We start from the raw sequence: 57,671 nt of genomic DNA, 5'->3' as shown, positions 1-57,671 counted from the left end.
TCGTAGCTGAGAGCGACGTGTGGGACGCCGTGTCGCCGGGCAAATGCCTCAGCCCGCTCGTGCCGGGCCGCGCAGACGGCCCAGAGGGCCGCGCGGCCTTCCAGGGTCTTGAGCGCGTGCGCGTGGATGTCCGCGACGAAGCCTGCTCCTGCCAGCCCGATCCTGACCATATCTACGCTGCACCTCCAGGGCGCTGCCTGAGAGCGCGGAACCTGCCCGCCGCCCACGCGGGTAGCGGTGTGCGACTGAGCACTGTCAGAACTGAGAAGGACACGAGTATTGCCGAGATGGGTCGTGTGAAGAAGGGAGTTGGGTCGCCCGCTGTGAGCGTGAGTGCGCGCCGGAGGTTGTCGTCGGCCATCGGGCCCAGGATGAATCCCAGCACCAGCGGCGCAACCGGGAAGCCGGCCGCCTGCAGCAGGAAGCCTAGCACCCCGAACCCGAGCATGACGTACACGTCGAACTGGCGTGCGGCGATGGCAAAGCTGCCGACCACGGCGAGCACGTACACGATGGGCATGAGGGCCTGGCGCGGGATGAGCAGAACCCGGACCATCGGCCGCACGAAGATCAGACTGAGAACGAAGACCGCCAGCGTGGCCACCACGAAGACGGCGACGATCTCGGCGATCACGTGGGGATGCTTGAGCGCCAGCAGCGGTCCTGGTTGGAGGCCGTGGATCGTGAGTGCTGCAAGCAGCACCGCTGCCGGAGCGCTGCCCGGCACGCCCAGCGTGAGCACCGGGATCGTGGCGCCGCCTATGCAGGCGTTGTCGCCGGTCTCGGCGGCGATCAATCCCTCGATCGAGCCCTGCCCGAACCGCTCCGACGTGCGGCTGGTGCGCTTCGCCGTATCGTATGAAACCCACGATGCGATGTCCTCGCCCACACCGGGGATGACGCCGATCGTAGTCCCGATCAGACCGGAGCGCAGGATGTGCCTCCAGTGCCGCAACACCTCGCGCACCCGGGGAAGCACTCGATCCAGGTTCGTCTCGACCACCAGCCGCTCATCGCGGCGCATCACGCTGAGGATCTCGCCCATACCATAGGCACCCACGAGCACCGGGATGAGCGCGAACCCGGCCTGCAACTCGACACGGCCAAAGGTGAATCGCGGGAAGGCGTGGATGCCGTCCAGGCCTACGGTGGCCAGGAGCAAGCCCAGGAATCCGGCCATCCACCCCTTGATGGGATCGGCGGGCGCCGTGAGACTTCCGGCAATCACTATGCCGAAGATGGCCAGCCAGAAGAACTCCCAGCTCCCAAACCTGAGGGCTACCTGTCCCAGCAGGGGCGCGAAGACGGCCAGCATTGTCACACCGAACAGCGTGCCCAGGGTGGAGGCCGTCACGGACAGGCCGATCGCCTCGGCAGCCCGGCCCTGCATTGCCAGCGGATAGCCATCCAGGCACACCGCGGCCTGCGCCGGCGTGCCCGGGATGTTGATCAGTACTGCTGACCGGCTACCACCGGTGATCGCGCCCACGTAGGTGGCGATGAGCACCGCGATGGCATAGTCAACCGGCAGGCCGAACGTCAGGCCGGTGAGCAGCGAGAGCGCCATGGTCGCGGTCAGGCCCGGGAGCATGCCAAAGACGATTCCGATCTGGGCGCCCAACAGAATCAGGCCTACCATCATTGGGTTCGTGACCAGGCGGGTGAACTCTATCAGTAGAGCCCAGGGTGTCATGGCTTCATGGAAGCGGCACGAGGAAGACCCGGGTAAACACCCAGGTTACGGTGGCCGCCGTAACGAGCGCCGATGCGGCTGCCTTCCACGCGGTTGTTCCCCTAAATGCTAGGGTCATGGCAAAGACGAAGAAGGCGGTCAGGACCGCGAACGGCACGCGGCCCATGAAGAAGGCGAATGCGAGGGCAAGTGCGAGCGTCAGGACTACCCGGCCGGCACCCCAGCGGAGCGCGCGGTCAACCGATCCGGCATCACCCGACCGAGGCCTAAGGTGGCGCAGCCCCCGCAGCGTGAGGGCAAGCGCCTGGGCCAGCAGCACAGCAGCCAGTACCGCCGGCACCAGCCCGGGCGCGTTGAGCCAGGTCCAGTGCATGGTGTGCATCGGCATCCGCAGGGCCCCGACCAGAAAGGCCGCGGATAATGCAACAAGCGCCAGCCCCGCGGCCACGTCGGCCCGGGCCGATCGGGATGCCGGCACGTTCAAGGCTTCGGGATGCCCAGGTCCGCCGGTGAACGCTTGGCCAGGCCCGCGTCAAATAGCGTCCACGCCACCCTCCTTGCCTTGGCCTCGGTCACATCAGAAGCCCGCTTGCCGGACAGAGACGCATGGGCGGTGCCCATGTGCTTGGCAAAACTGCGCAGCGTGAACGTGTCCGCTGCGTACAGGAAGGCCTCGTCAACCGCCGCGACCACCGCTGCCGGGAGATCCTTGGGGACCATGACCCCGAAGTATGAACCGGTCTCAGGGAAGGTGGGAATGAAGGCGGTAATGGCCGGGATGATACCGTACCCGTCCAGTTCCAGCGGGGTGCTGGACATGACCGCCAGTGCGCGCAGCCGCTTGGCCCGCAGCATCTCCGCGGCTTCCATGGAAAGCTGCATTACCACTTCCACCTCGCCGGCCACGGCGGCCACCACCGCGGGCGCCCCCCCCGCGTAGGCGATGTGCCGGTAAGTAGTGCCGGCTGCCAGCCGGAAGGTCTCGGCCGCCAGGTGTCCGGAACTGCCGGCTCCTGCCGAGGAGACCGTCACGGCACCTGGCCGCGCCTTCATGGCATCAACCAAGCCCTTCACGTCCTTGATCGGCGAGTCGGCCCGCACCGCGATCACGTTTGGGGCGTAGAGGGAATAGAAGTACAGCCAGTCCCTGTGCGTCAGGTCGAGCTGGCCCAGTACCGCGTAGCTGATGGCCGCCGTGCTCGAGTTGGCGGTCCACGTGTAACCATCGCGGGGACGATCCCAGACCTCCTTCATGCCGATCGCACCGCCGGCGCCCGGGCTGTTAATGATCACGATCTTCTGGCCCAAGGGCTTCTCCATCTGGCTGGCCATGATCCGTGCGGTCATGTCCGTGGAGCCGCCGGCCGCCCAGGGAACGATGATCGTAATCGAGCGGGCAGGCTTCCACGGGGCCGGGCCTGCCTGCCCTGGATCCACGCCTATCAATCCAGCTACCAGAAGCACCAGAACTGCGGTTGTTGCCGATCTTGTCACCTCAGACGCCTCCTCTCGGTTCCCGCGTCTCACCTAAGCCGCGTCATCTCCGAGCATCACTGGTTCGCTCAAAGGTTCATTTCCCCGGAGCACGATGCAGACCTTCTCGGGCACGGAGAGACGGCCTGCTCCTTGATTGTACCCTACCAGGGGGTCTGCTATCCTCAAACAATGAACGCGTGGCATCGGGGTGGCGCTTGGAGGTAGTGCTTGCCAAGCACCAGGGGTTCTGCGGCGGAGTGCGCCGTGCGGTAGAGATGTCCGAGACCGCGGCGCGTACGCACGCCGGTGGCGTCCAGACGTGGGGTCCGCTGATCCACAATCCCCAGGTGGTCGGGCGGCTCGAGGAAGCCGGCATCGGCGTGGCCTGTGACATCCGCGACCTGGGCGGTGAGGCCTTCGTCGTCTCTGCCTACGGGGTCGAGCGCGGGGTGCTGGAGGCCGCCAGGTCACGCGGCATGACCGTGGTGGACGCCACCTGTCCGGTTGTCACGCGGGCCCACTCGCTGGCGTACGACCTTGCCCAGGAAGGCTACCAGGTAATCGCGGTCGGCGATCACGGGCATCCCGAGATGGTGACCCTCAAGGAAGCTCTGGGTGATCGTGTGACCGTGGTGCACAACCGCGCGGAAGCAGCAGCGGTGCGCCTGCGCGGCAAGACCGCGGTGATCTCGCAGACCACGCAGTCCGTTTTGAACTTCAGGGAGATCGTGGGCGACCTGGCGCTGCGTACCAGAGAGCTGAAGGTTCACAACACCCTCTGCCCGGCCATCACCGTCAGGCAAGAGGAGGCCGAGGTCATGGTCGGAGAGGTGGGTGCTCTGGTCGTGGTGGGCGGGCACCACAGCAGCAACACCACCCGTCTGGCCGAGATCGGCCGGTCGCACTCGCTGCCCACCTATCACATCGAGGTCCCGAGCGAGCTCGATCCCGCTTGGTTCGCAGGCGTCGATCGGGTGGGCGTGATGTCCGGCGCGTCCACGCCTGACTGGATCATTGCCGAGGTCGTCGAGCGGCTCAGGCAGATCGGGCTTCAGATGAAGCAGGCCGCCGACCTGCCGCCACCGTGACCGCCCAGGCCTCGTTGCCGGTCGTCGCAATCATCGGCCGTCCCAACGTCGGCAAGTCCGCCCTGTTCAACCGGCTGGTCAGCCGGAGGCACGCCATCGTGGAGGATCACCCGGGCGTAACCCGGGACCGGCTCTACGCGGTCACGGAGTGGAGCGGCCGCCGCTTCACGGTCGTGGACACGGGCGGGTTGCGGTCGGTGACGGCCGAGGGCCTCGAGACCAGGGTGCGGGCGCAGTCCGATGCGGCGATCGAGGAGGCCGACCTGGTCCTCTTCGTCGTGGATGTGCAGGACGGAATCCTGCCCGAGGATCGCGACATTGCCGGGATCGTTCGCCGCGCACGCTCTCCGGTTCTGGTCATCGCCAACAAGGTGGATGGCCCGGCCCAGGAGATCGCAGCGCAGGAGTTCTTTGAGCTGGGGCTTGGGGCTCCGTTCCCGGTCTCTGCCATTCACGGCCGCGGGATAGGTGATCTGCTGGACGCGGTGCTCGCCCTGCTGCCGGCCGAGGCACCGCCGGCCGAGACCGGAGACGCGGTCGGGGAACCCATAGCGGTGGCAATCGTCGGCCGGCCCAACGTGGGGAAGTCGTCGCTGGTCAACGCGATGCTGGGCGAGGAGCGCGTCGTGGTGGACGCGACGCCGGGCACCACCCGCGACTCCGTGGATACGCCGTGTGAGCGGGGCGGCCGTAACTACGTGCTCGTGGACACCGCTGGGCTGCGTCGCCGCGCGCGCGTCGCCGCGGCGGTCGAGGCCTACAGCGCCAGCCGCGCACGCGACTCGATCGCGCGGGCGGACGTGGCGGTGCTGGTGCTGGATGGCTCCGAGCCGGTTTCGGATCAGGACCAACGAATAGGCCGCGCGATTGCCGATGCCGGCCGCGGGGTGCTGGTGGTCATGAACAAGTGGGACCGCATCGCGCCGTCGCCCGCGCCTGACAGGCCGCGCGAGCAGGCGGTCCGACGCGCCCTGCGCTTTCTGGACTATGCCCCGATCCTGGCCGTCTCGGCCACCGAGGGATGGGGGATAGCGGAGGTGTTCGACGCGATCGCACGCGTGGCCGAGTCCCACCGAGGGCGGATCGCCACCGGCCCGCTCAATCGGGTCATCGGGAATGCGATGGCCCAGAGGGAGCCACCCGCGGGCACGTCGGGCCGGCGCCTGAAGGTCTTCTACGCGACCCAACCCGCAACGCGGCCGCCCACGGTGGTGCTGTTCGTGAACGACCCGGCCAGGATGACGCAGGCCTATCTCCGGTATCTGGAGCGGGCAGTCCGGGCGGCGTTTGACCTTACCGGCACGCCACTGCGGCTTGTGATGCGGCGGCGCAGCGGAGAGGAAAGGCCCGCGTGATCGCCGTGGCCGCCCTCGCCGTGGTGGGCGCCTACCTGCTGGGCGCCGTTCCGTTCGGCCTGCTGGTGGTACGGGCCGTGACAGGACGCGACATCCGCAAGGAAGGGAGCGGCAATATCGGCGCCTCCAACGTGTACCGCGTTGCTGGCCCGGCGGTCGGCGCCCTGGTGCTCTCGCTGGACGTGCTCAAGGGGTTCCTACCGGTAGTCGTGTCGCAGCGCTGGGGCCTGGACCCTGCTGCGACGGTCGCCGTGGGTCTGGCGGCGATCGCAGGGCACAACTGGTCGGTCTTCCTGCGCGGGGAGGGCGGGAAGGGAGTCGCCACATCCTACGGCGTGCTTCTCGCGCTCTCGCCGGCGGCCGGTCTTATCGCCGCCGGGATTTGGGTTGCCGTGATTCTCATCACCCGGTACGCCTCGCTGGCCTCCCTGCTGGGGGTTCTGTCGGTGCCGGTGGTCATGCGCCTGCGATCGGAGCCGGCCGTGCACCTGGCCTTCGGCATGGCCGTTGTGATCTTCGCGTTCTACCGCCACCGCGCCAACATCGGCCGTCTGCTGCGCGGGCAGGAGCTGCGGATTACGGGGAGGCGGGGACGTAGAAAGGAACAAGAAGGGCAGGCATTCTGATCGGGCAGGGGTTGGTTGTTCAGGCATCCGGCCGGGTGCTATACTGGGCGTCGGATGTCGGGCCGTAGCGCAGCTTGGTAGCGCGCCTGAATGGGGTTCAGGAGGTCCCCGGTTCAAATCCGGGCGGCCCGACCAGCTAGAACAAAGACGGGGCGAGGGCTTCAGCCTTTGCCCCGTTTCGCACGACCTGGCGGGCAGCGGCGCCGCCCCACCGGTCGCAAGGGGGGCTCCCGGATACCAATGTCGGTGCCCACTGAACCAAGGCCCCACGCCCCTGATGGGCATTCCCTGTGCGCGATGGGGGCCTGGGAGCGCGTCTGGGTCCTTCTGATCGCGGCGACCTGCCTGCTCGTCCTCGCCGGCGCGCCGCTGCCCCACCTGGATGGAGACGACTTCTTCTACGGGGACATCGCCCGGCAAATCCTGGCATCCGGAGACTGGATAACCCTCGGGCACCCGGATCAACCACAGTGGATAGTGGACAAGCCACCCGTGTCGTTCTGGTTGATGGCCCTTTCCATCCGCCTCGGCGGGGACAACGCGGTGGCCCTGCGCCTGTGGCAGCTGCTAATGGCGTTGGTCGCCATGTTTGTAACATCTCGTATTGCGCGAATGGGCGGCGGGAGGGAGGAGGGACTGCTTGCGGCGCTGCTGCTGGGCACCTCCCTGGAGTTCTTCTACCTTAGCCTGAACCCCAAGCAGGACATCCCGCTGAGTCTCTTCCTTGCCCTGGCATTCCACGCGTACCTGATGTACCGCTCGGAAGGCAGGACCCGGGCCGCGGTACTGGCCGGGGTGTGGACTGCGCTTGCGCTTCTGAGCAAAGGGATCGTGGCAGTGGCCGTCTTCGCTCTGGTGGTCGGGGGCGACCTGCTGTTCTCGCGGCGGACGCAGGCAGGCGCAGGCCACTGGCGCTGGAGGCAGATTGCCGTTGGGACCGCGGCCTTCCTGCTGATGGGGGCCCCGTGGTTCATCGCCGGAGCAATCCGACAGGGACAGCCGTTCATTGACACGTTCCTTCTGGGCGGGACGCTCGGGGTCGGCCGGTTCTTCCACGGTGTCACATCCCCGCTGCCCTACTGGGCGGCCGTCCTGATTGTGATCCCGGGGATCATGATCGGCGTGATGCCTTGGGCAGGATTCCTGCCCGGGGCGGTACAGGAAGGATGGCGTGGCTTGCGCGCAGGGCCCCGCTCGATCCGCGTCTGCGCGCTGTGGGCAGGGCTGTACTTTCTGCTGCTGGCGCTGTCCCCCGCGGACAAGATGATCCACCACCTGTTGCCGCTTTGCACGCCGGTTGCGGTTCTAGCAGCCCGCGCCGCGACAAGGGCGGACGGCGACCCCCGCCGCCTGCGCGGTCCGGCGATCGTAGCGCTGCTGGCAGCGGTACCCGGCACCGCGCTGGTGGTGGTGGCCCAGACCCGTTATCCCGACGAGGCGCAGTTCTTCCTTCCGCTCTTGGCGCCTGCGGTTGCGATGCTGCTGGTGTCTCTTGTCTCCTTTGCCGTCTTTGCTCTGCGCGGACGCGGACGGATCGCCATCGCCGCGGCGGCCGTTGCCGCCCTCCTCGGGTACGGCTCAGGCATGTGGGCACTGGTGAGGTACCCGAGCGTTCCGCTTGGGCCGCCGCACGGCTCTCAGCGCACCGTCCACGGTATCGGGTCTACCTTGGTCCCGTTCACGCGGAGCCCCCAGTGGAGGTGTGGACCGGTGGACAGCCCTGTGCTTCCTACGCGGCCCAGGACCTCGCCCCTGGCGACTCTCTGCCCGACGCGCGCACCGATCTCCGACATGTGGAGGTACGACGTCACAACCCCCAGGCCATGGTCCACCAACACCGCGTGACCGCTCAGCGGAAGGGGCTCGGCCAGCCGAACGATGCCGCGGCCGGCTGACCGGACAGGCGTGCCCTGAGGCGCTTTGATGTCCACGCCGCCGTGGAACCCCCTGACCTGCCCCTGGTAGATGCTGAGCACGCCGTACTCGGAGGTGAGCACACCTCGTATCGGCAGGGCGAGCGGGTCTGTCCAGAGCTGAGACGGGTGAAGGACCTGTAGCGCCTGAGCAACCCGTCTGCGCTCACGCTCCGCGGCCTGAGGCGTCAACAGAGGAGCCAGCGCTGGATCGAAAGTGATCTCACGCCTGGGGAACGGCACGCGGCCGACTGTGACCGTGCGCCTGTATGTGCGGCCCGTGAGCCCGGGGCCGAACGCCTCCACGGTCAGAGCGTGGCGGCCCGGCGGCGTGTCAGGGTCGGTGCCCAGGATCGTGCGCCATCCGGAATCCCCGGCCCGGTAGGCAGGCCACCGTCGCCCGGCAAAGCGGATCTCCAAGCGTTCCGCCGGCACGGTCGTTCTCACGAACAGCCGCAGCGCGCCGCCCTGGCGAATCCAGTGGCGTGACAGTTCGATCGTGATCGGCTCCGCTGCTGCACTGGCCGCCGGCAAGGCCCCCAGGGGCGCGGCCGCGCTCAGTGTCAGGAAGGTGCCCAGGAAAAGGAGGACGCCCAGGACGAGAATGCCAGGTGCCCGGAAGGAGAAGTGGCCCTGGCAGAGAACCTCACTCTGTGCTCGCCAGTCTGCTTGTCTGAATGTCGGACCATATGACCGCCGGAGGGATGCCGCTATGTCCATCAAGAGCACGGCACGGCTCTTCGCGAGTATCATGCTCATCCTGGGCCTGCTCGTGGCAGGTCCTCTCAGTTCCACGCCCAGCACAGCCGGCCCCAGGCTGGACAGGCTCACCATCCTGGGAGGACCTCCGGGTGGGGTCTTTGGCATCTTCGCGACCGGGCTCGGGACTTTCCTCTCCAGGGCGGTCCCGAACCTCGACGTATCCGTGGCCGCCACAGGCGGGTCGGTTGAGAACGTCCGAAGGGTCAACGCGGGCGACGCGGAGATGGGGATCGCGTTCACGTCGGACGTGCACGAGTCCTACTACGGCCTGGAAGGTTTCAAGGGCAACCCGCACACGAACCTCAGGACCATCGGCATGATGTTTCTGGGCATCGCCCATGTGATAACCTTCCGGGACAGCGGCATCCGCACGGTGGAGGACCTGGTGGGGAAGCGCGTCGCGGTCGGGACCCCTGGCTCCGGGACCTTTGCCACCGCAGAGCGGGTGTTTCGCAGCCTGGGCATCTGGGACCGGATCACACGGGTGCCCCTGCTCGGGGCCGCGGCAGGCGGCGCCATGGGCGACGGGCGGGTTGACGCCTTCTTCTGGACCGGTCCGTACCCGGATCGGGTGACGATTGAGGCGGCGGTGACGCGTCCCGTACACTTCATTGACGCTTACACACCGCTGGGACGCACCGACTTCCACAGGGTCTTCCCGTACTACGCGCGCTACATCATTCCGGCCGGATCCTATGCCGGCGTCACTGAGAACACCGCCTCCCTGGGCGTGCCAGCGCTGTGGTTTGTCAACAAGGACGTGCCCGCGCCCCTGGTGCAGAGGATGGTTGAGGCCGCCTACGGCCGCGAAGGACACGGGCACATGCTGCGAGTGCACAGCGCCTCAGCCGACATGACCTCGCTCAAGGCCCTGCAGGGGGTCACGATCCCGCTGCACCGGGGAGCCGAGGCCGTATGGGTTAGCAAGGGCATCGAGATCCCAGAGAGGATCCGGGCGCGCTAGTCCCTGGAGAGCCGGATCCACACGTGAATCGAAACCTGTCGCGCAACTGGGACATCGCCGCCCAGGTCATCCTGGGCGCGGTCGCCATCTTTTACCTGCGGGCGGCCGCCTTCGGCGTGGACTCGATGCAGTACCACCGCGGGATCGCCGTGATGTTCAGCTTGGTGGCCGCCCTGCTCCTGTACAAAGGGTGGCGCCGCGCTCCCGCGGACAGGCCATCTTGGTCGGACCTGGTACTCATCGCGGGCGCCGTCGTTGGCGTGGGCTATTGGATCCTGGAGCACGAGGCATTGGCCTACCGGGCGGGTATGCATACCCGCCTGGACTACATGATGGGCCTGGTCGTTACGCTCCTGGCCGTAGAGATTGCGCGACGGGTGCTGGGCCGCCCTCTTGCCATCATATCCGTCCTGGCCATCGCCTACGCCCTCTACGGAAACCTCTTGCCCCCGGTCATCGGTCATCGGGGTTTCCTGCTACGCCGCGTCGTCGAGTACATCTACCTGACCTCGGACGGTATCTTCGGGATAATGGCCGAGGTGATGGCCAGCTACATCGTGCCGTTCGTCGTATTTGGCGCTTTCATGATGCGGGCCGGTGTGGCCAAGTTCTTCATTGATCTCTCAATGGCCGGGATGGGGCGGATCGCCGGCGGGCCTGCGCAGGTCGCCGTGATCTCGAGCGCTATGCTGGGCTCCATCAACGGGAGCCCGATCGCCAACACCGCCACCACCGGTGCCTTCACCATCCCACTGATGAAGCGCACGGGTTTCCCGCCGCACATTGCCGCCGCGGTTGAGGCATCCGCCTCCACCGGGGGGATGATCCTGCCCCCGGTGATGGGAGCGGGCGCGTTCATCATGGCGGAGATGACCGGAATTCGCTACGCCGAGATCGTCAAGATGTCCATCGTTCCCGGCATCCTGTACTTCCTGGCGGTCGGGATCATGGTCTACCTGGAGTCGCGCAAACTGCGCATCCGCGGCCTCAGCCGGGAGGAGCTCCCACGCGCGCCGGATGTCCTCAGGCAAGGCTGGTATCTCTTACTGCCCATCGCGGTCCTGGTGGGCGCGCTTTTCCAGGGCGCCTCGCCGGCCCGCGCCGTGATATACGCTATCGTGGCCACCGTCGTTGTGAGCTGGCTTCGTCCGGAAACCAGGATGGGCCCGCTCCAGGTGTGGCAGGCGCTGGTGGACGGCGGCAAGGCCTGCACCTTTGTCGGCGCAGCCACCGGTTCAGTTGGCATCATCATCGGCGTCCTGGCGCTCACAGGTATCGGGATCAAGTTCTCGACGATCATGCTCACCCTGGCCGGGACGAACCTCCTGCTGATGCTCCTCCTGGTCGCTGTGGCCTCCTTCGTCCTGGGCATGGGGATGCCGATCACCGCGGCCTACCTCGTGGTGGCCGTCGCCTCCGCACCGGCGCTGGTGGAGCTGGGGGTGCCGCTCATCGCGGCGCACCTGATCATCTTCTGGTTGAGCCTGGACTCCAATATCACCCCGCCAGTGGCACTGGGCGCATACACCGCGGCCGCCATCGCGGACGCCGACCCCTGGCGCACCGGTTGGAACAGCTTTCGGTTTGCCAAGATGATCTACGTGATGCCGCTGCTGTTCGCGTACACGCACATCCTGTACACGGGGACCCTTGCCGAGAACATCTGGGCGGTCGTCTCCGCGATCGTAGGCACCGTGGCGTTCTCCATCTGCAGCACGGGCTTCTTCCTGGTGCGGACAACGCTGGTGGAATGGCTGCTCCTCGCGGCTGCCACGTTCCTGGCGTTCGTGCCCGGGCTGGTCACCGATCTGACCGCGATCGCGGTATTCGTGGCGGTCTTCTTCTGGCAGAGGCATAAGCTGCAGCGGTCCGCAGAGATTGGTGCAGGTGCGGCTGCCGGCGTAACGACGGCCCCGGCCGATCGGTAGAGGGGCATGATCTACCAGCCTATTGAACGGCAGAAGGTCTGTGAACTGGTTGCCAACCACCTCATCCGGCAGATCTCGGATCGGCGGTTGAAACCAGGCGACACGCTGGCCGCGGAGCGGGAACTGACTCAGGCCTTTGGCGTGGGCCGGTCCTCGGTCAGGGAGGCCCTGCGGATTCTCGAATCCAAGGGGCTCATCCGGCCGGTGGGGAAGGGGACGTTCGCTGTCGCCGAGTACGCCAATCCCCTTCAACATTCGGTGCGGTTGCTGCTGGCGCTGCAGGAGATCGCCCTGCCCGAGCTTTTCGAGGTGCGCAAGATCCTGGAGGTGGAGGCCGCCGGCCTGGCTGCGATGCGGCGAACGGACGATGACCTGGCCGAGATGGCCCGCCGGATCGAGGAGATGGTCGAGGGCCTCTCATCCCAGGAGCGCTACATCGCGGCCGACCTGCAGTTCCACCTGGCGATAGCGGCCGCGACGCGCAACCGCATCGCGCTGCACGTGATGCAGGCCATCCGTGACGCGCTCCACCAGGCCCTGGCTTCGATATTCCTGATCCCGGGCAGTCCTCAGCAGTCCCTGGCGCAACACAAGGAGATCCTTCGGGCCATCTCCGCCGGGAATCAGGACGAGGCCAGGCAGAGGATGCGGGAGCACCTGCTGCGAGTAGAGGGAGACATCCGCGACGCCCTGGTCGCGGGCACCTGATCTGAACACGGAGGGAGCAATGCAGAAGATAGGATTCGTGGGTTTGGGGGTCATGGGAAGCCGCATCGTCAAGCGGCTGCTCGACGCCGGCCGCCCGGTGACCGGCTACAACCGCACCCGGGACAAGGCGCAGTGGTTGCTCGACGCGGGTATGCGTTGGGCTTCGTCGCCGCGGGAGGTGGCCGAGGCCTCGGACGTGATCTTCACGATGGTCACGAACACCGCCGCGCTGCAGGCCGTTACCGAGGGGCCGGATGGGATACTGGCCGCGTTGGGGCCGGGCAAGATCTACGTGGACATGAGCACCGCGAGCCCGGACGCCAGCCGCGATCTGGCAGCACGCGTCGCCGCTGCTGGCGCTCGGATGCTGGACGCGCCGGTCTCCGGAAGCGTGATAACGCTGGAGCAAGGCAAGCTCTCCATCATGGTCGGGGGCGAGAAGGAAGTCTTCGAGCGGGTGCTTCCGATCCTGAAGGACATAGGTCCCACGGTCAACCACGTCGGCAGCAACGGCCAGGCGGTCCTCATCAAGATTGCCAGCAACCTGAGCCTGGCGGTTCAGATGCTGGCTTTCAGCGAGGGCATCCTGCTGGCCGAGAAGAACGGCATCCCCAGATCCGTCGCGGTCGAGGTGCTTCTCAACAGCGTGATGGCGTCACCCATGCTGCGCTACCGCGGGCCCTTCGTGCTCCAGATGCCCGAGGAGGCCTGGTTTGACGTGACGATGATGCAGAAGGACATGCTGCTGGCCCTGGAGATGGGCCGCCAGCTCCGGGTGCCGATGCCCACAACAGCGGCCACCAACGAGATGCTCACCGCGGCACGGGCCCAGGGCCTGGAGAAACAGGACTTCGCGATCGTCTTTGAGGTGCTGGCCCGCATGGCCGGGATGCCTCCTTCCGGGGGCGGTGCGGGACAGGCCTCGGGGCGCTAGGGAGGCGGAGGATCCGATGCGGCGCACAGCCCCGCGCACTGAGACCCAGCAGGCCGACGCCTCGCAGGGCGTCCCCGTCGAGCAGTGGCTTGCGATGTACGAACAGATGGTGAAGATCCGGGCGTTCGAGGAGCAGGTCAACGAACTGTACCGCGGCGCCAAGATGCCCGGCCTCGCCCACCTATGCACAGGTCAGGAGGCCTCCGCGGTCGGGGTCTGCCAGGCGCTACGGCCCGACGACTACATTACCAGCACCCACCGCGGCCACGGCCACTGCCTTGCCAAGGGGGCGAGGGTGGACCTTATGTTCGCCGAGCTCCTGGGCAAGGCCCCCGGCTACTGTCGCGGCAAAGGCGGCTCGATGCACATCGCCGACCCACAGTCGGGCAATCTGGGCGCGAATGCGATCGTCGGCGGCGGAGCAGGGATAGCGACAGGGGCCGCGCTGTCGGCGAAGCGTCGCGGCTCCGGTCAGGTTTCGGTGTGCTTCTTCGGCGAAGGCGCGCTGGGCCAGGGGGTGCTGTACGAGGTAATGAACATGGCCGCGCTCTGGAAGCTCCCGGTGATCTACGTATGCGAGAACAATCTCTACAACGAGTACACTCACTACGCTGAGACCACCGCCGGTGAACTTCGCGCAAGGCCTGCCGCGTTCGGAATCCATTGCGTCGAGGTGGACGGTCAGGACGTGCGGGCAGTCTACGCGATGACCCGCCGGGTGGTCGAGCGTCTCATGGCGGGAGAAGGCCCCGCCTTCCTTGTCTGCAACACATACCGGTACTTCGGCCACCACGTGGGCGATGTGAACCGGTCCTACTACCGCAGCAAGGAAGAGGAGCAGGATTGGAAGGCGCGGCGCGATCCCCTGGCCATCCTGGCCGTGTGGCTGACCGTCGAGGGGCTGGCGGACGCGGGAATGCTCGAGGAGATAGAGCGGCGTGCCCGCGACGAGGTGGCGGCCGGCGTGGAGTTCGCCCTGGCCGCTCCCTACCCGGACCCGGGGGAGGTGGACCAGCATGTCTACGCATAGCGTCCCTGCCGACCGCGAGATCACTTTTGCCCAGGCCGTCCGCGAGGCGCTTGCTGAGGAGATGCGTCGCGATCCCGCGGTCTTCATACTTGGCGAGGATGTCGCCGAGGCCGGGACGCCGTTCAAGGTGCTCTCGGGACTGGTGGAGGAGTTCGGCACCGAGCGGGTGACAGACACGCCGATCTCCGAGGCCGGGTTCACCGGGATCGCGGTGGGAGCCGCGATGACAGGGCTCCGTCCGGTCGTGGACATCATGTTCGGGGACTTCCTTCCCCTGGCTATGGACCAGATCGTGAACCAGGCCGCCAAGGTGCACTACATGTCCGGCGGGAAGCTTCGGGTGCCGCTCGTGGTGCGCACTAACCTGGGAGCCACGCGCCGCTCCGCGGCCCAACACAGCCAGAGCCTGCACGCCCTTCTCAGCCACATCCCAGGGTTGAAGGTCGTTCTGCCGTCAACACCCTTTGATGCCAAGGGTCTGCTCAAGACCGCCATCCGCGACGAGAATCCGGTGGTGTTCTTCGAGGACAAGCTCATGTTCCAGATGAAGGGCCCTGTTCCGGAGGGGGAGTACACCATCCCCTTTGGCGTCGCCGACGTTAAGCGGCAGGGAGCGGACATAACCCTCGTCGCGACCAGCAGCATGGTGCAGGTTGCCCTGGCCGTGGCGCACATCCTAGAGAAGGAAGGGATCAGCGCCGAGGTGCTGGACCCGCGCACTACCGTTCCCCTGGATGCGCACACGATCGTGGAATCAGCCAAGAAGACCGGGCGGGCCGTGGTGATAGACGAGGGGCACGAGCGCTACGGGGTCACCGCCGAGATCGCCGCGGTCATTGCCGAAGGAGCCTTCTATCACCTGGACGCGCCGGTCAGGCGCATGGGCGCCATGGACGTGCCCGTGCCGTTCTCCCCGGTGCTGGAGGATCTCACGGTGCCCACGGCCGAGCGCGTGGCAGAAGCGGCAAGAGCGCTCTGCGGGCGCACCTGAAGAGCGGGGAGGGAAGGGGAATGGGACTGAAGACCTATGGCCTCACGGCGGTTGACTGGGAGGAGCGGGTCAACTACGACCGCCTCCGTGCCCAACGGCTGGCTCGTGCGGAGCGGCTGCTCGGCGAGTCTGAGCTGGGTGCCCTCCTGTGTTTCGACATGAACAACATACGGTACATCACCGCGACGCACATCGGCACCTGGGCGATGGACAAGCTGGTGCGATTCTGCCTGCTGCCCCAGGGCGGGGATCCCATCCTGTGGGATTTCGGCTCCGCGGCCCGGCACCATCAGTTGTACTGCCCGTGGCTGGGAGAGCGATCGCGCGCAGGGATCTCCACGCTGCGCGGGGCCTCTTCTGAGCAGGCACAGGAAGTGGCGCGCAAGATCCGCGTTGAGCTGGAGGAACGCAACCTGCTGGGCGAGCCGGTGGGCGTGGACGTGATCGAGCCGGCCGTGCTCTTTGCCCTGCAGGCCGAAGGGGTCAAGATCGCGGACGGCCAGCCGCTAATGCAGCAGGCCCGCAAGATCAAGACCGGGGACGAGATCACCCTCATCAACACGGCCTGCATGATGGTGGACGCTGCCTACGAGGAGCTCTACCGGGTAATGAGACCCGGGATGCGCGAGAACGAGTGCGTGGGGCTGGTCAGCAAGGTGCTCTACGACTTGGGATCCGAGCACGTGGAGGGCGTCAACGCCATCTCCGGGGAGCGGTGCAACCCCCACCCGCATGTCTACACCGACCGCGTGCTCAGGCCCGGAGATCCTGCCTACTTCGACATCCTGCACTCCTACAACGGCTACCGCACCTGCTACTACAGGACGTTCGCCATCGGCAGCGCTTCGGCAGCCCAGGTGGACGCGTACAAGCGCTGCCGCGGCTACCTCGACGAGGCGATAGCCCTGATCAAGCCGGGCGTGACCACTGCGGATGTCGTCAAGATCTGGCCACGGGCAGAGGAGTTCGGGTTCGCCAGCGAGGAGGCGGCGTTTGCCCTTCAGTACGGGCACGGCGTAGGCCTCTCGATCTGGGAGAAGCCCATATTCAGCCGGTTCGTATCGTTTGACCATCCGGAGGTCATCGAGGAGAACATGGTGTTCGCCCTTGAGACGTTCTGGCCGGCGGCGGACGGCTGGTCGGCGGCCCGCATCGAGGAGATGGTGGTCGTCAGCAAGACCGGCTGCGAGGTGATCACCCGGTTTCCCGCCGAGGAGCTGCTGGTCGCAGGGGGGCGCTACCACACGGCGGCCGGCCCCCTGCCGGCCACGCGGGAGACACAGTCCAACCTGAACCGGTCCCATCGTTGAATGCGGCGGTCGCCGGATCATGGGGGGGCTACAACTGATGGGTGATCAGCACGAACGGTTGCGGGTGGCTGTGGTCCAGGCCGCGCCTGTTTTCCTGGACAGGGAGGCAACGACCGCGAAGGCTTGCGGGCTGATCCGGGAGGCCGCGGGCATGGGCGCGCGGGTCATCGGGTTCCCAGAGGGGTTCATCCCGGGCCACCCGCTCTGGTATCACTTCCACCCGGCGACGGCGCCCACCAGCAGCGCCATGGCCGCGCGCCTGTTTACGAACGCCGTTGAGATACCGGGACCTACGACCGAGGTCCTGGCGGCGGCGGCCAGGGAGGCCGGCGCGTACGTAGTGATGGGGATCTGCGAGCGCCGAGCAGGGACGTCGGGCACGCTGTTCAACACTCAGCTTTTCATTGGCCCGGACGGTGAGATCATCGGCAAGCACCAGAAGCTCACCCCGACCGTGGGCGAGCGCCTGGTGCACATGGGAGGCGACGGCGGCACACTGCGCGCGTTCCCAACCGGATTCGGGAGGATCGCGGGGCTGATCTGTGGGGAGAGCTTCAATCCCCTGGCGATCTTCACCCTGGTCGCTGAGTATCCCCAGATCATCGTCGTCAGTTGGCCCAACCGTTTTCCCAGGCGGGGGATGTCCTGTCCGGAGAGGTCGCACCTGGCAGGCAGGGCCCTGGCCTTGACGTCTAAGGCCTTCGTCCTCAGTTGCTGCGGAACGATGACCGACGAGATGAGAGAACTCCTGGTCTACCGGGACGACGACCGGGAGACGCTCTGGGACGAGAGGGCGAGCGGCGGTTCGAGCATCGCCGGACCGTCCGGGACAATCGTCGCCGGCCCCATGGGAGCAAACGAGGGTATCCTGTGCGCGGACATTGACCTGTCGGAGTGTGTGGCAGAGAAGATCCGTCACGACTATGCTGGGCACTACAACCGGCCAGACGTTTTTCACCTGACCGTTCGCGGATCCAATCCTTCGATGGTGACGCGGGAGGATTCGTAGGAATGGGCACAGATGTCATCATGCCCGCGCTGGGCATGGCTCAGGAGACCGGCCGCGTGGTCAGGTGGCTCAAGGCCGAGGGCGATGCCGTCACGGCAGGTGAGCCCCTGCTGGAGGTCGAGACCGACAAGGTCACAGTAGAGATCGAGGCTCCGGCATCCGGCACACTGCGACGGGTGACCGCGGCAGAGGGTCAGGACGTGCCGGTGGGCCAGACCATCGCGGTAATCCTGGCACCGGAGGGCGCTGCCGACGCGCGGCTTGCGCCGGCGGCCCCACCCGCGCCGCCTGGCCCCCCTGCGGTCCGCGAGCCCGCAGCCAGCCCGCTCGCCGCGCGGCTGGCCGCCGCGCACGGGGTGGACCTGCGGGCAGTGACGCCCCGCGGAACCAGGATTGAGAAGGCGGATGTGCAGGCGTATCTCCAGGCCCGCGATGGCGTTGCGGCCGAAGATCTGGCCGCCGAGGTGCGCGCGGCCGGACGCATACTGGCTTCTCCCAAGGCCAGGCGGCTGGCGGATGCGGTCGGGGTGGACCTGGCGGCCATCAAGGGGACAGGGCCAGGAGGCGCTGTGCTGGCATCCGATGTGCCGGCCAGGTCAGGCGCACGTGGCGCGGCCGGGCCTGCGGCGGCGGCCGCCATGACAGAAGGTGTTGTGACAGCGCCCGTGAGTGCTGCCTGGCGGCGCATGGCCGAGCGCACAGCGCAGAGCTGGACCGGCGCGCCGCACTTCTTCCTGTTGCGCGAGGTGAACGCGGGCCGGCTCGTGGCCTGGCGCGACCGGTGGCAGAAGCGGTTCAAGACCGACATCACCTTCACAGACCTGCTGGTCAAGCTGCTTGCCTCGGCGCTTGTGGAGCACCCCCGTCTCAACAGCCGGTGGCTGAACGGCACGATCGTGTCAAGCCCTGAGATCAACATCGGGCTGGCAGTTGCCATAGAAGAAGGATTGATCGTTCCGGTCATACACCGCGCGGACCAACAGAGCGTGCGTCAGATTTCTGACCGCCGCAAGGACCTCGTCAGCCGGGCCCAGGCAGGGAAGCTGCGGGCAGAAGACCTGACCCGGGGCACATTCACAATCAGCAACCTGGGAATGTACGGCGTGGACGTCTTCAACGCCATCATCAACCCACCCCAGGCAGCCATCCTGGCAGTGGGCCGGATCGCTGACCGCGTGGCCGCCGTGAAGGGCCGGCCTGCGGTGCGGCCGATGATGACGCTCAGTCTGTCGTGCGACCACCGCGTGGTGGACGGAGCGCGCGGGGCGCGGTTCCTGGAAACCCTGGCCGACTTGATCGAAGAACCGGCGACCCCGTTGGATTGAGGGAGCGGATGCGCGCACTCGTCAAGACGGACCGCGGCACCGGTCACCTGGAGCTGCGCGAGGTTCCGCTCCCGCGGCCCAGGCCGGACGAGGTGCTGATTCGGGTGCGCGCCTGCGGCGTCTGTGGCAGCGACCTGAAGATCCAGGACGACCAGCATCCGTACAACCCGCCGGTGGTGATCGGCCACGAGTTCGCCGGCGAGATCGCCGAGGTGGGCAAGGACGCGGGCGGGTGGGCGGTCGGCGACCGTGTAGTTTCCGAGCAGCACACGGGTGCCTGCGGGCGCTGCCGCCAGTGCCTTACCGGGAATGCCTTCGCCTGTGCTTCCAAGCGGGCCCCAGGATACTGGGTGGACGGCGGGTTCGCGGAGTTCATCAGGGTCCCGGCCTGGCTGCTGCACCGCATTCCAGCCAATCTCGGCTTCATCGAGGCCTCGTTCGCCGAGCCCTCGGCGGTGGCGGTGCACGGGGTGCTCGAACGCACCGGCATCGCCCCAGAGGACGTGGTGCTCGTTCTGGGTTGCGGGCCGATCGGGCTGGCGGCCGCGAAGATGGCTCAGGTCGCCGGCGCGTCGCGGGTCGTCATTGCCGGGACAGGCCGGGATGAGAGGACCCGTCTCCCCAAGGCGAGGGAGCTCGGCATAGACCATGTCGTGAACGTGGAGCGCGACGACCTGGCGGCGCTGGTGGTCGATCTGACCGGCGGAGAGGGCGCCGATGTCGTCGTGGAGCTCTCTGGGGCCCCGGCCGCGGCGGCGCAGTGCTTTCGGCTTGCCAGGCGCCTGGGCAGGGTTGGGATCATCGGGCAGCCCCCGACCGACCAGGTCGCGATCCCATACCGCGAGGCACTGTTTCGGGCGCTCGCGGTGTCGTTCACCTACAGTTCCAAGTACACGAGTTGGGAACGCGCCCTATCGCTGTTTGCGCGCGGGGCGGTGATCCCATCTCGGTTCGTCACCCACGTTCTTCCTCTCCACGAGTGGGAACAGGGCTTCGGTCTCTCGCGGAGCGGGGAGGCGGTAAAGGTCGTGCTCGATCCATCACAAGAGGCCGGGTGAGGAGAGGAGAGACCGTGGAGATCCCAAAGACCATGAAGGCCGCCGTGCTGTTCAACTATGGCGACCTGCGCCTGGCGGAGAGGCCGGTTCCTATACCCGGTGCGGGTGAGGCGCTGCTCAAGGTGGCCGCGGTTGCCATCTGTGGCAGTGACCCTGCGATCATTGCCAAGGGCTGGCCCGGACATCCGCCGCTGGGCGAGTTCATCCCCGGCCACGAGTTCACCGGAACCGTGGTGGCCGTGGCGCCGGACGTGACCGAGGTGAAGGTGGGCGACCGTGTGGCCGTCGAGCCCCATAAGGGCTGCGGCCGCTGCGTGAACTGCCTGCGAGGCCTCTACACCACGTGCCTGAACTACGGCAAGCCGGAGAAGGGCCACAGGCACTACGGCTTCAGCAGCAACGGCGCCTACGCCGAGTATGCCGCCTGCCACGTCAACACTCTCCACCGGCTGCCGGAGGCGATCTCGTTTGAAGAAGGCGCCCTGCTCACGACGGCCGGCACCGTGCTGTACGGATACGAGCGCGTAGGCGGGGTGATGCCGGGCGAGACCGTCGTTGTCACCGGGCCGGGCGCCCTCGGTTTGATATCCGCGCAGGCCGCCAGGATACTGGGTGCCGGACGCGTGATCCTGACCGGCACGCGCGAGGACCGGCTGGCAGTAGGCAGGCGGATGGGCGTGGACATTGCGATCAACGCCCGCGAGACGAACGTTCGCGATGCGATCATGGCCCTCACCGACGGGATCGGCGCCGACCTCGTCGTGGAGTGCACCGGGCAGGCAGGCCCTGCCGCCGAGGCCCTGGATCTGGTTCGGAAGAGCGGCCGGATCTCGTTCAACGGCATCTATCACGAACCGGTTACCCTCCAGCTCAACAAGATCGTCCAGTGGAACCTGCTGATCACCGGTCCCAAGGCAGAGGGCATGTGGAACACAGACAGGGCGATCCCGCTCATGGCCGGTGGCCGCCTGGACCTCAAGCCGCTGATCACGCACAGGTTCCCGCTGGCCGACATCAACCTGGCCTTCGAGACCTTCACCGGCCGTGCGGGTGGTGCGATAAAGGTGATCGTCAATCCCTGAGGCAGGGCTCGCCAAGGAGGGCACGATGGGTAACTGGGAGATTCCGCCCAAGGGCGGGCACATGGATGCCGCCAATGGCATCTACTTTCAGAACATGACAATGAAAGAGGTCACGGCGCGGCTCCAGAAGGACGACCTGATAATCATTCCCGTGGGCAGCACCGAGGCCCACGGCCCGCACGCCTGCTACGGCGAGGACACGTTCCTGGTGACGCGGATGGCCGAGGCGGTGGCCCAACGGACCGGGTGCACGGTGTCGCAGCCGGTCTGGTTCGGCAGCCACCCCTACCACCACATCGGCATGCCCGGCACTGTGCCCGTGGACGAGGACACGTTCACGGCATACCTGAGCTCGATCATCGCCGGCTTCTGGAACGCCGGGTTCCGCAAGCAGATTATGTTGAACGGCCACGGACAGGAGTACGTGATCCCCACTGCCATTCACCGCTTCGCCAAGAGGTACCAGGTTCCGGCGGTTCTCATCAACCTGAACTGGTACTACGCGATCCAGCCCTACGTGAAGGACAAGGCGCACGGCGGGCCGTTCGAGACGCCCTTCGTTCACGCCGATGAGTGTGAGACCTCATACTCGCTGGCGCTGTTTCCCGAGATGATCCGCATGGAGGACGCCGTGGACACCAAGGTTCACGGCTTCCTGCCGCAGGGGCACGTGGACTCGGCTGCCAACGCCTACCAGCGGGCGATTCCGTGGTACGGGCACGCCGGCCTGGGCACGATCGAGATCGTGGGCAATCCCGAGGGTGTGGTGGGCAGGGCCACGCTGGCGGACGCCGAGAAGGCCAGGCCGGGCGTCGAGGCACTGCTCGACTACATGGTGCGGCTGCACGACGACATCATGACCCGCTTTCCTCCCGGGGTGCTGCCGGAGGCGTCGCTCGTGACCCAGCGGTTCACGCAGGCCGAGGTGGACGAGTTGCTCAGGGGGCCGCTGGGCGGCGGGAAGCACCTGTACACGGTGGCATGGCCGCCTCGATGACGGACTACGACGTGGTTGCTTTCGGCGAGGCGATGGTGCGCCTCTCGCCGCCGGGCTACCGGCGGCTGGAGCAGACCTCGACCCTGGATGTCTCTGTCGGCGGCGCAGAACTCAACGTGGCAGCCAGCGTGGCGCGGCTGGGGCTTGCCTCTGCCTGGGTGAGCCGCCTGCCTGCCAACCCGCTCGGGCGGATGATCGCCAACAAGGGACGCGAGTTTGGGGTTGACATGGGCCACGTCATCTGGGCAGAGGGCGAGCGCGCCGGGTTGTACTTCATCGAGCACGGCGCGGCTCCCCGCGCCACCCAGGTGCTCTACGACCGCAAGGCATCGGCGTTCGCAGGCATCAGGCCGGGGATGGTGGACTGGGAATCCCTGCTGTCGCGGTCACGCCTCCTGCACGTGGGTGGCATTACCCCCGCGCTGAGCGCATCTGCCGCAGCGGCCCAGCAGGAGGCCATGGCCGCCGCGCGCGCCGCGGGCTGCCTCGTCAGCTACGACCTCAACTACCGCGCGGCGCTGTGGGGTCTCGAGGAAGCCCGTGCCGCGCAACTGCCGCTGATGGAGTTCGTTGATGTTCTTGTCACATCGCTTCCGGATCAACCCGACGTGACCGAGCTGATCTCCGGGGAGAGGGGCGCCGATCCAGCCGGGGTTGCGCGGCGTCTGGCGGAGAGGTTCGGTTTCCGCGCCGTGCTGGTCACGATGCGCGGGACGCCGTCTGTGTGGCGTACGACATGGAGCTCGCTTGCCTGGGTCGCGGGCGGGCTGTTCACGGACCGTTGCTACGAGATCGAGGCAGTGGACAGGATCGGAGGAGGGGACGCCTGCGTGGCCGGGTTCCTGGTCGGCTACCTGGAGGGCGATCCAGGCCGCGGAGTTCGGCTGGGAAACGCCCTGTCAGCGCTGAAGCAGACGTCGCCCACCGACTGGCCGTGGCCGACGCGCGCAGAGGCCGAAGCCCTGATAGCCGATGGGGGGACGCGCCTTGCGCGCTGATGGTACCACCGGGCGATCTTTAGCGGGCAGAGGGGAGGAGGAGATCTGATCCGCGTTGCCTTCACCGACCTGGTCTTCGAGGACCGCGAGGCCATCTGTCTCGATGGTTGTAAGTTCACGCTCCACGGGCCGTTGCGCACGGCAGACGAGATCGTGGCCGCGGCCGACGGGGCAGACGTCCTGTGCATGCGCGACCAGTTCGGGCGCGTGACCGGGGAGATCCTGGACCGCCTCCCGAACCTGAAGCTCATCGTGACGCGGTCGGCCGGGTACGACCACATAGACCTGGCAGAAGCCGAGCGCCGCGGAATCCGGGTGTGCAACGTGCCGGACTACGGCGCCCACATGATCGCTGAACTGGCATTTGGGCTGCTCCTGTCCGTTGCTCGCAACATACCCCGGGGAGACGAACGATACCGCCGGGAGCGGCGCTTCTCCGACGAGGGGCTGCGAGGTGTCGAACTGCGCGCCAAGACCCTGGGCGTGATTGGCACCGGACGCGTGGGCCTGCACAGCATCCGCATTGCCAAGGGGTTCGGGATGCGGGTCCTCGCTCACGACATCAGCGAGGTTCCACAGGCGGCGGGAGATCTCGGCTTCGAGTACGCGCCTCTCGAAAGGGTGCTGGCGGAGGGAGACGCGGTAACGCTGCACATCCCGCTGACCGTTGGGACGCACCACCTGCTCGACGCCCGCCGGCTGGCTCTGATGAAGCCCGGTGCGATCCTGGTGAACACCTCGCGCGGCGCGATCGTGGACACTCAAGCGCTCATCGAGGCCCTTCGGTCGGGACACCTCGTCGGCGCCGGGCTGGACGTGCTGGAGGGCGAGCGCAGCATCTACCACGACTTCTCTGGGCTCAACGTTGTTGTGACCCCGCACATTGGCTGGTACACCGATGGCGCGGTCGGGCGCATCATGTCCGCAACGCTGTCCAACATCGCGGCGTTTGCCGTGGGGAGATGCACTAACCTGGTGGGAGCGTGAATGGAGTCCGAGGATGACAGGAGCAATGTGGGCGCTCGCCTCCGGGGTGGGATTCGGGCTGTTCCAGGCCTTCAACAGCCGGGCCGTACGCGGGGCGGACGTCGCGCGGTCCACCTTCGCGCAGTTGCTCATCAGCACGGTAGTCCTGGCCGGAATTGCTCTCGCTACCGAGGACGCGGCTCGCCTGCTTTCCGCGCCTCCCTGGGCGCTGCTCAACTTCTTCATGGCCGGCTTCTTCCACTTCTTCCTCGGGTGGACGATGCTCAACGCCAGCCAGAAGCGAATAGGCGCTGCGCGCACGACGCCCTTGCTGGCCGCCACGCCGCTCTTCGCCACGGTTCTTGCCGTGCTGGCCCTGCGCGAGCTGCCCGGGCTGCCGGCTCTGGTAGGCGTCGGGCTGGTGGTCGTTGGGGTGGCCGTGATCTCCGGCGCAGGCAGCGGGCCACATCTGACCTCTGGCGCTCATGCCGGGTTGAAGGCCTCCATGTGGGGGCTGGGGACCGCGCTTTGCTGGGCGATGAGCCCGATCTTCATCAGGAAGGGACTGGAAGGCCTCCCGTCCCCGTTGCTCGGCGTCACGGCCGGGCTTGCCGGATCGGCCGCAGCGTACGGGCTGGTGCTTTTCCCGCGGCTCCTCCAGGGCAGGGGCACGTCCCCGGAAGGCCGGCCCTCTGGCCGGGAGGAGACGCTGTTCAAGCTGGCCGCCGGCGTTCTGGTGGGCTTGGCCACCTGGGCGCGCTGGATCGCCGTGGACCTGGTTCTGGTTGCCGTCGCCCTGGCCCTCACCCAGGTCTCGGTGCCAGTGGTGCTCCTGGTGTCTCCGCTGGTGGGTGGCCGCCGGGCAGAACAGGTTACCGCGCGCCTCTGGCAGGGCTCGGCATTGATCATCGCCGGTTCGTCCGTGCTGCTCTTCTACAGGTGATGCATCCGTTGGTAGGGGGACTCTGGTCATGGTAGTGGACGGGCACGCGCACATCATAGTGCAGGAAGCCACGCGCGGCGCCGGAGACGAGTCGTGGCGTCCCCACGTGCGCTGGGAGCAAGGAAGGCAGGTCGTCGAGGCAGGAGGCCGCCAGGTCAGGTCCGCGCTCCAAGAGTTTGTCCGGATCGAGGCGATACTGCAGTTCCAGGAGTCCAGGGGGATAGGCCGGACTATCCTGTGCCCGTGGGTCCCTCTGCTCGGCTACGAGCTCGAGCCGGAGGAGGGTCTGCGCGCCAGCCGGATCCAAAACGCCGCGCTGGCCTGGCTGGTCGAGTCCTACCCCGGCCGCGTCGCAGCGCTCGGCGCGGTGCCGCTGCAGGCACCCGACCTGGCTGCACGCGAGCTGGACGCGCTGATGGCAGGGCGTCGGATCAGCGGCGTCGAGGTCGCCGCCAGCGTGCGTGGCGTGCCACTGGGAGACGACCGCTTCCTGGAGTTCTGGGAGGTGGCAGAGGGCACGGGCGCCCTCGTGTTCGTGCATCCAACCACGCGGGGCTTTGACCTTCCGGCTCTTGGCGGGTACTACATGTGGAACACGGTGGGCAATCCGCTGGAGACAACGATCGCCGCGGCTCAGATGGTAATGGCCGGCATGATGGAGAGGTACCCGCGGCTCAAGGTGCTGCTGGCCCACGGCGGCGGTGCCCTATTGAGCGTGCGTGGACGGCTTCGACACTCGCACTCCTTTCAGCCCGACGCCCGGGCCAGGCTGCGGGAATCCCCCGATGCCTCAATGCGGCGTTTCTACTACGACACCGTGACCCACGATGCGGACCTGCTGCGCTCTTTGGTGGACTACGTTGGAGCGGACCACGTCCTGCTCGGATCAGACTACCCGTTTGATATGGGGGTCTCGGATCCGGTTGGGGACGTGCACGGGCTAGGCCTGGCCGCCGATTCCGAGAAGGCGATCCTGGGCGGCAACGCGCTGCGGTTGCTTGGAGAGGTGGATGCTGGTTATGCCTGACGATGAGAGGGTGGCGGCGGCCATATCCAACTGGGCTCCCCGCTTCGTTGCTCAGGGCGTGGACTACAACGACTTCCTGCGCACGACCTCGCGCATCGAGCGTTGGGCGGACTGGCTGGATGCGTGGTGCGCAACGGGCGACCTGCACACGGGCCTGGCACGCGAAGCCGAGGCACGAGGCCGAATGCTGAGCGCAGGCGAGGCCTTCGTGCGCGCCGCGCTCTGCTACCATTTCGCGAAGTTTGTCTGGCTGGTGGATCTGGAGAAGCACCGCGCGGCCACCGACCTGGCCGTGGCCAGCCTGTACGCGGCGCACCGGCTCCTCGACCCAACGGCTGAGCGCGTGGAGATCCCCTTTGAGGGCGCGGCGCTGGTGGGCAACCTGCGCCGGCCTCACGGCGCGTCACGCCCGCCGCTGGTGCTCCTGATACCGGGGCTGGACTCGACAAAGGAGGAGTTCTTCTACTGGGAGGCCGTGTTCCTGGCGCGCGGGATGGCGACCTTCTCCCTGGACGGACCTGGCCAGGGAGAGACCAGCCGCGCGGTCCACATCCGGCACGACTACGAGGTGGCTGTAGCGGCCACCCTCGACAGGCTCGCGGAGCGCGGCGACATAGATCTCGATCGAGTGGGCGCCGCGGGCGTGAGCCTGGGAGGGTACTATGCCCCCAGGGCGGCGGCGTTCGAGCCGCGGCTGAGGGCAGTCGCTGCCATCGCCGGGCCGTACAGCTTCGGTGAGACCTGGGACCACGTCCCTGCGTTGAGCAGGGAAGCGTTCGCGCACCATTCCGGAGCGCGCGACGACAGGGAGGCGCGCGCGAACGCCCTGCGGCTGGACCTTACCGGCGTGCTACCGCGCCTGAAGCAGCCGCTCCTGGTCGTTTTCGGCAAACTCGACAGGTTGATTCCCTGGCAGCACGCCGAGAGGGTGGCTGCCGAGGCCCCCAATGCCCAGTTGGTGATGTATCCCGAGGGCAACCACGTGTGCAACAACATCCCATACAAGTACAGGCCGCTGGTGGCGGATTGGATGAAGGAGAGACTCGCGGATGTGGGATAGATTCTCGGAAGGCGAGATGGCGCGACGGTGGGCGCTTGCACGCGACCTGATGCTGTGGCGCGACCTGGGGGGCCTGCTGGTCTTCGGCAACTCGGGAGTCAACCGGCACAACCAGGCCAACGTCTTCTGGCTGACGAACCACCTCGACCTGCACCACAACTACCTTGTTGCCCCGCTGGACGCGGCGGTTGAGCCGGCGCTCTACGTGGGCCTGACCAACCACGTGCCCAACGCCAGGCAGGTGAGCGGCGTTCCCATCATAGAGTGGGGCGGCTACAACCCGGCCGAGACGGTCGCGGCGCGGCTGCGGGCCGCGGGCCTCGGAGATGCCCGGCTGGGGATAGTGGGAGTCAACCACAAGTTCAGCATGGGCATGCCCTACCAGCACTACGAGGCGCTGCGGAAGGCCCTTCCGAGCGTGGAGCCCGTGGACGTCACGGCCGAGTTTGCACGTCTCAGGGAGACCAAGTCCGCGGAGGAGATCGCCTGGCTGCGCCGGGCCGCGGCGTTCACCGATCAAGCGATCCTTGCCCTCCGGGATCAGGTCCGTCCCGGCATTCCCGAGTATTCGCTCCTTGGGATCATTGAGGGCGCCTTCCGGTCCCAGGGCGGCCAGCCGCACATCGCGTTCCTGCGCTCGATGGCCATGGACGACCCCAACGGATGCCTTCCTGCGCAGAACCCCTCGGCCAGACCCCTGAAGCGCGGGGACGTCATCATCACGGAGATCAGCGCTTCCTACTGGGGATACTCGGGCCAGATACACCGGCCGATCTTCGTGGGCTCTGATCCGACTCCCCCGTGGACCAGGATGTTCGAGGTCGCGCGTGTCGCCTACGACCGCATGGCAGAGGCGATGCGGCCCGGCGCGACCGAGCGCGAAATCATCAAGGCCGCCTCGGTCATCGGCGAGAACGGCTACCTGATCTACGACGACCTCATCCACGGCTACGGCGTGGACATCCTGCCCCCGCTGATTGACCGGACATGCTGCCGGTACTGGCCGTGGGACGAAGAGCGCGCCGCCCCTGAGGGCCGGCGCTTCGAACAGGGCATGGCCGTGGTCATCCAGCCCAATCCCGTGACGCACGACGAGCGCATGGGCCTGCAACTGGGCGCGCTCACGGTTGTGACCGATTCAGGCGCCGAGGCGCTTCACGCGATCCCGTTTGAGCCCGTTGTTGCGGCCGCCGCATAGGCCCGACGCCGCGGTACGGGCACCACGATAGCAAGGAGGGGGAGAGAAGTGAGCGGAACGGTACCCCATCACAGGCTGTTTGAGTCCACGATAGGGCCTTCTGTCGCGGGCAAGGAGTCGAAGGTGTTTCACCTGGACGACGTGCCGGACCTGGCCTCGGATCACGATCGGCGCCGGAAGAAGGTGCTGTTCAACTCGGCGTTGACCGGCACGGAGATGCTTGTGGACGTGCTGTTCTACGCGCCCGGAGGCACGTCGCCGCTTCACTACCACAGCGGGACCGAGCACTACTTCGTGGTGCTGGACGGACGCGGGCACATCACCATCAACGGGCAGGATCAACCCCTGCGCGCTGGGTCCGTGGTCTGGCTCGCCGAGGGAGATCCCCACAAGGTCTTCGCCGCCGAGGACAGCCCGCTGGTGTTCCTGGAGTACTTCTCCAAGGGCAAGCACGAGACCGTGTTCGTAGAGCAGGCCTGCGAGTGGCGGCCCGAACGGCGTGAGTAAGCACGGAGGCCCGGCCCCAACAGATGGGGCTCCCTGGGTAGGAAGGCCGATCAGGCGGCGCGAAGACCCTCGGTTCCTGCGGGGGCAGGCCAGGTACCTGGCGGACATATCCCTTCCCTGCATGCTCCACCAGGTGGTTGTGCGCAGCCCGCACGCTCATGCCCGGCTGATCGCCATACGCGCCGAGGTCGCCCTGCGCATGCCAGGCGTGGTGTCGGTGGTCACGGCAGCAGACCTGGCAGGGCGCGTGGGTGCCTACCCTATCGGGGCGATAGAGGGCGCGTGGGCCGCGGATACCCCGCACCCGCTCCTTGCGGACGGCAAGGTGCGCTATGTGGGCGAGCCCGTGGCCGCGGTGCTTGCCGAAAGCCGAGCAGCAGCCGTGGACGCTGCCGAACTCGTAGATGTGGAGTACGAGCCGCTCCCCGCGCTGGTGGACCCTGCCGAGGCCCTGGGCAGCGCTATGCTCCTGCACGAGAAGCTGGGGGAGAACGTGGTCCTGCGATGGGATCGGGCGGGCGGCGACGTCGAAGGGGCCTTCCAGGCCGCGGCGCGGGTTACCTCGGGTAAGTTTGATCTCCCGCGCCTGATCGCGGCACCGATCGAGCCCAGGGGTGCCCTGGCCTCATACGAGCCGGGGACCGACCTGCTAACGGTCTGGTGCTCGGCGCAGGATCCATACCGCCCGCTTGCGCAGCTTGGCCAGATCCTCAGACGGCCGGAAGACAGGATTCGGCTGGTGGTTCCGGATGTGGGAGGTGCTTTCGGCAGCAAGGGGATCATCCCACCCGAGGGCGCCCTGGCCGCGTGGCTGGCGATCCGGACCGGCCGGCCCGTCCGGTGGGTGGAGGACCGCCGGGAGAGCTTCGTGGCTGCCTACCAGGGCAGGGGGCTGCGCGCCGAGTTGGAGATGGCGGTAGCCGCCAGCGGCAGGATTCTGGGCGTGCGCGCAAGCCTGCTCTCGGACGCCGGGGCGTACCTCTACCCTGCCACTGCGCTGTCACCCGTCACCGCGGGCATGCTGCTGACCGGCGCTTATGCGATCCCGGCCGCATCCGTGAAGCTGGTCGGAGTGTGCACGAACAAGGTGCCAGCGGGTCAGTACAGGGGCGCAGGCCGACCCGAGGCCGCCTACCTGGTCGAACGCATGATGGACCTCATCGCCGGGGAGATGAATCTGGACCCCGTCGAGATCCGCCGGCAGAACCTCATTCCCCCGGAGAGCTTTCCCCACCGGACGCCACTCGGCTTCGTGTATGATTCCGGGAACTACGGCCGCGCGCTGGATCGGGCATGCGAGCTTGTCGAGTACGACGCGTGGCGGGAGCGGCAGCGGCTCGCGCGCGCAGAGGGTCGCCTGATTGGCATCGGGCTGGGTCTATACGTAGAGCGCGCCGGCAGCCAGATCTGGGAGAGCGGTGCCTGCTCCGTCCGTCCCGACGGCCGGGTCGTGGTACGCACGGGGTCGTGTTCCCACGGTCAGGGCCACGAGACGACCTTCGCCCAGATAGCGGCCGATGCGCTCCAGGTAGATCCCGATGCCATCGTGGTCGAGTACGGGGATACCGCTGTCGTTCCGCGTGGCGTCGGCACCTTCGGGAGCCGCTCCACCGCGGTCGGGGGCTCGGCCGTGCTCACAGCGGTTCAGAAGGTGAAGGTGAAGGCAGGCCGGATCGCCGCCCACATTCTGGAGGCCGCCGAGGCCGACATCGAGTGGTCGCGCGGGCAGCTGCACGTCCGCGGGGCCCCGGGCCGCGCCGTCTCGTGGAAGCAGGTCGCAGCGGCCGCCTACCAGCCCGCGCGGCTTCCGCCTGACATAGAGGTGGGGCTCGACGCTGCCGCGACCTTCCGCCTTGTTGGCCCGGTCTTCCCGTTCGGGGTCTACGCGGCCGTTGTGGAGATAGACCGGACTACCGGGCAGGTGCACGTGCTCAGGCTGGTTGCGGTGGACGATGCGGGGACAATCGTCAATCCGCTGCTGGCCGAAGGGCAGGTCATCGGCGCCGTAGCCCAGGGGTTGGGGCAGGTGCTGGCCGAGCAGGCGATCCACGACACCGAAGGTCAGTTGCTGACGGCAACCTTCGCTGACTATCCGATGCTCCGGGCCCACCAGGTCGTGGATGTTACCACCGAGTTCCTGGAGACGCGTTCGCCGTTCAACCCGCTGGGTGCAAAGGGTATCGGGGAGGCCGGGACCATTGGGACACCGCCGGCAGTCGCGAACGCGGTGGCCGACGCCCTGGCGCCTCTGGGAATCCGGCACGTGGATATGCCGCTGACGCCTGAGAAGATGTGGCATCTGGTGCGCGGCGCAGGCGCACCACCCCGCTGACCGCGGCGAAGTGGGCGCGGCCGGTCTGGCGGCACCATCTCCTCAGGAACTGCCCGGAATCTGAACAGATCTATTGACATTCTATCCCGTTTGTGTTAATGAATTCAATGTGAACCTTGAATATTCAGCCCTAGACCTTCAATGCTGCCTGGCTTCGGGGGCAAAGTCCAATGGGTGAGGCCTTTGATCGGTCTGGGAAGGTAACCCCAGCGCCGGCCGTGGATCCGCGAACCGCATTTACCATGCCTGGGGCCTGCCCGGTGTGTGGCGATGCGCTGGCCGTGGTCCGGCTCGAGTGCAGCACCTGTCAGACCGCGGTGGAGGGCCGGTACCGGGCCTCACGGTTCGCCGGGCTGTCGGCCGACCAGATCGCTTTCCTAGAGGTGTTTCTCCGTTCCCGGGGCAACATCCGCAAAGTCGAACGCGAGATGGGCATCTCATATCCCACTGTGCGAAGCCGCCTGGACGCGGTCCTGAGCACCCTGGGCCTGGCGGTCGGGATTGAAGAGGACGAGGCCGCGTTCCAGCAGCGCAGGAGGGAAATCATGGACATGCTCGAGGCCGGGGATCTCACGCCTGCTGAGGCGACCAGGATGCTGCGGCAGTCGAGCAAGACCGAATAGGAGGAAGCAGGGCTCAGGGTCTGGGCCGGAAGCATCCTGATACGACTCGGTGTGTCCATTGTCGGCCCCAGGGCGGCCCTGTCGGCAAACGGCCACTGAACCGACCCGCAAGGAGGGACTGCTGTGGACGAGGAACGGCAGCGCGTGCTGCGGATGCTCAAAGCAGGCAGGGTCACGGTCGAGGAAGCCGAGGCGCTTCTCGAAGCGCTGGGCGAGGAACAGGTAGGGCCCACGGCCAGCGCGGGCACCCCGGATGCTAGAACCCCGCCGGCTCGGCCGGCGGGCGAGCGTCGGGACGATCTCCAGGGGTTGATTGACGAGATCATGGCCAGCATTGACGTCGAGGGCATCGTCAGCACGGTGCGCGCATCGGTGGACACTGTCCGCGAGTCGCTTCGGCGCTCCAAGGGGGACGTGCACAGGATAAGGGGCGATGTGCGTCGTGCCGCCCGGGAGGCCCGGCGTCACGGAATCAAGTTGAGAATTACCGACGCAATTGAGGGTCTGTGGGGCATGGTTGGGGCCGCTGGCGCTTGGTCCCATGACGCTGTTCTGGAAGCCGGGCAGCGCGTGACCGTCCACAACCTCTGGGGAGACACACGGCTCTCGGCCAGCACCGACGGCCAGATGCGCGTGCGGGCCTCAATCCGGGCGTGGGCGCGCGACGAGGCCGACGCGGCGGCCGCCAGGGACCGCGTGCGCATCACCGCCACGTCCGAAGGGCAGGTGTTCGCCATCCGGGCTGAGCACAGCATAGGTGTGCAGCGGCGGGTGCGCGTGGATTTCGATCTTGCCGTGCCCCCCGGTATCCCTGTCGTGGTCACTCAGACAAAGGGAGACCTGCAGGCCAGCGGAACCGAAGGCCACCTGACCGCTCACCTGACGAGCGGGGACATCACCGTAACAGACGCGAGGGGCATTCTGGAGTTGCGCACGCTGCGGGGGGACATCGCGATAGAGGCAGCGGACGGGCAGATCACCGCTCACTCCAAGAGCGGCGACCTGGTACTTCGACGCCCCACCGCCGCTGTCGTGCTGGACCTCTCCACTGTCAGCGGCGATGTGGAGGCGGAGGTGGATCAGTTTGTCGCCGGAAGCGCCTCCAGGCTTGCCACGGTCAGCGGCGATATCACTACACGACTAGGCCCGCGGGCAGCGTGCCGGATAGGCGCCCGGGTCGCCTCGGGGGAGATCAGGACAGGCGAGGGGCTGGGCGAGGTGCAGCGTGGAAGTAGGTCGCTCCAGGGCACACGTGGATCCGGCGACGCCACCCTGGACCTGTCCACGATGAGCGGTGATATCCTGATTGTCGCCGCGCCCTACTCGCCCTGATCGAGCGAGTAGCCCGGCTCGTCCTCGAAGGTGTAGAGGTTCTCGGTCTTGATGAAGTCCAGTCCGGCGTTACCGATCCGCTGCAGCAGCGCGATGATCTGGCTGTGAGCGATGGCCCCGCCTTCGGCCCGCGACAGGAACCGGCATCGCCACTGGTCCACGCACAACGTCTCGGGGAGCCCGCCGGGATACACCACGACACCGCGGTTGCTTATAATGCCCAGCCTGAGGTCGGATCCGCTTAGTGCTTCCACCTGCTCGCCGAGCTGGTCGGGCGAGCCTCCCCGCCAGTGGACGAAGACGTCCACGCCCACGAGCGCCTTCTTGGCGCGACGCCGTGACGCGGCCACGGCCCCGATCCTCTGCCCGGATGCCGCCGGGTAGCTGACCGCCTTCAGCCGCTCGGGCACCAGACCCAACCGGCCGGCGACAGCCCGGGCGAACTCGCTGGTGCCGACCTTCTCCCGGCTGACGCCGTAGGCGTAGATGTCGGAGGTGTGCACCCCGTCCTCGATCGTTCGGAGCCAGGCGTTGTGCACGCGCTCCGCCACGTCCGGCTGGCCGATGTGGACCAACATCATGACCGCCCCCAGCAACAGGCCCGAAGGATTGGCCACATTCTGCCCAGCGCGGCGCGGCGCCGAACCATGGATGGCCTCGAACATGGCGCACTGGTCGCCGATGTTGGCCGATCCCGCCAGCCCTACCGATCCGGCGATCTGCGCGGCCACGTCCGACAGGATGTCGCCGTACATGTTGGGCAGGACGATCACGTCGAATGCCTCGGGCGTGTCGGCCAGTTTGGCTGCGCCGATGTCAACGATCCAGTGTTCCTTCTCGATCGCAGGATACTGTGCGCCTATCTCGTCGAAGACCTTGTGAAACAGCCCGTCGGACATCTTGAGGATGTTGTCCTTTGTGAAGCAGGTAACCTTCTTGCGGCTGTTCTGGGCCGCGTACTCGAAAGCGTACCGGACTACCCTCTCGGTTCCGGGTCGGGAGATGATCTTAAGGCTCTGGTAGACGTCGTCCGTCTGCCGGTACTCGATCCCGGCGTACAGGTCTTCCTCGTTCTCGCGCACGATCACGACGTCCATTCCCGGATGCTTGGTGTCCACGAAGGGGTGGTAAGACGCGCACGGCCGCACGTTGGCGTACAGCCCCAGCATCTTGCGCGTGGTCACGTTGAGACTCTTGTAGCCGCCGCCCTGGGGCGTTGTGATGGGTGCCTTGAGGAACACCTTCGTGCGGCGGAGCGACTCCCATGCTCCGGGCTCGATGCCGCTGCTGTGGCCCCGGAGGAATACCTTCTCGCCGATCTCGATCGTCTCGATGTCGATCCGGGCGCCGGCCTCGCTCAGGATCAGGAGGGTGGCGGCCATGATCTCAGGGCCGATGCCGTCGCCGTGCGCCACGGTTATCGGGACGTTCTGGCTCATGATGGTTCACGCTCCCCGCGCAAGATCGGAGTATCCTCTCTATTCTCTCCCAGCGGCGGGCTCTTGTCACCTTCAACCCCTCCGGGCGGTTCGGGGACGACCGCCGTGTGCCCCGGGTACGAGGTTGACACCCGGCGGCAGGCAGCGTACGCTAATGACGGTACCCCTCCCCCCTGGGGGGGGTTTCCGGCGGGGGCTGAGGCGCAGGGAGGAGCACGCCCGTGAAGGCGGTCACTTCCGCAATGAAGCACGGGTCGGTCGAGAAGCGGCGGAAGGTGCTGGTGCGGCTTCGCAGCGTCGCCGGGCACGTCCGCGGCATCGAGCGGATGGTGGAGGGCGACTCCTACTGCATTGACGTGATACGGCAGGTACAGGCAGTCCAGCGGGCCCTGGACAGGGTGAACGCCATGCTGCTCGAGGACCACCTGGAGCACTGCGCAACGACCGCGATACGCGCCAGCGACCCTCGGGAACGCGAGCGCACAATCACCGAGTTGCTCGAGGTCTTCAAGACATCGAGCAGGCTCTAGCCCGGGAGCAGGGCAGCGCCGTGGCTGACGATCGCACAGCGGCAACTGCGCCGGCCGCGCCGAGGCGGATCGGACTGCCTGTCGAAGGGATGTCGTGCGCCTCGTGCGTGGCCAGGGTGGAGGAGGGCCTCCTGAAGGCAGCCGGCGTGAGCGCGGCGCAGGTCAACTTCGCTTCGGAGCGCGCCTCGGTTGCCTTCGACCCCGAGCAGGCCACCCTGAGAGACCTGGTCGCGGCGGTACGCGGCGCTGGCTACGAGGTCCGGAAAGAGCGCCTGGTCATCCCCATTGCAGGGATGTCCTGCGCCTCGTGCGTGAGCACTGTTGAGACGGCGTTGCGGGAGACCGAGGGCGTCCTGGTTGCCTCGGTGAACCTGGCGCGGGAACAGGCGACCGTCGAGTTCATACCCGGTGTCGCCACGCCGGAGGCCCTCAGGCAGGCCGTGCGTAACGCGGGCTACGAGCCGCTGGCCGCCGAGGAGGGCACGGTTGACCGCGAGACCGAGCGCCGCGAGCGCGAGCAGCGCGCGTTGCGCGTCCGCCTGGTCGGCGCGGCGCTCCTGAGCCTTCCGATTCTCTGGGGCAGCCTCCCGCACATGGGACTCCACGTGTGGGCACCGGCCTTTCTGCACAACTGGGTGGTGCAGTTCGGACTGGCGACCCCGGTGCAGTTCTGGGCCGGCTGGCGGTTCTACCGCGGGATGTGGGCGGCGACGCGACACGGGACCGCCGACATGAACACCCTCATCGCGGTGGGCACCTCGGCGGCGTATCTCTACAGTGCCGTCGCTACCTTCTTCCCGCGGTGGTTCACGGGCGGTGGGCTCGAGCCCACCGTTTACTACGAGACCGCCTCGATCATCATTGCCTTCATCCTGCTCGGGCGGTACCTGGAGGCGCTGGCCAAGGGCCGCACAAGCGAGGCGATCCGTCGCCTGATGAGGCTTCAGGCCAAGACCGCCCGCGTGGTCCGGGACGGCTCCGAAGTTGATGTGCCTGTCGAGGAAGTGGTCGTCGGTGACGTCGTGGTCGTGCGGCCAGGCGAGAAGATCCCGGTGGACGGCATCGTGCTCGACGGGTTCTCGACGGTGGACGAGTCAATGATCACCGGGGAGTCCATGCCAGTGGAGAAGGCCGCCGGTCTCGAGGTGATAGGCGCAACGATCAACAAGACCGGGACCTTCCGGTTCCGCGCCTCGAAGGTGGGGCGGGACACCGCGCTGGCGCAGATCATTCGGCTGGTCGAGGAAGCCCAGGGTACCAAAGCGCCGATCCAGCGTCTGGCCGACAGGGTTGCCGCCTACTTCGTGCCGGTGGTGATCGCGATCGCGCTGGCCACCGGTGGTGTCTGGCTGGCGATCGGGCCGCAGCCGGCGCTGACCTATGCCCTGCTCACCTTCGTGGCGGTGCTGATAATCGCGTGCCCGTGCGCGCTCGGCCTGGCCACGCCCACGGCGATCATGGTCGGGACCGGGCGGGGCGCCGAAGCCGGGATCCTGATCCGCGGTGGCGAAGCGCTGGAGATCGCCCACCGCATCACCGCGGTGGTTCTCGACAAGACCGGCACGCTGACGCAGGGGGCCCCCGCCGTGACAGATGTCCTCCCGGCCGAGGGGTTCGACGAGACGACCCTGCTGCGGCTGGGGGGCGCGGCCGAACGCGGGAGCGAGCACCCGGTAGGAGAGGCGATCGTCGCCCGCGCGCGAAGCAGCGGTATCACCCTTGGCGATGCTGCCACGTTCGAGGCCGTGCCAGGTCAGGGCATCGAGGCCACGGTAGAGGGGCGACAGATCCTGGTCGGCAACACTGCCCTGATGTCCCGCCACGGGATCGCGGTGGGCGCCCTGGACGCGCGCGCGAACGATCTTGCGGCTGGTGGCAAGACGCCGATGCTGGTGGCGGTTGACGGCCGGGCCGCCGGGGTGATCGGCGTGGCCGATACTCTCAGACAGCACAGCCGGGATGTCGTGGCCGCGCTCCACCGGATGAACCTTCAAGTTGTGATGCTGACCGGCGACAACCGGCGGACAGCCCAGGCGATCGCGCAGCAGGTGGGAGTGGACCGCGTTCTGGCCGAGGTCAAGCCCGACGAGAAGGCCGCGCACGTCGAGGCGCTTCAACGCGAAGGGCACGTGGTCGCCATGGTGGGAGATGGGATCAACGACGCGCCAGCCCTGGCGCGCGCCGACCTGGGAATCGCCATCGGCGCCGGGACCGACGTGGCCATCGAGTCCGCGGGCATAGTGCTGATAGGCGAGGACCTGCGCGGGGTGCTGTCGGCGATCGCCCTGAGCCGCCGCACGATGCGTACGATCCGGCAGAACCTGTTTTGGGCGTTCGCGTACAACGTCGCTCTGATTCCTGTGGCCGCAGGCGTGCTGTATCCTTTTACGGGCATGCTGCTGAGCCCGGTCCTTGCCGCGCTGGCGATGGCGGCCAGTTCGGTGACGGTGGTGAGCAACAGCCTGCGGTTACGGGGATACCGGCCCGCGGGTACGATATCTTCAAGGGAGTGAGGCAGGCATGATCACGAAGACCTTCAACGTTCCCAAGATCCACTGTGATGGCTGCGTGCGCACGGTGACCCGGACGCTGACGCAGTTGCCCGGCGTGTCAAAGGTCGAGGCCAGCGCGGTGACAAAGAAGGTCCTGGTGGAGTTCAACCCGACGGCGCTGGATGAGGCGCGCCTCCGCGAAGCACTGCAGGCCGCCGGGTATCCTGTTGTCTAGGTAGGGAAGGGATGGGACCGATGGGCAGCCGGCGGCGCCAGGCGATCCTGCTCGGCGGCCTCGTTGTATTCCTCGGGCTGCTGGGCTTCGCTACCTTCCGTGCTAACCGTCCGGCTTCGCTCACGGTCGCGCTGGCCCGGGGAGAGACGCCGGCGGCACCACCACTGGTGCTGCCGCGCCTGGACGCGGAGGGGGATCTGGACCTGGGGACACTCCGCGGCCGTGTGGTCGTGTTGAACTTCTGGTCCTCGTGGTGCATACCGTGCCGCGAGGAGGCACCCGCGCTGGAGGCCGCATGGCAGCGGTACAGGGGGCAGGGTGTCGTGGTGGTAGGCGTGAATGTGCAGGATCTAACGCCGGCAGCGCTGCGCTTCCTGCACGAGACCAGGACCACTTACCCCACGGTCCGCGACAAGGACAACACCGTGTACAGGGCCTACGGCCTCACCGGCGTACCCGAGACCTTCTTCGTGGACCGCTCTGGTCGCATCGTACGCAAGTTCCCCGGCGCGGTGACTGATCCCCAGGAATGGTTTCGGGCCGTCGAGGCGGCGCTGGCGCGGCAGCCCTAGCCGGCGCCTCCGGGCTCTGCCCGCGGCCGGTCCTGTGATATACTCGCACAGGGACGCGCGCCCGTAGCTCAGGGGACAGAGCGGCTGGCTTCGGACCAGCAGGTCGGGGGTTCGATTCCCTCCGGGCGCTCCACCAAGCCACGTCCTCTACGCCACGCGTCCTACGCCATATCGGGTGTTGGGTGGATACCGATACCTGCCTGTTCCGACTAGCCTAAGGGTTGAGGCGGCCGCTGCCGGGTGGGTACCCTAGGGCTGTCCTTCTATCACCTGCGAGAACAGTGCGCATCCAGGTTGCTACGGACGCAAGGAGGTCGGCGCATGTCGGACAGCACACAGCGACAGATGGTCACCCTTGACGGAAACGAGGCGGCCGCGTCGGTCGCGTACCGCACGGACGAGGTTGTTGCCATCTACCCCATCACGCCCTCCTCGCCAATGGGGGAGTTCGCGGATGAGTGGTCGGCCCAGGGCAAGGTGAACATCTGGGGCGCGGTGCCCCTGGTGGTCGAGATGCAGTCCGAGGGAGGCGCCGCCGGTGCCGTACACGGCTCCCTGCAGGCAGGCGCCCTGACGACGACGTTCACCGCCTCGCAAGGGCTGCTGCTGATGATTCCAAACATGTACAAGATCGCCGGCGAGCTGACCGGGTTCTCGATGCACGTCTCTGCCCGGACGCTGGCTACGCACGGGCTCTCGATCTTCGGCGACCACTCCGACGTCATGGCGTGCCGTCAGACCGGCTTCGCCCTGCTGGCTTCCGGCTCAGTACAGGAGGCCCACGACATGGCCCTCGTCGCCCAGGCGGCTTCGCTGAGATCCCGCATTCCGTTTCTGCACTTCTTCGATGGTTTCCGTACCTCGCACGAGGTGGCCAAGATCGAGCAGCTCGGCGACGACGACCTGCGAGCGATGCTCCCGGCCGACCTGATCGAGGCACACCGCGGCCGTGCCATGACGCCGGACCACCCTGTGCTGCGAGGGACGGCGCAGAACCCCGACGCCTACTTCCAGTCGCGGGAGGCAGTCAACCGGTACTACATGGCCTGCCCGGGTGTCGTTCAGGAGACCATGGACCGGTTCGGGGAACTCACCGGCCGCCACTACCGTCTGTTCGACTACGTTGGTGATCCGGAGGCCGAACGGGTGGTCGTGCTGATGGGCTCCGGGGCGGAGACCGTCCACGAGACCGTGGATTGGCTGCGGGCCCGCGGCGAGAAGGTCGGCGTGCTCAAGGTGCGTCTCTACAGGCCACTTTCCTCGCAGGCATTCGTCGCCGCACTGCCATCATCGGTCAAGGCGATTGCCGTGATGGACCGGACCAAGGAGCCCGGAGCACCGGGCGAGCCGCTCTACATGGACGTTGTTGCCGCTCTCCGGGAGGCCCAGGAGGAAGGTCTTGCCCACATCACGACGCCGCCGGCTGTGATCGGCGGGCGATACGGCCTGGCTTCCAAGGAGTTCACGCCGGCCATGGTGTGCGCGGTGTTCGCCGAGCTGGCCACCTCCAAGCCCAAGCCCCGGTTCACGGTTGGAATCACCGATGACGTGACGGGTCTGTCGCTGCCCTTCGACCGCGACCTGGACACCGAGCCGGATGACGTCTCCAGGGCGGTCTTCTTTGGGCTGGGCGCCGACGGCACCGTGGGCGCCAACAAGAACTCCATCAAGATCATCGGCGAGGAGACCCCCAACTTCGCACAGGGGTACTTCGTCTACGATTCCAAGAAGTCCGGCGCAATAACGATCTCTCACCTGCGGTTCGGCCCCAGGCCCATCCAGTCCGCCTACCTCGTCAAGCGTGCGAACTTCGTGGCGTGCCACCAGTTCGTCCTGATGGAGAAGTACGACGTGCTCGGATATGCTTCCCCTGGCGCGGTCTTCCTCCTCAATGCACCCTACGGGCCCGAGGAGGTCTGGGATCATCTGGCCTGCGAGGTGCAACAGCAGATCATCGAGAAGCGATTGACTTTCTACACGATTGACGCAGTAGAGGTGGCGCGCAAGACAGGCATGGGCGGCCGGATCAACGCGATCATGCAGACCTGCTTCTTCGCGATCTCGGGTGTACTTCCGCGGGACGAGGCGATCGAGAAGATCAAGGAGTCAATCGAGAAGACCTACGGCCGGAAGGGCGACGAGGTTGTTCGCCGGAACTGGGAGGCGGTGGACGAGACGCTTTCCAACCTGCACCAGGTGAAGGTGCCGGATAGGGTTACGGCTGTCAAGTCGCTTCCCCCCGCCGTCTCCTCCGACGCCCCGGAGTTCGTACAGCACGTGATAGGGGTGATGACGGCCAACAACGGCGACCTGCTGCCCGTCAGCGCCTTCCCCCTGGATGGAACCTGGCCTGTGGGGACAACCAGGTGGGAGAAGCGCAATATCGCCCTGGAGATCCCGGTATGGGACGCCGAGATCTGCATCCAGTGCAACAAATGCGTTCTCGTGTGCCCGCACGCAACGATCCGCGCCAAGTACTACGATCCAGAGCTCCTGAAGGATGCGCCGCCCACCTTCAAGTCCACGGCCTTCCGGAGCCAGGAGGTCAAAGGCGCGAAGTACACTCTCCAGGTTGCCCCTGAGGACTGCACCGGCTGCAGCCTGTGCGTGATGGTCTGCCCGGTCAAGGACAAGACCAACCCCAAGCACAAGGCGATCAACATGGCGCCCCAGATCCCGTTGCGGGAACCCGAGCGCGAGAACTGGGCGTTCTTCCTGGCACTGCCAGAACCGGACCGCACCCGGATCAAGCCGGACGTGAAGGGATCGCAGTTCTTGACGCCACTGTTCGAGTACTCAGGCGCCTGCGCAGGCTGCGGGGAGACGCCGTATGTCAAGCTGCTCACCCAGCTCTTCGGGGATCGCTTGCTGATCGCCAACGCCACGGGGTGCTCGTCCATCTACGGCGGGAACCTGCCGACGACGCCCTACACGACCAACCGTGACGGCCGCGGGCCCACCTGGTCCAACTCGCTGTTCGAGGACAACGCCGAGTTCGGATTCGGGTTCCGTCTGGCCCTGGACTCCCTCTCCGAGCAGGCCGAGGATCTGGTGCGTGCCCTAGCACAGCAGGTCGGCCCCGATCTGGCCGACGCCATACTGAAGGCCGACCAGTCCAGCGAGGCCGGAATCGCAGCCCAGCGCGAGAGGATAGTCCAGCTCCGCGGGAAGCTGGCAGGCCTGAACGCGCCCGAGGCGCGCCGCCTGGAGCTCATAGCCGACTACCTCGTGCGGAAGAGCGTCTGGGTTGTGGGCGGAGACGGCTGGGCTTACGACATCGGATACGGCGGATTGGACCACGTTCTGGCCATGGGCCGCAATGTGAACATCCTGGTGTTGGACACCGAGGTATACTCCAACACCGGCGGCCAGCAGTCCAAGTCCACACCGCGCGGGGCAGTTGCCAAGTTTGCGTCGGCGGGCAAGCCCATCGCCAAGAAGGACCTGGCCATGATGGCGATGACCTACGGCAGCGTCTACGTCGCGCGGGTGGCCTTCGGCGCCAAGGACACGCACACCGTGAGCGCCTTCCTTGAGGCCGAGTCCTATCCTGGAACCTCGTTGATAATCGCTTACAGCCCGTGCATCGCCCACGGTTACGACCTGGCCATGGGAGTGGAGCAGCAGAAACTGGCCGTGGAGACCGGCTACTGGCCGCTGTTCAGGTACGACCCCCGCCGCCTCGAAGAAGGCAAGAGTCCGATGCAGCTGGACTCGGGGCCTCCCAAGGGCGATCTGGCGAAGTTCCTCTACAACGAGACACGGTTCCGCATGGTTGAGGGCATAGATCATGAGCGCGCGCACAACCTGCTGGTAGCAGCCCGCCGCGACGTGCAAACGCGCTATAAGCTCTATGAACTCCTGGCCAAGTCAACGCACGCCGGCGAGGCCGCTTCCGCGGCCGCAGGTGAGGACTAGTAGATACAGGGAGCCGCGTGAAGGGAGGGGGGGCAGATTGGATCTCTCCACGACCTACCTGGGGCTTGACCTCCCGCACCCGCTGGTGGTGGGGGCCTCGCCCATGGCGCACGATCTGAGCACCGTCCGGCGTCTCGAGGACGCAGGCGCGGCCGCGATCGTAATGCACTCGCTGTTCGAAGAACAGATCAGCCAGGAACAGGCCGCCACGATCCACCACATCGAGGCGCACGCCGAGTCCTTTGCCGAGGCGCTCTCGTATTTCCCCCGGCCAAGCGAGTTCGCCCTGGGCCCTGAGCAGTACCTGGAACAGGTCTCGCGCATCAAGGCGGCGGTCGGCATTCCCGTCATCGCATCCCTCAACGGGGCCACCGCCGGAGGGTGGGCGAAGTACGCGTCGCGGATCCAGCAGGCAGGCGCGGACGCCCTCGAACTGAACGTGTACTTCCTGGCCACCGATCCGGAGGAGACGGGCGGAGAGGTCGAGAGGCGGACCCTGGATGTCCTGCGTTCGGTAAGGCAGGCCGTCACCATACCGGTGGCGGTGAAGCTATCCCCGTTCTACTCGTCCGTGGCGAACCTGGCCGCCGGGCTCGCCGAGGCCGGCGCCGACGGGCTGGTCCTGTTCAACCGTTTCTATCAGCCGGAGATTGACGTCGAGGAGCTGGAGGTCGTTCCGCGGCTCGAGCTGTCAACCAGCGCGGAGTTGCTGCTGCGTCTACGGTGGCTGGCGGTCTTGTTCGGGCGTGTGCGGTCCTCGCTGGCAGCAACCGGCGGGGTTCACTCCGCCACAGACGCGATCAAGGCCGTCATGGCGGGCGCCGACGCGGTACAGATGGTCTCGGCCCTCCTGGTGCGCGGGCCGCAGTATCTGCGGACCGTGCTGGAGGAGATCAAATCCTGGATGGAGGCGCACGAGTACGAGTCGCTCCGTCAGATGCGCGGGAGCATGAGCCTGACCCGCTGCCCCGATCCCCAGGCATTCGAGAGGGGCAACTACATTCGTGTGCTGCAGGGCTGGCCTAATGCCGCGCGTACGTGACTTCCTGACGATCGGCACCCTGCCCGCCGGTCCGCTGTCCGCCATCACCGATGTTCCCGGCGTGCGGGTAGGACATGTCTCGCTGCGGGAGGGCGACCTTCGGACCGGCGTCACCGCCGTGGTGCCCCACGGGGAGAACCTATACCGTAGGAAGGTAACCGCGGCCGCCGCGGTGCTCAACGGCTACGGCAAGTCGGCCGGCCTGATGCAGATCGAGGAACTGGGTTCGATCGAGTCCCCGATTCTGCTCACAAGCACATTGAACGTGCCCCGGGTCGCCGATGCCCTAGTGACCTACATGATAGGCCAGGACCCCGAGATCGGGGTGGGGGAAACGGTCAACCCGGTGGTCCTCGAGTGCTTCGACGGCTACCTGAGCGATGCCCCTGCGCGCGCCGTCGGCGAAGACCACGTGCTGGCTGCGCTTGCAGCGGCCAGGGAGGGGCCGGTGGAGGTGGGCTGCGTCGGAGCCGGCGTTGGGATGCGGTGCCTGGGGTTCAAGTCCGGGGTCGGGGGGGCGTCGCGTGTGATCTCCGAGCCCGGTTTTCGCCTGGGGGTGCTGGTTGTACCCAACTTCGGGTTTCCAGGAGACCTGGTTATGGGCGGTGTCGCGGTTGGGCGCGAGTTGACGGCCGTGGCCCAGCCGTCCGAGCGCGGCTCGTGTGTCTTTGTCGTTGCCACCGACGCACCGCTCTCGGCGCTGGACCTGCGGCGGATCGCCTGGCGGTGCTTCATGGGGATGGCCCGCACCGGCGCCATCAGCGGTCATACCAGCGGCGATCTGGCCGTGGCGTTCTCGACCAACGCGCGCCAGGAGCACCAGGGGCGCGAAGCCCTGAACCTGCTCTTCCGTGCGGCGGTGGAGGCATCCGAGGAAGCGATCCTGGACGCGCTGTTCGCGGCCGAGACCACGACGGGCCGCCACGGTCATGTGATGCCGGCCCTGCCCATTTCCGAGACAATCGAGATCCTGAAACGGCACCAAACGCCCGAACTGCGCACCTGAGCCTGAAGGTGAGGTGCGGTCGCCGGGCGAACATAGCGGCTACAACTACCCAGGAGGCGATAGGTAATGAATAGAGCGTTGATGGGTATCATTGTCGTCCTCGCGCTTGTCAGCGGCGCGATGTATGCCGGATCGCTCCCGGCCGGGGCGGGTTTCTCCCCGACGTTGGTCGCGCAGGTGCCCGGAGCGCGTGTCACCGTGGATTTCTGGTACGGCCTCACGCGGCCGCTGGGGGACATCCTCGAGGGAATCGCCTTTGACTTCAACAACTCGCAGACGAAGTACCGGGTAAACCCTGCCTTCAAGGGGGCGTACCCCGAGACGATGCAGGCGGCGATCGCTGCATTCCGCGCAGGGAACGCGCCCCACATCGTTCAGATGTTCGAGGTAGGGACGGCCACGATGATGGCTGCCCAGGGGGCCATCAAGCCGGTCTACCAGCTGTTCAAGGAGGCCGGTGTTTCCTTCGACCCGAGCATCTACTTGCCGGCGGTGCGCGGTTACTACAGCTCGCCTGACGGCAGGATGATCTCGATGCCGTTCAACAGCTCGACCCCGATCACGTTCTACAACAAGGACGCCTTCCGGCGGGCGGGCCTTGATCCGGAGAAGCCGCCGCAGACCTGGGCCGAGCTGCGGGCCGCCGCGACACGCATCAGGCAGACCAACGCCGCTCCCTGCGGGTTCACCATGGCGTGGCCGACGTGGACGAACCTCGAGAACTTCAGCGCCATCCACGATACGCCGCTGGCGACGAAGATGAACGGGTTCGAGGGCATGGACACCGAGATGCAGACCAATAGCCCGCTCCACGTCCGGCACCTCCAGACCCTGATGGACATGCATCGCGAGGGAACGTTCAAGTACGGCGGCCGCGACTCCGCAGGCGACGCGCTGTTCCCCTCGGGCGAGTGCGCCATCATACACGCCTCGTCCGGCATGCGCGCCCGGGTGATCCGCGAGGCCAAGTTCTCCTGGGGCGTGACCTACCTCCCCTACCACGACGACGTGAAGGGTGCGCCCAAGAACTCGATCATCGGCGGCGCGTCGTTCTGGGTCATGACCAGCCCGCGGCGGACCGCCGACGAGTACAAGGCCGTCGCGGAGTTCTTCAAGTTCATCAGCCAGCCCGAGATCGTAGCCAAGTGGCACATGGAGACCGGGTTCGTGCCGATCACCTTCCCGGGCATGACGCTCGTCCAGGCACTGGGATACTGGCAGGCGAACCCGGGCGCGGACATCCCGTTCAAGCAGCTGACCCGGTCGCGGCCTACCCGAAACACGATGGGGTTGCGGTTGGGGAATATGCCCGAGATCCGCGTGATCTTCTACGAGGAGTGGGAGAAGGCGTTTCAGGGGTTGCAGACGGCGAAGCAGGCGATGGACGCCGCGACCCGCCGCGGCAACGAGGTCCTGCGGCGTTTCGAGCGGGCGAACGCCCCGTAGGAGAGGGGCTCAACCGGAATATGGACTCCGACCCGGACTCCCCGTGTCGCGCGGTGGGTCCGGGTCGGATCTTGTGAGCACAAGATGACCAAGCGCTCGATCTTCAACAACAAGGTCCTGCCCTACGTCCTCCTGGCGCCGCAGCTGGCGATTACCATCGTGTTCTTCTTCTGGCCCGCCGGTCAGGCCGTTGCCCAGTCGCTGCTGCGGCAGAACCCGTTTGGCACGCGCACGGCGTTTGTGTGGTTCGAGAACTTCGCGTACGTTCTGAGCGACGATGCCTACCTGCAGGCCGTGGGGAACACTATCTTGTTCTCGGGGGCGGTGATCTTGCTGGCGATGGGCTCGGGGTTGCTCCTGGCAGTGACCGCCGACAAACCCATCCGCGGCGCCGGCGTCTACAAGACCCTCCTGATCTGGCCTTACGCCGTGGCCCCTGCCGTGGCCGCGTCGCTGTGGCTATTCATCTTCCACCCGACGATCGGCATCCTGGGACGGGCGCTCAACCAGGTTGGCATTAACTGGGACTACACGCTCAACGGCACCCAGGCGCTGTTGCTGGTCATCCTGGCGGCCGCATGGAAGCAGGTCAGCTACAACTTCATCTTCTTCCTTGCGGGACTGCAGTCAATTCCACGGTCTGTGCTCGAGGCCGCCTCGGTGGACGGGGCTACGCCCCGGCAGCGGTTCTGGAAGGTGATCTTCCCGCTGCTCTCCCCGACGACGTTCTTCCTGATCGTCGTCAACGTGATATTCGCCTTCTTTGACACATTCGGCGTGATCCACTCGCTCACGCGTGGCGGACCCGCCAAAGCCACCGAGACCTTGATCTACAAGGTCTACGTGGACGGCGTCGTCAACCTCGATCTCGGCGGCTCCTCGGCGCAGTCGGTGATCCTTCTGCTGGTTGTAATCACCCTGACCGCCATGCAGTTCCGATACATCGAACGGAGGGTGCACTACTGATGGCTCGGGCGTCGCGCCTCGGTGGTAGCTGGCAGGCTCACCTGATCCTGATCCTGGGGGTTGCGATCTTCGTGTTTCCGGTCTTCGTTGCGCTCATGGGCTCGACGTACGACGTGGGGACCATCGCGCGCGGCGAGATGCCGCTCCGGCCCGGACCGCGCGCCATCGAGAACTACAGCCAGGCGTGGACTTCGGGCGAGGGGACGCGGGTCAAGGGCGCGGCGCCGGTTCGGCGCATGCTGCTGAACAGCCTGATCATGGGGCTTGTGATTGCGACCGGCAAGATCACCATCTCGATCATCTCGGCGTTCGCCGTCGCATTCTTCGCCTTCCCGCTTCGCATGTTCTTCTTCTGGATGATCTTCATCACGCTGATGCTGCCGGTCGAGGTGCGCATCATCCCCACCTACGCCGTGATCTCCAACCTCGGTATGCTCAACACATACCAAGGGTTGATCGTGCCCCTTGTCGCGTCCGCAACCGCCACGCTCATTTTCCGGCAGTTCTTCCTGACCGTCCCAGACGAGCTGGTGGACGCGGCTAAGATCGACGGCGCGGGCCCTATGCGGTTCTTCTGGAGCATCCTGATGCCGTTGTCCACCACTACCATCGCCGCGCTCTTCGTCATCCTGTTCATCTACGGTTGGAACCAGTACCTCTGGCCGCTGCTGATCACGACCAGCAAGGAGATGAACACCATCGTGATCGGCATTACAAAGATGATAGGCGTAGGGGACGCGCAGAACGACTGGAACCTCATCATGGCGACGGCGGTGATGGCGATGCTGCCGCCGGTCGTGGTGGTCGTCATCATGCAGCGCTGGTTCGTGAAGGGCCTGGTGGAGTCCGAGAAGTAGGGCGAGCGCCGCTGCCAGGAGGTTGCCAGGCGCCCTGGCAGGTCGTATGCTGGTCGTGCAGCACCGAAGGCTCGCAGCCTTCTGGGGCAGGGTGAGGCGCCGCACTCGGCGCCGATTCCCGATCGGCGGTGACAGCCCGTGAGCCCGTAAGGGCGTGGCCCGGTGGAATTCCGGGGTCGACGGTACAGTCCGTATGAGGTGGAGGCTGCGGGAGTCTGGCGCGTTCGGCAGGCCCCAGGGACGCCCGGTATCGGGCGTCTTTCGCTTTGCGCCAACAGGGAGCAGAAGCGATGAAGCGATGGTTCGGTTTTCTGAGCTTGGCCACCGCCATGCTGCTCGGCCTGGCCGCGGGGCCTGTGTCGTCTCAAGCCCTGATAGAGGATCGCCTCGTCATTCTCACGCCTATACCCCGCGAGGTGGCCGACGCCACCGCGGAGCGGTTTGCCGAGTTCACGCGGCGCCGGTTTGGGAGCCCTCTGCGGCCGATCATTGTTTCGCAGGGATCCCCGGTCGCCTACGCACGCATCATAGAGTGGAGGGGCCGGCCCGAAGCAGACCTCCTCTGGGCGGGCGAGGCAGAACTGCTCGATGATCTGGCCGAGCGCCGGCTGCTGGTTCCGCACGAGGTGCCCGATGCCGTGCTCCGGGAGATTCCGGGGCGGATCGGCGAACCCCGCGCGATCCCGCTCCGGGACGATCGCGGGGTCTGGGTGGGCACGGCGCTGACCGCGGCCGGCATCGTTCACCACCCAAGGGTCGTGCGCCGCGCAGGAGCCGACCCGCCGGTGGCGTGGGACGACCTGCTCGACTGCCGCCTGAAGGGACAGATCGTCCAGACCACCCCTGACCGCTCGGGTTCGCACCACGCATCGCTCGAGGTGATCCTGCAGCTGCGCGGATGGCAGAAGGGCTGGGAATGGGCGCAGCGGGTGGGGGCCAACACCGGTCTTTTCGTTACACGCAGCCGGGACGTGCCCACCTTCGTGGCCCGCGGCGAGTTCGGGGTGGGGTTCGGCGTGCTTAGCTACATGGCGTTCCAGGAAGTGCTGGCAGGGTACGAGCTCCGTTTCTCAAGCCCCCCCTACGCTTGGATCTCCCCGGCGCCTACGGCCGTGATCGCCGGCGCGCGCTCCCCGCGCGCCGCTCGGGCATTTCTCCTGTATCTGCTGTCGGACGAGGGACAGCGCGGCCTGGTCAGCCACGGGTTGTTCCCGATTCTGCCCAGATTCCGAATGGAGGGCCCTCCCGGCTCCGCAGCGGAACAGGCCGCGCTCTTCAGTGGTATGCGGTCGTTCTTCGATCGCCCGATCAAGACGATCTACGATGACGACATGGCGCAGCGTCGCTACGGCGACGTCAACGATGTCTACCGCAAGCTGATCACGGAGCGCCACCCGCAACTGGCCCGGCTGCACTGCCCGTAGGCCGGCCCGCGGTTGGGTCGCCGGGCAGCCTGGACAGCGCAGGCCACTCGGCTATAATGTATCAGGTACGGTCGTGGGCCGTTAGCTCAACCGGCAGAGCAGCTGACTCTTAATCAGCGGGTTGTGGGTTCAAGTCCCTCACGGCCCCCCACGGTCGAAGATGATCCGAACCCTCCGCGGGCGTAGCCGAATTGGCATAGGCGCCAGACTTAGGATCTGGTCGGCGTGAGCCGGTGGGGGTTCGAGTCCCTCCGCCCGCACCAAGCGAACTCCGCGCATAAGCCAGGAGGTCTGTAATGAAGGTAGAGTGGAGGCGTGAGCCGCCTAGCCGCGTCGTGTTCGAGGTGGAGATTCCGGCCGAAGATGTGGCCGGGGCGGTGCGCACCGCGACGGCCCGGCTGTCGCAGCGCGTAAGCGTGCCCGGATTCCGCAAGGGCAAGACGCCGCGCGCGATGCTGGAACGGTTCATGGGCCGCGATGAGCTCTATGACGAGGCGCTGGAGGTCATTGTGGCCTCTGCCTACCCTAAGGCGGTGGCGGAGGCAGGGGTGGTGCCGGTCGGCAGGCCGGAGTTCGCCCTTCCGGGCCTGAACGAGGAGCAATCTCTGCGGTTCACCGCCAGCGTGGACATCTTTCCAGAGGTGGACCTCGGCACCTACGACGACGTGCGGGTTCCTTTTGAGCACATAGATCTGACCGAGGCTGAGGTTGACGCCGCAATCGAAGATCTTCGCCGCCGCCGCGGACGTCTGGTCTCCGCTCCCGGAGCGCGGGCCGCGGCAGGTGACTTTGTTCTGATCCGGCCCAAGGCCGTCGAGGGAACCGACCGATTCCACGCCGGCCGTGAGGTGCTGGTTGAAATGGGAGCCGGCGTCTTCCCCTGGGAGGTTGAGGAGGCCCTGTCCGGAGCCTCTGCCGGCGAGGAGCGGTCCGCGGCCGTTGGCGAGGGAGGACGCCTCGTCGCTACGGTGGCGGACGTGAAGCGGCGAGAACTCCCTGACCTCGACGAGGCCTTCGCACAGGCCGTGGGAGACGTCGCCACGGTGGACGAACTGCGCGGCCGGATTCGCGAGCGTCTTGCGGCCGCCTCCGCGGCGCAGGCCAGAGAAGCCTACGAAGAACAGGTACTGAGCGAAGTGCTGGAGCGTGCGACCATCGAGCTGCCGGCCAGTCTGGTGGAGCGCGAGGTCGAGGGTCTTCAGGCCGACCTTCAGGAATCGCTGCAGAGACGCGGGTACTCCCTGGACCGCTACCTCCAGACCGCGGGAAAGGACCTGGCCGGCCTGCGTGAAGATCTTCGTCCGCGGGCAGAACGCCGGCTGAGGGCACGTTACGTCTTGGATGAGATCGCAAGGCGCGAAGGCGTGGTGCCAGCGCAGGAGGAGATAACGGCCGAGGAAGAGAAGGTGGCGGCCGAGTTACAGCAGGACCTCGCGCGGGTCAGGGAGTGGCTGGCCACCGAGGGGCGGCGCGAGACGATGCTGGCGATGCTGAGGCGCCGCAAGACCATTTCCACCCTGGTGGACCGCGCAATGGGCGGGGCCACGGCCTGACCGCCGCGGGCGTGGCGGTCGGATGGTTTTGGGAGGAAGGACGGGAGCCCCATGACGCTGATCCCAATGGTTGTCGAGCAGACACCGCGCGGCGAGCGCGCGTACGACATATACTCGCGTCTGCTCAAGGAGCGCATCATCTTCCTGGGCGGCGGCATTGACGACGACGTTGCCAACCTGGTGATCGCTCAGCTCCTCTACCTGGAGGGCGAGGACCCAGACAAGGACATCATGCTCTACGTCAACAGCCCGGGTGGTGACCTGATCGCCTCGCTGGCGATATACGACACGATGCAGTACGTCCGGCCAGACATCGCGACGATCTGCGCGGGGCTGGCAGCCAGCGGCGGGGCCCTCGTCCTGGCCGGCGGCACCAAGGGCAAGCGGTCTTCGCTCCCGTACTCGCGCATCATGATCCACCAGCCCTGGGGTGGGGCGCAGGGCATGACCTCGGACATAGACATCCAGGCCAGGGAGTTCCTCAAGATGCGCTCTCTGATGAATGAGATCCTGTCCCGTCACACGGGCCAGCCGCTGGAGCGGATTGAGCGGGACACCGATCGCAACTTCTGGATGAGCGCCGGGGACGCCAAGGAGTACGGCATTATTGACCAAGTCATTCTCCCGCGCGAGCGGGCCAAGGCCAAGAGCTAATGAACCCGACCAAGATGTCATGCTCGTTCTGCGCCAAGCCCCAGGAGCAGGTACGCAGGCTCGTGGCAGGGCCCGGTGTGTACATCTGCGACGAGTGCATCGAGCTCTGCAACGAGATCGTGGAGGAAGAGATGGCCGGCGCGGATCGGCGGCCACAGCTTCGCCCCACCCCCAAGCCCCGGGAGATCTACGAAACGTTGAACCAGTACGTCGTCGGTCAGGATCGCGCCAAGAAGGCCCTGTCGGTTGCGGTCTACAACCACTACAAACGCATCGGGAATCGCCGGCCCTCAGATGTGGAGCTGCAGAAGTCGAACATCCTGCTGATAGGCCCTACAGGCTGCGGCAAGACCCTGCTCGCCCAGACCCTGGCCAAGATCCTGGATGTTCCCTTTGCGATCGCCGACGCGACCTCGCTGACCGAGGCCGGGTACGTCGGAGAGGACGTGGAGAATATCCTGCTGCGCCTGATTCAGGCCGCCGACGGCGACATCAAGAAGGCAGAAAGAGGGATAATCTACATAGACGAGGTGGACAAGATCGCGCGGAAGAGCGAGAACCCCTCGATCACGCGCGACGTGTCCGGAGAAGGCGTACAGCAGGCCCTGCTCAAGATTCTGGAGGGTACCACGGCCAACGTTCCGCCCCAGGGGGGCAGGAAGCACCCGCACCAGGAGTTCATCCAGATAGACACCAGCAACATTCTGTTCATCTGCGGCGGGGCGTTCGAGAACCTAGAGCGCATCATCGAGAACCGCGTCCGGCAGACCAGCATTGGTTTTGGCGCACAGATCGAGCCCCGTAGCAAGGAGCACCTGACAGAGGTCCTGAAGCAAACAATGCCTCAGGATCTGCTACGGTACGGGTTGATCCCCGAGTTCATCGGGCGGCTGCCCGTGATCGTGCCGCTGGACCCCCTCGATGAGTCCGACCTGGTGGCGGTGCTGGTGGAACCCAAGAACTCGCTGGTGCGCCAGTACCAGCGGATCTTCGAGATGGACGGCGTGGAGCTGGTCTTCACCGGTGAGGCGCTGCGGGCCATCGCCCGCGAGACAATGACCCGGAACACCGGGGCCAGGGGCCTTCGGACGGTAATCGAGGAGACCATGCTCGACATCATGTACGAGATCCCCTCCAGGGGGGACGTCCGCCGATGCCTCGTTACCGAAGAGGCTGTGCTGCGGCAAGAGGGTCCGCTGCTGCTCACCGCCTCTGACCTGCAGGCGCGGGTAATAGATAAGCCGGCTTCGTAGGCAGCATAGGGACACGGCCGGCCCGGGCGGGAACAGATTCCAGCGGCCGTTCGTTCCAACAGGTAAGGTACGTACAAGGAGGATCGTGTGTCTATCTCTGAGGACCAATCATCCATTCCGGATCGCCTGCCACTCCTGCCGCTCAAGGGGACGGTCGTCTTTCCCCACCAGGTGCAGGGGTTGGGCGTGGGCCGCAGGAAGTCCCTCCGGGCCATCGAGGTCGCCCTGGAACGGGACCGCCTGATGGTCCTGGCTGCCCAGCGCGACGACGACATAGAGGATCCGCGCCCAGCAGACATACACACAACCGGAACCATATGTCGCGTGCTCCAGGTGGGCAAGCAGCCCGACGGGGTGCTCCAGGTCGTCGTCGAGGGCATCGTCCGCGCCACCGTGATCGCCTTCCACGAGGAGGATCCCTACTTCGAGGTCGCGGTTGAGCAGAGGCCCGACGGCGCCGAGAAGACCATGGAGATGGAGGCCCTCATGCGCGGGCTCATCTCCCAGCTCGAACGGTTTGCTCGCCTCTCCAGGTCTGTACCGCCTGACCAGCTCGTCGCGGCAGCCCAAGTGGAGGAACCCGGGCGTCTGGCCGACCTGGTTGCGCAGCACATCTCGTTGAAGCTCGAGGAGCGTCAGGAGCTGTTGGAAGCCGTACCCAAGATCCGCCTGGAGCGGCTCAGCACCATACTCAGCCGCGAGATCGGCGTCCTCGAACTGGAGCGCAAGATCCAGGGCCGTGTCCGCAAGCAGATGGAGAAGTCCCAGCGCGAGTACTTCTTGAAGGAACAGATCAAGGCGATCCAGCAGGAGTTGGGCGAGACCGACGAGCGGCAGACCGAGGTGTCCGAGTACAGGAAGAAGATCGAGGCCGCGGGCCTGCCAGAGCACGTCAACGCCAAGGCAGTCGAGGAGCTGGGCCGGCTGGAGAAGATGCCTCCCATGGTCGCGGAGGCCGTGGTCGTTCGAACCTACCTCGACTGGATCCTGGCCGTTCCGTGGACCTCGCGGACCGAGGACCGGCTCGACATTGACGAAGCGCGCAAGATCCTGGACGAGGACCACTACGGGCTGGAGAAGGCCAAGGACCGCGTGATCGAGTACCTGGCCGTCCGCAAGCTCTCCCCGGAGTCGCGGGGCCCCATTCTCTGCTTCGTGGGACCGCCGGGCGTCGGCAAGACCTCGGTCGGCAAGTCCATCGCGCGAGCACTGGGCCGCAAGTTCGTGCGGATCTCGCTGGGCGGCGTGCGCGATGAGGCAGAGATCCGCGGTCACCGCCGCACGTATGTCGGCGCTTTGCCGGGCCGCATCGTGCAGGGAATGAAGACGGCCGGAAGCCGCAATCCCGTGTTCATGCTCGACGAGATTGACAAGTTGGGCATGGACTTCCGAGGCGATCCGTCGGCCGCGCTGCTCGAGGCGCTTGATCCCGAGCAGAACCATGCCTTCAGCGATCACTACATGGAACTCGCCCTCGACCTGAGCGAGGTCATGTTCATAACCACAGCAAATATCCTGGAAACGATTCCCCCGGCGCTCCGTGATCGCATGGAGGTCATTCGGTTTCCCGGCTACATCGAGGAGGAGAAGGTCAAGATCGCCGAGCAGTTCTTGATTCCGAAGCAGCGAAAGGCCAACGGCTTGACCCCCGAGCAGATCGTCTTCACCACTGAAGCCCTGAGGACCGTCGCGCGTGAATACACGCGCGAGGCCGGGGTGCGCAATCTGGAGCGCGAGATCGGCAGCATCTGCCGAAAGGTCGCCACCGGGGTCGCTCGCGGGACCTCTACCGGGGAGCGCGTCACGCGCGCGAACATGCACAAGTACCTCGGCCCTCCCAAGTTTCGGTTCGGGGCTGCTGAGAGGGAAGACGAGGTAGGGGTGGCGACCGGTCTTGTCTACACAGAGATGGGCGGCGACATCGTTGCGGTCGAGGCCACGCTGATGCGCGGGGAGGGCAAACTGTCGCTGACCGGACAGCTAGGTGATGTGATGAAGGAGTCGGCCCAGGCGGCGCTTTCCTACGTGAGGTCGCGCGCCAGGCGGTACGGCGCGGATGAAGAGTTCTACCAGCGCACGGACGTGCACATCCACGTCCCTGCCGGCGCTGTGCCCAAGGACGGCCCGTCAGCGGGAATCACGATGGCAACGGCCCTGGCGTCGGCCGTTTCGGGCAGGCCGGTGCGGAGGGATGTGGCCATGACAGGCGAGATCACCCTGCGCGGCCGGATCCTGGCGATCGGAGGGCTCAAGGAGAAGGTGCTGGCGGCTCACCGGTCCGGCCTGAGAACGGTCATCCTTCCCAAGGAGAACGAGAAGGACCTTCAGGATATCCCGGCCAACGTGCGCAAGCAGGTGCGGCTCGTGTTGGTGGACCACATGGACGCGGTTCTCAACGAGGCCCTGCTGCCGCAGCAAGGGCAGGAGGTGCCCTCTCCGGCGCCGGTTGTGGCGCCGCCCGCGCCGTTTGTTCCGCCGATGCCGCCGGTGCCGATCAAGCCCGAACGCCGGCCGCCAGAGCCGCAGGTAAGCTAAACAGGCCGCAGGCAAGCCAGGCATGCCGCATCCCGCAGGCCCAGCTGCCCTTGACACTCGGGTTCGGGCGGGTGGTATTATCAGGGCACATTCGCGCGAAGATGGGGAGGAGTAGACCGGCACCGCCCAGAGCGAAGAAGGCCCGCAGGGTGCAAGGCCTTCCGGAACCGGGCCGGTCGAACGTCACCCCAGAGCCGCGGCCCTGACCGTCGCCAGCGCGACTAAGGGGAAGCCGGGGCCCGCCCGATAGCGCGGGAGCGAGTGCCGGCAGACCCGGCAATCAAGGTGGTACCGCGGAGCGCCGCTTCGCCCTTGGCGAGCGGCGTTGTTGTTTCCCGGAGGTATGGAGATGGGGAAGGAAGCACGGGCAGTGCCGTACGACCCGATGGCCGTGGAGCCACGGCGGTACCAGGGGTGGCTGGACAGCGGCTGCTTCCACGCCCCGGTAGATCCGGCCAGGCGGCCGTTCGCGATCATGATGCCGCTCCCCAATATCACGGGAACGCTCCACATGGGACACGCCCTCAATCACGCTGTGCAGGACCTCCTCACTCGCTGGCGCCGCATGCAGGGGTACAACGCCATGTGGCTGCCCGGCACCGACCACGCCAGCATAGGTACCCACGTGGTCATGGAGCGGGAGCTGGCCAAGCAGGGGAAGACCCGCTTCGACCTGGGCCGTGAGCGGTTCCTGGAGTTTGCCTGGCAGTGGAAGGAGAAGTACGGCGAGCTGATCTACGGCCAGATCCGGCGGATGGGGTCTGGCTGTGATTGGGACCGCGTCGTCTTCACGCTGGATCCCGGGTACTACGGCGCGGTCATCGAGAGCTTCCTGCGGCTGTATGCCAGGGGCTACATCTACTTCGGCAAGCGGATGATCAACTGGTGCCCGAAGGACCTGACCAGCGTGTCAGACCTCGAGGTGAACTACCAGAGTGTGGCCAGTTCCCTTTGGTATGTTCAGTATCGCGGGGCAGGTGGGGGAGAGGGGATCACGATCGCGACACAGCGCCCTGAGACGATCCTCGCGGACGTGGCCGTGGCCGTGCACCCCGACGACCCCCGGTACCAGGAACAGGTGGGTCGAGAGGTCCTGGTGCCCATCGTTAACCGCCGGATACCCGTGATCGCCGACACCCGTGTGGACCCAGAGTTTGGCACCGGCGCGTTGAAGATCACCCCGGGCCACGACCCGCTCGACAACGAGATTGGCGTGCAGCACGGCCTGCCGGTGCTGATTATCCTCGATGAGTCCGGCCGGATGACCGCTGAGACCGGGCCCTATGCCGGCATGGACCGGTTCGCCGCCAGGGAGGCGGTGGCCCGGGACCTGGAGGCCTCCGGCTTGGTTGTACGGCAGGAACCATATACAACCAGCGTGGGCGCGTGCGGGCGCTGCGGCACCGTGCTCGAGCCGTACATCACCGACCAGTGGTTCTGCCGCATGGACGAGCTCGCCCGGCCCGCGATCGAGGCCGTACGCCAGGGCAGGGTGCGCTTCCATCCGGAGCGGTGGACCAAGGTCTACCTGGACTGGATGGAAAGCATCCACGACTGGAACATCAGCCGGCGGCTGTGGTGGGGACACCGCATCCCGGTCTACCACTGCCCCAACGGCCATCCGAACGCCGCGCGCGAGGCTCCCGAGCGCTGTGCTGAGTGCGAGAGCACCGACCTGCGCCAGGAGGAGCAGATCCTGGACACCTGGTTCTCATCCGCGCTGTGGCCGTTTGCCACGCTGGGCTGGCCGGAACGGACAGCAGACCTCGAGTACTTCTATCCAACCAGCGTGCTGGCGACCGGACGGGATATCATCTTCCTCTGGGTGGCCAGGATGATCATGTTCGGCCTCGAGTTCATGGGCGACGTCCCGTTCACCGACGTCTACATCAACCCGATGGTTCAGAACCTGGAAGGCCGGCGCATGAGCAAGTCGCTCGGCACCGGGCTGGACCCACTCGACTACGTGGAGGGGGGCTACGGTGCCGACGCGCTGCGCTACGCGCTCATCCTGCGCTGCTCGCAGGGCCAGCAGGACCTGCGCTTCGGCGAGAAGATGCTCGAGGACATTCGGAACTTCAACAACAAGATCTGGAACGCCGCGCGGTTCGTCCAGATGCACCTGGGGGGGTTCCGGCCTGAGGCAGGCGCCGCATCCGGCTCGCTTGGGGCGATTGACAGGTGGATTCTGAGCCGCTACGGCCGGCTCATCTGCGAGGCCACGGAGATGCTGGAGGCCTATGACTTCGACAAGGCGGCGCGGCGGCTGCACGAGTTCGTCTGGTCGGAATACTGCGACTGGTACCTGGAACTGGCCAAGGTGGACCTCTACCGGGAGAACCTGGACCCGGCGCGCCGGCAGGCCATTCAGCACACCTTGTGGACCGTGCTGGAGGGCATCATGCGGCTGCTCCACCCGATAATGCCGCACATCACCGAGGAGATCTGGCAAGCGCTTCCCCACGAGGGCAGCACCATCGTGACGGCCCGATGGCCGGACGGCCGTGGCGTACC

The 57,671-nt window shown here is 66.5% G+C and carries 47 protein-coding genes, 4 tRNA genes and 1 pseudogene (2 of these 52 cut by a window edge); 46 read left to right on the top strand and 6 right to left on the bottom strand.

Going from position 1 to position 57,671, the window contains the following annotated elements; translation table 11 throughout:
• The 4 genes in view from FJX73_03065 to FJX73_03050 are tightly spaced (at most 4 nt apart) and all read right to left on the bottom strand, a layout consistent with a single transcriptional unit that may run on beyond the window.
• A protein-coding gene (locus FJX73_03065) for a Gfo/Idh/MocA family oxidoreductase (protein ID MBM3469754.1) crosses the window boundary here: on the bottom strand, positions 1-170 show its start. 1,018 nt of this gene lie to the left of the window's left edge; only the first 170 of its 1,188 coding nucleotides appear in the window; its start codon is at positions 168-170; its stop codon lies beyond the left edge, outside the window.
• Positions 171-172: 2 nt separating this feature from the next.
• On the bottom strand, positions 173-1,693 hold the full coding sequence (locus tag FJX73_03060; GenBank protein MBM3469753.1) for a transporter: 1,521 nt from the start codon (positions 1,691-1,693) through the stop codon (positions 173-175).
• Between the two features lie 4 nt (positions 1,694-1,697).
• On the bottom strand, positions 1,698-2,177 hold the full coding sequence (locus FJX73_03055; GenBank protein ID MBM3469752.1) for a hypothetical protein: 480 nt from the start codon (positions 2,175-2,177) through the stop codon (positions 1,698-1,700).
• The gene (locus tag FJX73_03050) at positions 2,174-3,187 is read right to left on the bottom strand and encodes a tripartite tricarboxylate transporter substrate binding protein (protein ID MBM3469751.1); all 1,014 of its coding nucleotides are present in this window, start codon (positions 3,185-3,187) and stop codon (positions 2,174-2,176) included. The genes FJX73_03055 and FJX73_03050 overlap by 4 nt, the downstream gene beginning before the upstream one ends.
• On the opposite strand from FJX73_03050, the gene ispH reads away from it, so the two are divergent.
• The 5 genes and pseudogenes from ispH (at position 3,112) to FJX73_03025 (ending at position 7,153) form a co-directional block, all read left to right on the top strand.
• The gene (ispH, locus tag FJX73_03045; GenBank protein MBM3469750.1) at positions 3,112-4,257 is read left to right on the top strand and encodes a 4-hydroxy-3-methylbut-2-enyl diphosphate reductase; all 1,146 of its coding nucleotides are present in this window, start codon (positions 3,112-3,114) and stop codon (positions 4,255-4,257) included. The two genes, FJX73_03050 and ispH, sit on opposite strands and share 76 nt — an antisense overlap.
• Positions 4,254-5,612, top strand: coding sequence for a ribosome biogenesis GTPase Der (der, locus tag FJX73_03040; protein ID MBM3469749.1), 1,359 nt, complete (start codon positions 4,254-4,256; stop codon positions 5,610-5,612). The genes ispH and der overlap by 4 nt, the downstream gene beginning before the upstream one ends.
• Positions 5,609-6,238, top strand: coding sequence for a glycerol-3-phosphate 1-O-acyltransferase PlsY (gene plsY, locus FJX73_03035; protein MBM3469748.1), 630 nt, complete (start codon positions 5,609-5,611; stop codon positions 6,236-6,238). Before der ends, plsY begins: the two co-directional genes overlap by 4 nt.
• A gap of 58 nt (positions 6,239-6,296) precedes the next feature.
• Positions 6,297-6,373 (top strand) — tRNA-Pro (locus FJX73_03030).
• Positions 6,329-7,153 (top strand): annotated as a pseudogene (locus FJX73_03025) (phospholipid carrier-dependent glycosyltransferase). Before FJX73_03030 ends, FJX73_03025 begins: the two are co-directional and overlap by 45 nt.
• Positions 7,154-7,875: 722 nt before the next feature.
• Here FJX73_03025 and FJX73_03020 read toward each other — a convergent pair.
• A complete protein-coding gene (locus FJX73_03020; GenBank protein ID MBM3469747.1) occupies positions 7,876-9,018 on the bottom strand; it encodes a M23 family metallopeptidase in 1,143 nt (380 codons plus the stop codon).
• Between FJX73_03020 and FJX73_03015 the strand changes: the two genes are divergently transcribed.
• The 22 genes from FJX73_03015 (at position 8,756) to FJX73_02910 (ending at position 33,235) form a co-directional block, all read left to right on the top strand.
• On the top strand, positions 8,756-9,877 hold the full coding sequence (locus FJX73_03015; protein ID MBM3469746.1) for a TAXI family TRAP transporter solute-binding subunit: 1,122 nt from the start codon (positions 8,756-8,758) through the stop codon (positions 9,875-9,877). The two genes, FJX73_03020 and FJX73_03015, sit on opposite strands and share 263 nt — an antisense overlap.
• Before the next feature lie 23 nt (positions 9,878-9,900).
• Positions 9,901-11,805, top strand: coding sequence for a TRAP transporter fused permease subunit (locus FJX73_03010; GenBank protein ID MBM3469745.1), 1,905 nt, complete (start codon positions 9,901-9,903; stop codon positions 11,803-11,805).
• A 6-nt stretch (positions 11,806-11,811) separates the two neighbouring features.
• Entirely contained in the window at positions 11,812-12,513 is a 702-nt protein-coding gene (locus tag FJX73_03005) for a FadR family transcriptional regulator (protein ID MBM3469744.1), read from the top strand.
• Between the two features lie 19 nt (positions 12,514-12,532).
• Entirely contained in the window at positions 12,533-13,447 is a 915-nt protein-coding gene (locus tag FJX73_03000; protein MBM3469743.1) for an NAD(P)-dependent oxidoreductase, read from the top strand.
• A gap of 16 nt (positions 13,448-13,463) precedes the next feature.
• A complete protein-coding gene (locus tag FJX73_02995) occupies positions 13,464-14,477 on the top strand; it encodes a thiamine pyrophosphate-dependent dehydrogenase E1 component subunit alpha (GenBank protein ID MBM3469742.1) in 1,014 nt (337 codons plus the stop codon).
• On the top strand, positions 14,464-15,468 hold the full coding sequence (locus FJX73_02990; GenBank protein ID MBM3469741.1) for an alpha-ketoacid dehydrogenase subunit beta: 1,005 nt from the start codon (positions 14,464-14,466) through the stop codon (positions 15,466-15,468). The genes FJX73_02995 and FJX73_02990 overlap by 14 nt, the downstream gene beginning before the upstream one ends.
• A gap of 20 nt (positions 15,469-15,488) precedes the next feature.
• Positions 15,489-16,778 (top strand): aminopeptidase P family protein, encoded by a 1,290-nt coding sequence (locus FJX73_02985; protein MBM3469740.1) that lies wholly within the window; start codon positions 15,489-15,491, stop codon positions 16,776-16,778.
• A gap of 19 nt (positions 16,779-16,797) precedes the next feature.
• Positions 16,798-17,787, top strand: a complete 990-nt coding sequence (locus FJX73_02980; protein ID MBM3469739.1) for a carbon-nitrogen hydrolase family protein — start codon at positions 16,798-16,800, stop codon at positions 17,785-17,787.
• A gap of 2 nt (positions 17,788-17,789) precedes the next feature.
• Complete coding sequence (locus tag FJX73_02975; GenBank protein MBM3469738.1) at positions 17,790-19,112, top strand: 2-oxo acid dehydrogenase subunit E2; 1,323 nt, start codon at positions 17,790-17,792, stop codon at positions 19,110-19,112.
• 8 nt (positions 19,113-19,120) lie between these two features.
• A complete protein-coding gene (locus tag FJX73_02970; GenBank protein ID MBM3469737.1) occupies positions 19,121-20,170 on the top strand; it encodes a zinc-binding dehydrogenase in 1,050 nt (349 codons plus the stop codon).
• Positions 20,167-21,252 carry a zinc-binding dehydrogenase gene (locus FJX73_02965; protein MBM3469736.1) on the top strand — a complete coding sequence of 362 codons (1,086 nt, stop codon included), beginning with the start codon at positions 20,167-20,169 and terminating at the stop codon, positions 21,250-21,252. Before FJX73_02970 ends, FJX73_02965 begins: the two co-directional genes overlap by 4 nt.
• A 25-nt stretch (positions 21,253-21,277) precedes the next feature.
• A complete protein-coding gene (locus tag FJX73_02960) occupies positions 21,278-22,249 on the top strand; it encodes a creatininase family protein (GenBank protein ID MBM3469735.1) in 972 nt (323 codons plus the stop codon).
• Positions 22,234-23,247: a sugar kinase gene (locus FJX73_02955; GenBank protein MBM3469734.1), complete on the top strand. Its 1,014-nt coding sequence runs from the start codon at positions 22,234-22,236 to the stop codon at positions 23,245-23,247. Before FJX73_02960 ends, FJX73_02955 begins: the two co-directional genes overlap by 16 nt.
• Before the next feature lie 93 nt (positions 23,248-23,340).
• Positions 23,341-24,234, top strand: a complete 894-nt coding sequence (locus FJX73_02950; protein MBM3469733.1) for a hydroxyacid dehydrogenase — start codon at positions 23,341-23,343, stop codon at positions 24,232-24,234.
• Positions 24,146-25,156 (top strand): DMT family transporter, encoded by a 1,011-nt coding sequence (locus FJX73_02945; GenBank protein MBM3469732.1) that lies wholly within the window; start codon positions 24,146-24,148, stop codon positions 25,154-25,156. The genes FJX73_02950 and FJX73_02945 overlap by 89 nt, the downstream gene beginning before the upstream one ends.
• A 28-nt stretch (positions 25,157-25,184) precedes the next feature.
• Positions 25,185-26,183 (top strand): amidohydrolase, encoded by a 999-nt coding sequence (locus tag FJX73_02940; GenBank protein ID MBM3469731.1) that lies wholly within the window; start codon positions 25,185-25,187, stop codon positions 26,181-26,183.
• Positions 26,176-27,243: an alpha/beta hydrolase gene (locus FJX73_02935; protein ID MBM3469730.1), complete on the top strand. Its 1,068-nt coding sequence runs from the start codon at positions 26,176-26,178 to the stop codon at positions 27,241-27,243. The genes FJX73_02940 and FJX73_02935 overlap by 8 nt, the downstream gene beginning before the upstream one ends.
• On the top strand, positions 27,233-28,441 hold the full coding sequence (locus FJX73_02930; GenBank protein ID MBM3469729.1) for an aminopeptidase P family protein: 1,209 nt from the start codon (positions 27,233-27,235) through the stop codon (positions 28,439-28,441). Before FJX73_02935 ends, FJX73_02930 begins: the two co-directional genes overlap by 11 nt.
• A gap of 48 nt (positions 28,442-28,489) precedes the next feature.
• Positions 28,490-28,948, top strand: coding sequence for a cupin domain-containing protein (locus tag FJX73_02925; protein ID MBM3469728.1), 459 nt, complete (start codon positions 28,490-28,492; stop codon positions 28,946-28,948).
• A 121-nt stretch (positions 28,949-29,069) separates the two neighbouring features.
• Positions 29,070-31,280, top strand: coding sequence for a xanthine dehydrogenase family protein molybdopterin-binding subunit (locus FJX73_02920; GenBank protein ID MBM3469727.1), 2,211 nt, complete (start codon positions 29,070-29,072; stop codon positions 31,278-31,280).
• Between the two features lie 242 nt (positions 31,281-31,522).
• Positions 31,523-31,903 (top strand): DUF2089 domain-containing protein, encoded by a 381-nt coding sequence (locus tag FJX73_02915; protein ID MBM3469726.1) that lies wholly within the window; start codon positions 31,523-31,525, stop codon positions 31,901-31,903.
• Between the two features lie 123 nt (positions 31,904-32,026).
• Positions 32,027-33,235 carry a DUF4097 domain-containing protein gene (locus FJX73_02910; GenBank protein ID MBM3469725.1) on the top strand — a complete coding sequence of 403 codons (1,209 nt, stop codon included), beginning with the start codon at positions 32,027-32,029 and terminating at the stop codon, positions 33,233-33,235.
• Here the strand turns inward: FJX73_02910 and FJX73_02905 are convergent.
• Entirely contained in the window at positions 33,223-34,674 is a 1,452-nt protein-coding gene (locus FJX73_02905) for an NADP-dependent isocitrate dehydrogenase (protein ID MBM3469724.1), read from the bottom strand. The genes FJX73_02910 and FJX73_02905 overlap by 13 nt on opposite strands.
• A gap of 242 nt (positions 34,675-34,916) precedes the next feature.
• Between FJX73_02905 and FJX73_02900 the strand changes: the two genes are divergently transcribed.
• The 19 genes from FJX73_02900 to FJX73_02810 form a co-directional block, all read left to right on the top strand.
• A complete protein-coding gene (locus FJX73_02900) occupies positions 34,917-35,204 on the top strand; it encodes a metal-sensitive transcriptional regulator (GenBank protein ID MBM3469723.1) in 288 nt (95 codons plus the stop codon).
• An 89-nt stretch (positions 35,205-35,293) separates the two neighbouring features.
• Positions 35,294-37,717 (top strand): copper-translocating P-type ATPase, encoded by a 2,424-nt coding sequence (locus FJX73_02895; protein ID MBM3469722.1) that lies wholly within the window; start codon positions 35,294-35,296, stop codon positions 37,715-37,717.
• Positions 37,718-37,724: 7 nt separating this feature from the next.
• Entirely contained in the window at positions 37,725-37,931 is a 207-nt protein-coding gene (locus FJX73_02890) for a heavy-metal-associated domain-containing protein (GenBank protein ID MBM3469721.1), read from the top strand.
• An 11-nt stretch (positions 37,932-37,942) separates the two neighbouring features.
• Positions 37,943-38,503 carry a redoxin domain-containing protein gene (locus FJX73_02885; GenBank protein ID MBM3469720.1) on the top strand — a complete coding sequence of 187 codons (561 nt, stop codon included), beginning with the start codon at positions 37,943-37,945 and terminating at the stop codon, positions 38,501-38,503.
• Between the two features lie 57 nt (positions 38,504-38,560).
• Positions 38,561-38,636, top strand: a tRNA-Arg gene (locus FJX73_02880).
• A gap of 212 nt (positions 38,637-38,848) precedes the next feature.
• Positions 38,849-42,421, top strand: a complete 3,573-nt coding sequence (gene nifJ / locus FJX73_02875; protein ID MBM3469719.1) for a pyruvate:ferredoxin (flavodoxin) oxidoreductase — start codon at positions 38,849-38,851, stop codon at positions 42,419-42,421.
• Between the two features lie 37 nt (positions 42,422-42,458).
• A complete protein-coding gene (locus FJX73_02870; GenBank protein MBM3469718.1) occupies positions 42,459-43,463 on the top strand; it encodes a dihydroorotate dehydrogenase-like protein in 1,005 nt (334 codons plus the stop codon).
• Positions 43,447-44,469 carry a P1 family peptidase gene (locus FJX73_02865; protein ID MBM3469717.1) on the top strand — a complete coding sequence of 341 codons (1,023 nt, stop codon included), beginning with the start codon at positions 43,447-43,449 and terminating at the stop codon, positions 44,467-44,469. The genes FJX73_02870 and FJX73_02865 overlap by 17 nt, the downstream gene beginning before the upstream one ends.
• Positions 44,470-44,535: 66 nt before the next feature.
• Positions 44,536-45,915, top strand: coding sequence for a sn-glycerol-3-phosphate ABC transporter substrate-binding protein UgpB (ugpB, locus tag FJX73_02860; protein MBM3469716.1), 1,380 nt, complete (start codon positions 44,536-44,538; stop codon positions 45,913-45,915).
• An 84-nt stretch (positions 45,916-45,999) separates the two neighbouring features.
• Positions 46,000-46,881, top strand: coding sequence for a sn-glycerol-3-phosphate ABC transporter permease UgpA (gene ugpA / locus FJX73_02855; protein MBM3469715.1), 882 nt, complete (start codon positions 46,000-46,002; stop codon positions 46,879-46,881).
• Positions 46,881-47,738, top strand: a complete 858-nt coding sequence (ugpE, locus tag FJX73_02850; protein ID MBM3469714.1) for a sn-glycerol-3-phosphate ABC transporter permease UgpE — start codon at positions 46,881-46,883, stop codon at positions 47,736-47,738. The genes ugpA and ugpE overlap by 1 nt, the downstream gene beginning before the upstream one ends.
• A 290-nt stretch (positions 47,739-48,028) precedes the next feature.
• Entirely contained in the window at positions 48,029-49,162 is a 1,134-nt protein-coding gene (locus FJX73_02845; GenBank protein MBM3469713.1) for a hypothetical protein, read from the top strand.
• A gap of 75 nt (positions 49,163-49,237) precedes the next feature.
• A tRNA-Lys gene (locus tag FJX73_02840) sits at positions 49,238-49,313 on the top strand.
• A 25-nt stretch (positions 49,314-49,338) separates the two neighbouring features.
• Positions 49,339-49,425, top strand: a tRNA-Leu gene (locus tag FJX73_02835).
• Between the two features lie 33 nt (positions 49,426-49,458).
• Entirely contained in the window at positions 49,459-50,715 is a 1,257-nt protein-coding gene (locus tag FJX73_02830; protein MBM3469712.1) for a trigger factor, read from the top strand.
• Between the two features lie 51 nt (positions 50,716-50,766).
• On the top strand, positions 50,767-51,369 hold the full coding sequence (gene clpP / locus FJX73_02825) for an ATP-dependent Clp endopeptidase proteolytic subunit ClpP (protein ID MBM3469711.1): 603 nt from the start codon (positions 50,767-50,769) through the stop codon (positions 51,367-51,369).
• Positions 51,369-52,622, top strand: coding sequence for an ATP-dependent Clp protease ATP-binding subunit ClpX (gene clpX / locus FJX73_02820; protein ID MBM3469710.1), 1,254 nt, complete (start codon positions 51,369-51,371; stop codon positions 52,620-52,622). Before clpP ends, clpX begins: the two co-directional genes overlap by 1 nt.
• A gap of 114 nt (positions 52,623-52,736) precedes the next feature.
• Positions 52,737-55,157, top strand: coding sequence for an endopeptidase La (gene lon, locus FJX73_02815; protein MBM3469709.1), 2,421 nt, complete (start codon positions 52,737-52,739; stop codon positions 55,155-55,157).
• A gap of 349 nt (positions 55,158-55,506) precedes the next feature.
• Positions 55,507-57,671 carry the 5' portion of a valine--tRNA ligase gene (locus FJX73_02810; GenBank protein MBM3469708.1) on the top strand. It continues 487 nt past the right edge of the window, so only the first 2,165 of its 2,652 coding nucleotides appear in the window; it begins with the start codon at positions 55,507-55,509; the stop codon falls past the right edge of the window.

The organism is Armatimonadota bacterium (genome assembly GCA_016869025.1).
Classification (GTDB): Bacteria; Sysuimicrobiota; Sysuimicrobiia; order Sysuimicrobiales; family Humicultoraceae; genus VGFA01.
Note: the sequence above shows the minus strand (reverse complement) of the source record. Positions and strands in the feature narration are given on the sequence as shown.

Bases quoted from the DNA above. Each gene is read 5' to 3' on its own strand.
- FJX73_02930 (MBM3469729.1), top strand. From the start codon at position 27,233: ATGTGGGATAGATTCTCGGAAGGCGAGATGGCGCGACGGTGGGCGCTT.
- FJX73_02940 (MBM3469731.1), top strand. From the start codon at position 25,185: ATGGTAGTGGACGGGCACGCGCACATCATAGTGCAGGAAGCCACGCGC.
- FJX73_03015 (MBM3469746.1), top strand. From the start codon at position 8,756: ATGCCAGGTGCCCGGAAGGAGAAGTGGCCCTGGCAGAGAACCTCACTC.
- FJX73_02955 (MBM3469734.1), top strand. From the start codon at position 22,234: ATGGCCGCCTCGATGACGGACTACGACGTGGTTGCTTTCGGCGAGGCG.
- nifJ (MBM3469719.1), top strand. From the start codon at position 38,849: ATGGTCACCCTTGACGGAAACGAGGCGGCCGCGTCGGTCGCGTACCGC.
- FJX73_02830 (MBM3469712.1), top strand. From the start codon at position 49,459: ATGAAGGTAGAGTGGAGGCGTGAGCCGCCTAGCCGCGTCGTGTTCGAG.
- FJX73_02945 (MBM3469732.1), top strand. From the start codon at position 24,146: ATGGCGCGGTCGGGCGCATCATGTCCGCAACGCTGTCCAACATCGCGG.
- FJX73_02865 (MBM3469717.1), top strand. From the start codon at position 43,447: ATGCCGCGCGTACGTGACTTCCTGACGATCGGCACCCTGCCCGCCGGT.
- FJX73_02970 (MBM3469737.1), top strand. From the start codon at position 19,121: ATGCGCGCACTCGTCAAGACGGACCGCGGCACCGGTCACCTGGAGCTG.
- FJX73_02845 (MBM3469713.1), top strand. From the start codon at position 48,029: ATGAAGCGATGGTTCGGTTTTCTGAGCTTGGCCACCGCCATGCTGCTC.
- FJX73_02895 (MBM3469722.1), top strand. From the start codon at position 35,294: ATGTCGTGCGCCTCGTGCGTGGCCAGGGTGGAGGAGGGCCTCCTGAAG.
- FJX73_02935 (MBM3469730.1), top strand. From the start codon at position 26,176: ATGCCTGACGATGAGAGGGTGGCGGCGGCCATATCCAACTGGGCTCCC.
- FJX73_03000 (MBM3469743.1), top strand. From the start codon at position 12,533: ATGCAGAAGATAGGATTCGTGGGTTTGGGGGTCATGGGAAGCCGCATC.
- FJX73_02890 (MBM3469721.1), top strand. From the start codon at position 37,725: ATGATCACGAAGACCTTCAACGTTCCCAAGATCCACTGTGATGGCTGC.
- FJX73_02995 (MBM3469742.1), top strand. From the start codon at position 13,464: ATGCGGCGCACAGCCCCGCGCACTGAGACCCAGCAGGCCGACGCCTCG.
- FJX73_02990 (MBM3469741.1), top strand. From the start codon at position 14,464: ATGTCTACGCATAGCGTCCCTGCCGACCGCGAGATCACTTTTGCCCAG.
- FJX73_02885 (MBM3469720.1), top strand. From the start codon at position 37,943: ATGGGACCGATGGGCAGCCGGCGGCGCCAGGCGATCCTGCTCGGCGGC.
- FJX73_02905 (MBM3469724.1), bottom strand. From the start codon at position 34,674: ATGAGCCAGAACGTCCCGATAACCGTGGCGCACGGCGACGGCATCGGC.
- FJX73_03060 (MBM3469753.1), bottom strand. From the start codon at position 1,693: ATGACACCCTGGGCTCTACTGATAGAGTTCACCCGCCTGGTCACGAAC.
- FJX73_02920 (MBM3469727.1), top strand. From the start codon at position 29,070: ATGCTCCACCAGGTGGTTGTGCGCAGCCCGCACGCTCATGCCCGGCTG.
- FJX73_02975 (MBM3469738.1), top strand. From the start codon at position 17,790: ATGGGCACAGATGTCATCATGCCCGCGCTGGGCATGGCTCAGGAGACC.
- FJX73_03005 (MBM3469744.1), top strand. From the start codon at position 11,812: ATGATCTACCAGCCTATTGAACGGCAGAAGGTCTGTGAACTGGTTGCC.
- FJX73_02915 (MBM3469726.1), top strand. From the start codon at position 31,523: ATGCCTGGGGCCTGCCCGGTGTGTGGCGATGCGCTGGCCGTGGTCCGG.
- FJX73_03020 (MBM3469747.1), bottom strand. From the start codon at position 9,018: ATGCCAAAGACCCCACCCGGAGGTCCTCCCAGGATGGTGAGCCTGTCC.
- FJX73_02985 (MBM3469740.1), top strand. From the start codon at position 15,489: ATGGGACTGAAGACCTATGGCCTCACGGCGGTTGACTGGGAGGAGCGG.
- FJX73_02960 (MBM3469735.1), top strand. From the start codon at position 21,278: ATGGGTAACTGGGAGATTCCGCCCAAGGGCGGGCACATGGATGCCGCC.
- ugpA (MBM3469715.1), top strand. From the start codon at position 46,000: ATGACCAAGCGCTCGATCTTCAACAACAAGGTCCTGCCCTACGTCCTC.
- FJX73_02900 (MBM3469723.1), top strand. From the start codon at position 34,917: ATGAAGCACGGGTCGGTCGAGAAGCGGCGGAAGGTGCTGGTGCGGCTT.
- ugpE (MBM3469714.1), top strand. From the start codon at position 46,881: ATGGCTCGGGCGTCGCGCCTCGGTGGTAGCTGGCAGGCTCACCTGATC.
- clpX (MBM3469710.1), top strand. From the start codon at position 51,369: ATGAACCCGACCAAGATGTCATGCTCGTTCTGCGCCAAGCCCCAGGAG.
- clpP (MBM3469711.1), top strand. From the start codon at position 50,767: ATGACGCTGATCCCAATGGTTGTCGAGCAGACACCGCGCGGCGAGCGC.
- ugpB (MBM3469716.1), top strand. From the start codon at position 44,536: ATGAATAGAGCGTTGATGGGTATCATTGTCGTCCTCGCGCTTGTCAGC.
- FJX73_02980 (MBM3469739.1), top strand. From the start codon at position 16,798: ATGGGGGGGCTACAACTGATGGGTGATCAGCACGAACGGTTGCGGGTG.